General features: G+C 41.2%; 43 protein-coding genes, 2 tRNA genes, 3 rRNA genes and 1 pseudogene (2 of these 49 only partly in view). 26 read left to right on the forward strand and 23 right to left on the reverse strand.

The window, feature by feature from the left end:
• From IEZ33_RS08925 to IEZ33_RS09005, 17 genes are all read left to right on the forward strand, one after another.
• Positions 1–2,574 carry the 3' portion of an SbcC/MukB-like Walker B domain-containing protein gene (locus IEZ33_RS08925; RefSeq protein ID WP_191603306.1) on the forward strand. Its footprint begins 870 nt before the window's first position, so the window shows 2,574 of its 3,444 coding nt (coding positions 871–3,444); the start codon falls outside the window, past its left edge; it ends in the stop codon at positions 2,572–2,574.
• Positions 2,574–2,891 carry a BolA family protein gene (locus tag IEZ33_RS08930; protein WP_191603307.1) on the forward strand — a complete coding sequence of 106 codons (318 nt, stop codon included), beginning with the start codon at positions 2,574–2,576 and terminating at the stop codon, positions 2,889–2,891. Before IEZ33_RS08925 ends, IEZ33_RS08930 begins: the two co-directional genes overlap by 1 nt.
• Before the next feature lie 20 nt (positions 2,892–2,911).
• Positions 2,912–3,214, forward strand: coding sequence for an STAS domain-containing protein (locus IEZ33_RS08935; protein ID WP_191603308.1), 303 nt, complete (start codon positions 2,912–2,914; stop codon positions 3,212–3,214).
• Between the two features lie 9 nt (positions 3,215–3,223).
• Entirely contained in the window at positions 3,224–4,369 is a 1,146-nt protein-coding gene (locus tag IEZ33_RS08940; protein WP_191603309.1) for a fused response regulator/phosphatase, read from the forward strand.
• A gap of 108 nt (positions 4,370–4,477) precedes the next feature.
• Entirely contained in the window at positions 4,478–4,942 is a 465-nt protein-coding gene (locus tag IEZ33_RS08945) for a hypothetical protein (protein WP_191603310.1), read from the forward strand.
• Positions 4,943–5,166: 224 nt separating this feature from the next.
• Complete coding sequence (locus IEZ33_RS08950; RefSeq protein WP_191603311.1) at positions 5,167–6,684, forward strand: fumarate hydratase; 1,518 nt, start codon at positions 5,167–5,169, stop codon at positions 6,682–6,684.
• A 417-nt stretch (positions 6,685–7,101) separates the two neighbouring features.
• Positions 7,102–8,639: ribosomal RNA gene (locus IEZ33_RS08955) — 16S ribosomal RNA — on the forward strand.
• 96 nt (positions 8,640–8,735) lie between these two features.
• Positions 8,736–8,812: transfer RNA gene (locus IEZ33_RS08960), tRNA-Ile, on the forward strand.
• A 133-nt stretch (positions 8,813–8,945) separates the two neighbouring features.
• Positions 8,946–9,021 (forward strand) — tRNA-Ala (locus tag IEZ33_RS08965).
• A 374-nt stretch (positions 9,022–9,395) separates the two neighbouring features.
• Positions 9,396–12,283, forward strand: a 23S ribosomal RNA gene (locus tag IEZ33_RS08970).
• A 261-nt stretch (positions 12,284–12,544) separates the two neighbouring features.
• Positions 12,545–12,659: ribosomal RNA gene (rrf, locus tag IEZ33_RS08975) — 5S ribosomal RNA — on the forward strand.
• Together the 16S, 23S and 5S rRNA genes with 2 tRNA genes alongside form the textbook arrangement of a ribosomal RNA operon.
• 769 nt (positions 12,660–13,428) lie before the next feature.
• Complete coding sequence (locus tag IEZ33_RS08980; RefSeq protein WP_191603312.1) at positions 13,429–14,166, forward strand: response regulator; 738 nt, start codon at positions 13,429–13,431, stop codon at positions 14,164–14,166.
• Positions 14,167–16,686, forward strand: a complete 2,520-nt coding sequence (locus tag IEZ33_RS08985; protein WP_191603313.1) for a PAS-domain containing protein — start codon at positions 14,167–14,169, stop codon at positions 16,684–16,686. It abuts the gene before it with no gap.
• Between the two features lie 147 nt (positions 16,687–16,833).
• Positions 16,834–17,853, forward strand: a complete 1,020-nt coding sequence (locus IEZ33_RS08990) for a sugar ABC transporter substrate-binding protein (RefSeq protein ID WP_191603314.1) — start codon at positions 16,834–16,836, stop codon at positions 17,851–17,853.
• 98 nt (positions 17,854–17,951) lie between these two features.
• Positions 17,952–19,034: an ABC transporter permease gene (locus tag IEZ33_RS08995; RefSeq protein ID WP_191603315.1), complete on the forward strand. Its 1,083-nt coding sequence runs from the start codon at positions 17,952–17,954 to the stop codon at positions 19,032–19,034.
• On the forward strand, positions 19,034–19,828 hold the full coding sequence (locus tag IEZ33_RS09000; protein WP_191603316.1) for an ATP-binding cassette domain-containing protein: 795 nt from the start codon (positions 19,034–19,036) through the stop codon (positions 19,826–19,828). The genes IEZ33_RS08995 and IEZ33_RS09000 overlap by 1 nt, the downstream gene beginning before the upstream one ends.
• 82 nt (positions 19,829–19,910) lie before the next feature.
• The gene (locus IEZ33_RS09005; RefSeq protein WP_191603317.1) at positions 19,911–20,888 is read left to right on the forward strand and encodes a substrate-binding domain-containing protein; all 978 of its coding nucleotides are present in this window, start codon (positions 19,911–19,913) and stop codon (positions 20,886–20,888) included.
• A gap of 29 nt (positions 20,889–20,917) precedes the next feature.
• On the opposite strand, the gene IEZ33_RS09010 is transcribed toward IEZ33_RS09005, so the two are convergent.
• The 13 genes and pseudogenes from IEZ33_RS09010 to nadC all read right to left on the reverse strand — a co-directional run bounded on the left by IEZ33_RS09010 (position 20,918) and on the right by nadC (position 31,959).
• Positions 20,918–21,574 (reverse strand): sensor histidine kinase, encoded by a 657-nt coding sequence (locus IEZ33_RS09010; RefSeq protein WP_191603318.1) that lies wholly within the window; start codon positions 21,572–21,574, stop codon positions 20,918–20,920.
• A 13-nt stretch (positions 21,575–21,587) separates the two neighbouring features.
• Complete coding sequence (locus tag IEZ33_RS09015) at positions 21,588–22,781, reverse strand: response regulator (RefSeq protein WP_240009673.1); 1,194 nt, start codon at positions 22,779–22,781, stop codon at positions 21,588–21,590.
• Between the two features lie 14 nt (positions 22,782–22,795).
• A complete protein-coding gene (locus IEZ33_RS09020) occupies positions 22,796–23,017 on the reverse strand; it encodes a DNA gyrase inhibitor YacG (protein WP_191603319.1) in 222 nt (73 codons plus the stop codon).
• Complete coding sequence (gene coaE / locus IEZ33_RS09025) at positions 23,010–23,612, reverse strand: dephospho-CoA kinase (protein WP_191603320.1); 603 nt, start codon at positions 23,610–23,612, stop codon at positions 23,010–23,012. Before coaE ends, IEZ33_RS09020 begins: the two co-directional genes overlap by 8 nt.
• Positions 23,609–24,043: a prepilin peptidase gene (locus tag IEZ33_RS20720; RefSeq protein WP_240009674.1), complete on the reverse strand. Its 435-nt coding sequence runs from the start codon at positions 24,041–24,043 to the stop codon at positions 23,609–23,611. The genes coaE and IEZ33_RS20720 overlap by 4 nt, the downstream gene beginning before the upstream one ends.
• Positions 24,044–24,070: 27 nt before the next feature.
• Positions 24,071–24,397: pseudogene (locus tag IEZ33_RS21010) on the reverse strand (prepilin peptidase); the annotation flags it as partial.
• Entirely contained in the window at positions 24,397–25,449 is a 1,053-nt protein-coding gene (locus IEZ33_RS09035; RefSeq protein WP_191603322.1) for a hypothetical protein, read from the reverse strand. The pseudogene IEZ33_RS21010 and the gene IEZ33_RS09035, both read right to left, overlap by 1 nt.
• Positions 25,430–26,362 (reverse strand): GspE/PulE family protein, encoded by a 933-nt coding sequence (locus IEZ33_RS09040; RefSeq protein ID WP_240009675.1) that lies wholly within the window; start codon positions 26,360–26,362, stop codon positions 25,430–25,432. The genes IEZ33_RS09035 and IEZ33_RS09040 overlap by 20 nt, the downstream gene beginning before the upstream one ends.
• A 4-nt stretch (positions 26,363–26,366) precedes the next feature.
• Positions 26,367–26,825 (reverse strand): pilin, encoded by a 459-nt coding sequence (locus IEZ33_RS09045; RefSeq protein WP_191603595.1) that lies wholly within the window; start codon positions 26,823–26,825, stop codon positions 26,367–26,369.
• 51 nt (positions 26,826–26,876) lie between these two features.
• Complete coding sequence (locus IEZ33_RS09050; protein ID WP_191603323.1) at positions 26,877–27,680, reverse strand: putative metalloprotease CJM1_0395 family protein; 804 nt, start codon at positions 27,678–27,680, stop codon at positions 26,877–26,879.
• 101 nt (positions 27,681–27,781) lie between these two features.
• On the reverse strand, positions 27,782–29,872 hold the full coding sequence (pta, locus tag IEZ33_RS09055; RefSeq protein ID WP_191603324.1) for a phosphate acetyltransferase: 2,091 nt from the start codon (positions 29,870–29,872) through the stop codon (positions 27,782–27,784).
• A 36-nt stretch (positions 29,873–29,908) separates the two neighbouring features.
• Entirely contained in the window at positions 29,909–31,111 is a 1,203-nt protein-coding gene (locus IEZ33_RS09060; RefSeq protein ID WP_191603325.1) for an acetate/propionate family kinase, read from the reverse strand.
• On the reverse strand, positions 31,111–31,959 hold the full coding sequence (gene nadC, locus IEZ33_RS09065; RefSeq protein WP_191603326.1) for a carboxylating nicotinate-nucleotide diphosphorylase: 849 nt from the start codon (positions 31,957–31,959) through the stop codon (positions 31,111–31,113). The genes IEZ33_RS09060 and nadC overlap by 1 nt, the downstream gene beginning before the upstream one ends.
• 862 nt (positions 31,960–32,821) lie before the next feature.
• Here nadC and aceE point away from each other — a divergent pair.
• Together aceE and aceF are read left to right on the forward strand one after the other, a co-directional pair.
• Positions 32,822–35,488, forward strand: a complete 2,667-nt coding sequence (gene aceE / locus IEZ33_RS09070) for a pyruvate dehydrogenase (acetyl-transferring), homodimeric type (RefSeq protein WP_191603327.1) — start codon at positions 32,822–32,824, stop codon at positions 35,486–35,488.
• 94 nt (positions 35,489–35,582) lie between these two features.
• Positions 35,583–37,553 (forward strand): dihydrolipoyllysine-residue acetyltransferase, encoded by a 1,971-nt coding sequence (gene aceF, locus IEZ33_RS09075; RefSeq protein WP_191603328.1) that lies wholly within the window; start codon positions 35,583–35,585, stop codon positions 37,551–37,553.
• Positions 37,554–37,863: 310 nt separating this feature from the next.
• Here aceF and IEZ33_RS09080 read toward each other — a convergent pair whose 3' ends face one another.
• Positions 37,864–39,135: an NAD(P)/FAD-dependent oxidoreductase gene (locus IEZ33_RS09080; RefSeq protein ID WP_191603329.1), complete on the reverse strand. Its 1,272-nt coding sequence runs from the start codon at positions 39,133–39,135 to the stop codon at positions 37,864–37,866.
• An 85-nt stretch (positions 39,136–39,220) separates the two neighbouring features.
• A complete protein-coding gene (gene amaB / locus IEZ33_RS09085) occupies positions 39,221–40,765 on the reverse strand; it encodes an L-piperidine-6-carboxylate dehydrogenase (protein WP_191603330.1) in 1,545 nt (514 codons plus the stop codon).
• A 170-nt stretch (positions 40,766–40,935) separates the two neighbouring features.
• Between amaB and IEZ33_RS09090 the strand changes: the two genes are divergently transcribed.
• Positions 40,936–41,802 (forward strand): LysR family transcriptional regulator, encoded by an 867-nt coding sequence (locus tag IEZ33_RS09090; RefSeq protein ID WP_191603331.1) that lies wholly within the window; start codon positions 40,936–40,938, stop codon positions 41,800–41,802.
• Positions 41,803–41,895: 93 nt separating this feature from the next.
• On the opposite strand, the gene acnB is transcribed toward IEZ33_RS09090, so the two are convergent.
• Positions 41,896–44,496, reverse strand: coding sequence for a bifunctional aconitate hydratase 2/2-methylisocitrate dehydratase (gene acnB / locus IEZ33_RS09095; RefSeq protein ID WP_191603332.1), 2,601 nt, complete (start codon positions 44,494–44,496; stop codon positions 41,896–41,898).
• Between the two features lie 194 nt (positions 44,497–44,690).
• Entirely contained in the window at positions 44,691–46,445 is a 1,755-nt protein-coding gene (locus IEZ33_RS09100) for a formylglycine-generating enzyme family protein (RefSeq protein ID WP_191603333.1), read from the reverse strand.
• An 89-nt stretch (positions 46,446–46,534) separates the two neighbouring features.
• Here IEZ33_RS09100 and IEZ33_RS09105 point away from each other — a divergent pair, with 89 nt between their 5' ends.
• Positions 46,535–47,140, forward strand: coding sequence for a MiaE family protein (locus IEZ33_RS09105; RefSeq protein WP_191603334.1), 606 nt, complete (start codon positions 46,535–46,537; stop codon positions 47,138–47,140).
• Positions 47,141–47,253: 113 nt separating this feature from the next.
• The gene (locus tag IEZ33_RS09110; protein ID WP_191603335.1) at positions 47,254–47,559 is read left to right on the forward strand and encodes a hypothetical protein; all 306 of its coding nucleotides are present in this window, start codon (positions 47,254–47,256) and stop codon (positions 47,557–47,559) included.
• 52 nt (positions 47,560–47,611) lie between these two features.
• On the opposite strand, the gene IEZ33_RS09115 is transcribed toward IEZ33_RS09110, so the two are convergent.
• From IEZ33_RS09115 to queC, 4 genes are all read right to left on the reverse strand, one after another.
• Positions 47,612–48,400: a UDP-2,3-diacylglucosamine diphosphatase gene (locus tag IEZ33_RS09115; protein WP_191603336.1), complete on the reverse strand. Its 789-nt coding sequence runs from the start codon at positions 48,398–48,400 to the stop codon at positions 47,612–47,614.
• A gap of 3 nt (positions 48,401–48,403) precedes the next feature.
• Positions 48,404–48,901 (reverse strand): peptidylprolyl isomerase, encoded by a 498-nt coding sequence (locus tag IEZ33_RS09120; RefSeq protein ID WP_191603337.1) that lies wholly within the window; start codon positions 48,899–48,901, stop codon positions 48,404–48,406.
• 56 nt (positions 48,902–48,957) lie between these two features.
• Positions 48,958–49,608, reverse strand: a complete 651-nt coding sequence (queE, locus tag IEZ33_RS09125) for a 7-carboxy-7-deazaguanine synthase (RefSeq protein ID WP_191603338.1) — start codon at positions 49,606–49,608, stop codon at positions 48,958–48,960.
• A 107-nt stretch (positions 49,609–49,715) separates the two neighbouring features.
• Positions 49,716–50,372 (reverse strand): 7-cyano-7-deazaguanine synthase QueC, encoded by a 657-nt coding sequence (gene queC, locus IEZ33_RS09130; RefSeq protein WP_191603339.1) that lies wholly within the window; start codon positions 50,370–50,372, stop codon positions 49,716–49,718.
• Positions 50,373–50,700: 328 nt separating this feature from the next.
• Here queC and IEZ33_RS09135 point away from each other — a divergent pair, with 328 nt between their 5' ends.
• Together IEZ33_RS09135 and cysS are read left to right on the forward strand one after the other, a co-directional pair.
• Positions 50,701–52,371 (forward strand): glutamine--tRNA ligase/YqeY domain fusion protein, encoded by a 1,671-nt coding sequence (locus IEZ33_RS09135; protein WP_191603340.1) that lies wholly within the window; start codon positions 50,701–50,703, stop codon positions 52,369–52,371.
• Between the two features lie 8 nt (positions 52,372–52,379).
• Positions 52,380–53,762 (forward strand): cysteine--tRNA ligase, encoded by a 1,383-nt coding sequence (gene cysS / locus IEZ33_RS09140; RefSeq protein ID WP_191603341.1) that lies wholly within the window; start codon positions 52,380–52,382, stop codon positions 53,760–53,762.
• 63 nt (positions 53,763–53,825) lie between these two features.
• Here cysS and IEZ33_RS09145 read toward each other — a convergent pair whose 3' ends face one another.
• Positions 53,826–54,263 (reverse strand): universal stress protein, encoded by a 438-nt coding sequence (locus IEZ33_RS09145; protein WP_191603342.1) that lies wholly within the window; start codon positions 54,261–54,263, stop codon positions 53,826–53,828.
• 57 nt (positions 54,264–54,320) lie between these two features.
• Here IEZ33_RS09145 and IEZ33_RS09150 point away from each other — a divergent pair, with 57 nt between their 5' ends.
• A complete protein-coding gene (locus tag IEZ33_RS09150) occupies positions 54,321–54,797 on the forward strand; it encodes a hypothetical protein (protein WP_191603343.1) in 477 nt (158 codons plus the stop codon).
• Here IEZ33_RS09150 and IEZ33_RS09155 read toward each other — a convergent pair.
• On the reverse strand, positions 54,790–55,575 hold the full coding sequence (locus IEZ33_RS09155) for a DNA topoisomerase I (RefSeq protein ID WP_191603344.1): 786 nt from the start codon (positions 55,573–55,575) through the stop codon (positions 54,790–54,792). The genes IEZ33_RS09150 and IEZ33_RS09155 overlap by 8 nt on opposite strands.
• Before the next feature lie 191 nt (positions 55,576–55,766).
• Between IEZ33_RS09155 and topA the strand changes: the two genes are divergently transcribed.
• Positions 55,767–57,671, forward strand: partial view of a type I DNA topoisomerase gene (gene topA / locus IEZ33_RS09160; protein ID WP_191603345.1) — the 5' portion only. Its footprint extends 726 nt past the window's final position; only the first 1,905 of its 2,631 coding nucleotides appear in the window; it begins with the start codon at positions 55,767–55,769; the stop codon falls past the right edge of the window.

Raw genomic sequence — 57,671 nt, forward strand, 5'->3', positions numbered from 1 at the left:
GCAACAGAAGCAAGATTTGATGAGTTGGGGGCTAAGCAGGACGAAATTCAAGATCAATTCGAAATGCAGCAAGAGCGTGAGGATGAGATTCAGCAAGAGCTACAAACTCAAAATGATCTTTCTAAGCAATTGCAAAGCCAGTTGTTACGTTTAGAACAACAGTTTGAAAACTCAGATGTTGGTTTTAAATTACAGCAATTAGAACAAAGTAAAAAACTGCTTACACGACAAATTCAACAAGAAAGTAAAGCGCTACAACAGACCAAACAATTGATGGATTTATTAGCTACTTTGCCTTCGTATGAGGATCTTCTGTCAACTAACCTGAAAAAGCTAGCATATGAATGCCTACCATTTGGTAGTGTATTGCAAAGCGAGAGTGCTGTTGATTCCGATTTAATGGCATTTGAAACAACCCTTCTTAAACTAAATGCGGTTTTAGATGAGGAGAAAGGCTCGCTTTTCCAAAAGCGAACAGAGATAAATCGTACGATTCTTAACTTGAAGGATGAATGCAAGCAGCTCGAGTCCGATGTTTCTTCTCTGAAAGGGGGAAGCAGCCCGCTGTCGCAAAATACCAAACGTTTAATTGCCTTACTTAAACAGTCCGGCATTAATGCCACTCCTTTGAGTCATTTGGCTGAGGTTACGGATCTAAAGTGGCAAGATGCCATTGAAGGGTATCTTGGGCAGCAACGGGAAGCATTAATTGTTGATCCTGATGATGCAGAACATGCGATTAAAATTTTCCGAACGCATCGTAAGCAATTGATGGGATGTCGAGTAATCGATACCAGTCAGACGCGCTTATGGCTTACTAGGGGGGATCGAAATTCTGTTTTACAGTACATTCACTGCAGTGACGATCATGCTCAAGCTTATTTAAATAGACGTCTTGGCAGTATTAAGCCAGTCGATACTGAAAGACAATTATTGCGTGAAGAAAGCGCAATGACCTCAGATGGAATGTTAAAGCTTGCGGGTACTATTTCTACTATTCGTTCTGTCCCTCACATGATGGTCGGCATTAATACGGATGGCATGCGACAGCAGAGGGAAGGACAGTTAGGCAAGCTTACCCAAGAATTAATGCAACATTTAAAAAATGATCAAAGGTTAGAGCAAGCGGATCAACTGTTGGGCCGTTTACTGGCAAATAATCAGTTTGAAGAAGGCAGCCTTTCAAATGCACAAGCTATTTTGGTTAACGCGGCGGAAGAAATGGCGCAAATCGAGTTAGAAGTGGCGTCATTGCAACAACGAGATGATACGGCTTTACAAGAGAAAATTGATTCATTAAAGGAACGATTAGAAAAAGTAGAGCTGGAACAGAAAAAACTTGATAGAGAACGACTGCTTATTTCTGAACAATACGGTAGTTTAAATACACAAAAAAGCCAACTAGGCAGTGCGTTAAGTGCGTTAGATGAAGAGAGAACACGTCTTACGAGCCATCCATTTTATAATGCTGAGTATTCTAGTGAACGATATTCTCTTCTAGAATCAAGCATGGTGAATGGTGCTGCAATTTATAAAGAGGCTATGAGTCGATCGGAAAAGTCCAATGAAAAAGCGCGGGGCTTTGACCAAAAAGTGCGTAAAGAAGTGGCTGACTATTATGCTCGTTTTCATCAGGCCGATTTAGATGATGACATTCAGTTAGATTATTTAGAGTCTAAATTTGAGGAGTTTGAACAATACATCACTCATCAAATTACGGTTTTATCTGAAACTGAGTTGGCAAAATACGCAAAAAGAGCGGAGCTTGCACGTAGAGAAGCAGAAGAAACTTTCCGAAGCGATTATGTTTCTAAATTAAAAGACTCATTGGATCAAGTGGCTCATATCATTAAAGAGTTAAATGGAAGCCTTAAGAGGCGACCTTTTAACCAAGAAGTGTATCAATTCCGTTATTACCCAAACGGTGATATGAAGGACATATTAAACTTGGTTGAAGAGTTTAGTAAACAGGATCAGGCGAATGTTGGGGGCTTATTTGATCCAGCGTTAACGCAAGAAGGTGGCCATATTATGGCTATCTCAGCAATCCAAGAATTGATTACTAATGAAGATAAGCAACAAGATCTGGCTGACTATCGTAAATTTTATAATTTTGAAGTAGATATTCTGGATGCCGACGGTAACAAAAAGACTACGTTAAGTCAGCGTATTCAAACAGGTTCGGGTGGAGAGCATCAAATACCATTCTATCTTGCTATTGCCGCCGCTTTGTCAACCACCTATCGATTACAGGAAACGTTAGAAGGCAAAGTGGAAGGTGGTTTTTCACTTGCTATGTTTGATGAAGCATTTAATAAGATTGATATGGCAAAGACGTCAACTTGTATGGGCTTTATGAAAGACATAGGTTTGCAGGTTATCGCCGCCGCACCAGACGATAAAAGGGCGGTAATGGCGGCCAACATGGAGACAATTATCAGTGTTTGGCGTGAAGGTGGTGCGGTTTCAATTGATGTTGCTTATCCGCAACGAAAAGGTAAGAAGCTACTTGCAGGGGAAAGCTCTGATGCCGTGTCTGACGTATTAATGACTGATTCAGGAGAGTCAATATAATGACTAATAACACCATCAAAAACGAAATTTTAATGACATTAGAGCGGGCTTTTAACTGTGAGGTAATTTCTTTAGAAAATGAAAGTTTTAAGCATAATGTTCCGGAAGGGAGTGAATCACACTTTAAACTTCTTTTGGTGAGCGACAGTTTTGAAGGGAAGCGTTTAGTTCAAAGGCATCAATTGGTTTATGGCGCTTTATCTGATGTAATGCCTAAGTTTCATGCTCTTGCAATGCACTTATATACCCCAGGAGAATGGAGTGATAGTAAAAGTGCTAATGTGCCTGACTCCCCAAATTGCCATGGAGGCGAATAAGCTAAGCTTATCGAAATATAATGAGTATATCTGTACTTAATGATAAAGCCGGTTCAAGTGTTACTATAAGTATTATAGGTAATTTTGACTTTTCATTGTTTAATGACTTTAAAGAGTCTTATATTAACTCGGTAGGCCAATATACAGTCTATAGAATAGAGTTACACCAAGTAGAATACTTAGATAGCGCGGCTTTGGGTATGTTGTTGAGTATGAGAAGCTCATTAGGTAATGGATGTACAATTGAGCTATGTGGCGCTAATGACTTTATTCGTAATATCTTGAAAATTTCACGTTTTGATAAACTGTTTGTGATTGTGTAAAAGGCGTGTATGAAGCTCTTGATAATTGATAGTCAGCCAATCTACCAAGAAATTGTAAGTTGGTGTGCTGAAACAAAAGGCATGAAAACTTATATCGCTTCAGACTGTGATTCGGCTTGGTCTGCTTTTAATGAGTTTGAGCCAAATATTGTTGTTACGGACAGTATTGTTAATGGCGGTTCAGCATTTGATCTGGTTGAAAAAATAAAAAACAAATCAGGGGGACGTTTTTGTCCTGTGATTTTTTTGAGTTCTAAAATAGACGATTCAACCATGAATCATTGTTTTCGGTCTGGTGGAGATGACTTCATTCCAAAGCCATTCAATGAAGTGCTTTTCAATACAAGATTAAGTACGCATGTGAAGCACGTTTTAGTGGTTCAGGAGCTCTATAAAAAAAACCAAGACTTAACGTTTTATCATAAAAAAACGGAGTTGGAACATGAAATGGCCAAACAGGTATTGAATCATGCCCAACGTCATAATGATAAAGATGATAAGACACTTCAAGTCACCAGACTGTCAGCTACCTCTTTCAATGGTGATATTGCTTTGGTGAAAAAAAGGTCTGATGGGCATAGGTTAATTTTTGTTGGGGATTTTACCGGACATGGGCTCGCGGCTTCAATAGGTGCTCTACCGGTCACTCAGGTGTTTTTTGATGCGGTTGAAAAGCAATTATCAATTGAAACAATGGCCAGTGAAATAAACCGAGTGCTGTACGGAGTTTTACCGGTTCATATGTTTTGTGCTGCTTTTTTGATGGCGATTTCTCCAGATGGTAAAATCCGCTATTGGGGCGGTGGGATGCCTGATTGTTTTGTAAGTGATGGTAAAACGCTTAAACGCTTTTCTTCTAATCATTTGCCACTTGGTATTTTATCTGAGGCAGAATTTGAACATGAAGTAAGCGCGTTTAATGTAGACAAAGGTCATATTTTAATGATTACAACAGATGGCGCTAGTGAATTAAAAAATCGTGAAAATGTGATGCTCGGCGACAGTAATTTAGAGCGTTTTTTTGTTGAGAGCGTTAACGAATTATCCGTTATGCAAAAAGTCCATTCCTCCTTAATTGATAAAATAGTTTCGTACAAGGACGGTCAGCCTCAGCACGACGATATTACATTATTGTTGTATCAAAATGAACTTTAGTAACTAACGATAGTCTTAAACAGTGTGCCGCAAAAATGCATCGTTTTAACTGGCTAACTATTCTAAATAGTTGGCTGTCGCGAGTTAATCATTGTTTAGGATTACAATATGTTTAAAAAAATAGTTACCTTGAAGAATATTCTTTCCGGCTTTATTATTTTTGTATTTATTCAGTCATTATTTTTCAAGTTTAGTGATTCATTTGAAACCCAATATATATTTGGCATTTTGGCTAACTGGTCTGGCTTAGCGTGGTTTGGTGATTACGGTGGTTATCTAATTGGGATTGCTGAATTAATTGCTTCGGCTTTGCTACTTACCCGTTACAATCCGTTTGGTGCTCTTATGGCTATTGGCATTATGACTGGTGCCATTTTCTTTCACCTAGCGACGCCTTTAGGGATTGTTCAACCAGCGTTTAATCATCTCGGTGAAGTTATTGGCAATGATTCAGCAGCACTGTTTATTATGGCGTGTTTTGTATGGATAAGCGCGGTTATCTTAACGATAAAAGATGTGACTCTGCCAAATAGTGTCATTCGCTCGATGCTTGTTCGAGATTTAAAACCTTAGTCAAATATGGCCTAAAAAGTGATACTGGACTCACTTTTTAGAAAATGTGTGATTTTATTGTTTCACATCCTATTAGTTGGTAGAAACCTTGTATTGATTCTCATTACAGGGTTTACTGTTTTTTTTCATATAATGTCGTTAGAAAAAAGCCTCTTTGGCTTTCCATATCCCTCTGCATCTTTTAACATCCTGCTTGTAATTAATAGGGGAGCTTAGGAGAGAACATGACCATTATTCGCGGTGACGATCTGATTGCAAGTGTAGCAGATGCTTTGCAGTTTATTTCTTATTACCATCCAATTGATTTTGTTAATGCCGTTCACGAAGCGTATAAACGTGAAGAAAGCCAAGCAGCAAAAGATTCGATGGCTCAAATACTAATCAATTCCAAAATGTGTGCTGAAGGCAAGCGTCCCCTTTGTCAAGATACGGGAATAGTAACTGTTTTCCTAAAAGTGGGTATGAATGTCCAATGGGATACTGATAAAAGTGTGTCTGATTTGGTAAATGAAGGTGTTCGTCAAGCTTACTTATTACCAGATAATGTATTGCGAGCGTCTATTCTTGCTGACCCAGCAGGGGCTAGAAAAAATACGAAAGATAATACTCCTGCCGTTATTCATATGGAAATTGTGCCTGGTGATACTTTAGAGGTTCATGTCGCGGCTAAAGGTGGCGGTTCTGAGAATAAGTCAAAATTGGCCATGTTAAATCCATCAGACAGTATTGTTGATTGGGTTAAAAAAACAGTCCCAACAATGGGGGCGGGTTGGTGTCCACCGGGTATGCTTGGTATCGGCATTGGTGGTACGGCTGAAAAGGCCATGGTGATGGCTAAAGAATCACTAATGGAGCCAATTGACATACATGAACTTAAAGCTCGTGGTCCACAAAACCGAATAGAAGAGTTGCGTCTTGAAATTTTCGAAGCCGTGAATAACCTAGGTATCGGTGCACAAGGTCTTGGTGGTTTAACAACCGTGCTTGATGTGAAAATTATGGATTACCCGACGCATGCCGCTTCTTTGCCTGTTGCTTTGATTCCTAACTGCGCCGCCACACGTCATGCACATTTTGTGCTTGATGGCTCAGGGCCTGCTGATCTAGTCCCGCCATCATTAGATGACTGGCCTGAGATTGCCTGGGAAGTCGGTGACAGTGTTCGACGTGTTAATTTAAATGAAATAACACCAGAAGAAGTCAAGACATGGGCTCCTGGTGAAACAATTTTGTTAAACGGTAAGATGCTAACTGGCCGTGATGCGGCCCATAAAAAAATGATTGAAATGTTGAAGAATGGTGAAGAATTACCTGTCGACATGGCAGGACGCTTTATTTACTACGTTGGACCGGTTGACCCTGTTCGAGACGAAGCTGTTGGGCCTGCTGGACCAACAACGTCAACTCGCATGGATAAGTTTACACATACTATGCTAGCTGAAACAGGTTTGTTGGGTATGATTGGTAAAGCTGAACGAGGACCTATTGCTATTGAGGCGATTAAAGAGTTTGGTGCAGTGTATCTTATGGCAGTAGGCGGTGCGGCTTACTTAGTATCCAAAGCCATTCAAAAGGCCGAGGTAGTGGCTTTTCCTGAATTAGGAATGGAGGCTATTTATGAGTTTGATGTAGTGGATATGCCTGTTACCGTTGCTGTAGACAGTAAAGGGACTTCAGTACATATTACTGGGCCAGCGGAATGGAAAGCCAAAATTGAAGCCCAAATACTGGAAATAAAATAATCGATCAATTCATGTTAAAAAGGTGCTTTGGCACCTTTTTTATTTGGATGCGACATTCGGTTAAATAAATGATCCATCTTTTTTTAAAGAAAGTTAAAAAAAGGCTTGCACTAAATCTGTAGATCCTTAATATACGCCCTCGCTGACACGGACAACCACTCAGAACAACGAGTGACTGCCCAGCAAGAAGAAACAGAATGCTGTGTTCTTCTTGTCTTACTTTAGTCAGCACGCTCTTTAAAATAGTTAATCAGATAATTTGTGTGGGCGCTCGCTGGAGACTTCGAAAAATTTGAAGTCTTACGAGAGTCCAAACACTTTCAATTCGTTCTTGTTTGTTTGATTTATCAAACAAACATTTAAGTTTAGTTAGAGTTAAATTTGAGTAAGCAAGCTGATTTATCAGCGCAAGATCTTAAACTGAAGAGTTTGATCATGGCTCAGATTGAACGCTGGCGGCAGGCTTAACACATGCAAGTCGAGCGGAAACGATGTAGCTTGCTACAGGCGTCGAGCGGCGGACGGGTGAGTAACGCGTAGGAATCTGCCTAGTAGTGGGGGACAACATGTGGAAACGCATGCTAATACCGCATAAGCCCTACGGGGGAAAGGAGGGGATCTTCGGACCTTTCGCTATTAGATGAGCCTGCGTGAGATTAGCTTGTTGGTGAAGTAAAGGCTCACCAAGGCGACGATCTCTAGCTGGTCTGAGAGGATGACCAGCCACACTGGGACTGAGACACGGCCCAGACTCCTACGGGAGGCAGCAGTGGGGAATATTGGACAATGGGCGCAAGCCTGATCCAGCCATGCCGCGTGTGTGAAGAAGGCCTTAGGGTTGTAAAGCACTTTCAGAGGGGAGGAAAGGTTGTTGATTAATACTCAATAGCTGTGACGTTACCCTCAGAAGAAGCACCGGCTAACTCTGTGCCAGCAGCCGCGGTAATACAGAGGGTGCAAGCGTTAATCGGAATTACTGGGCGTAAAGTGCGCGTAGGTGGTTTGTTAAGTCGGATGTGAAAGCCCAGGGCTCAACCTTGGAATGGCACCCGATACTGGCAGGCTAGAGTACGATAGAGGAGTGTGGAATTTCCTGTGTAGCGGTGAAATGCGTAGATATAGGAAGGAACATCAGTGGCGAAGGCGACACTCTGGATTGATACTGACACTGAGGTGCGAAAGCGTGGGGAGCAAACAGGATTAGATACCCTGGTAGTCCACGCCGTAAACGATGTCTACTAGCCGTTGGGTTGTAATGACTTAGTGGCGAAGCTAACGCAATAAGTAGACCGCCTGGGGAGTACGGCCGCAAGGTTAAAACTCAAATGAATTGACGGGGGCCCGCACAAGCGGTGGAGCATGTGGTTTAATTCGACGCAACGCGAAGAACCTTACCTACTCTTGACATCCAGAGAATTCGCTAGAGATAGCTTAGTGCCTTCGGGAACTCTGAGACAGGTGCTGCATGGCTGTCGTCAGCTCGTGTTGTGAAATGTTGGGTTAAGTCCCGTAACGAGCGCAACCCTTATCCTTATTTGCCAGCACTTCGGGTGGGAACTTTAAGGAGACTGCCGGTGACAAACCGGAGGAAGGTGGGGACGACGTCAAGTCATCATGGCCCTTACGAGTAGGGCTACACACGTGCTACAATGGCGCATACAGAGGGCGGCGAACTTGCGAAAGTAAGCGAATCCCACAAAGTGCGTCGTAGTCCGGATTGGAGTCTGCAACTCGACTCCATGAAGTCGGAATCGCTAGTAATCGTGAATCAGAATGTCACGGTGAATACGTTCCCGGGCCTTGTACACACCGCCCGTCACACCATGGGAGTTGATTGCTCCAGAAGTAGCTAGCTTAACCTTTCGAGGAGGGCGGTTACCACGGAGTGGTCAATGACTGGGGTGAAGTCGTAACAAGGTAGCCCTAGGGGAACCTGGGGCTGGATCACCTCCTTAAACGATACGAAGCTCTGGTGAGCGTTCACACAAATTATCTGATGACTAATTTATAGAGAAGCACAGAAAATTGAATCAATTGATTCTTATGTATTTGGGTCTGTAGCTCAGTTGGTTAGAGCGCACCCCTGATAAGGGTGAGGTCGGCCGTTCAAATCGGCCCAGACCCACCAATATATCAATAGCAGTGTGGTTTACCTTTTCATTTAGTTCGCTAAATGTCGATGTTAAACAGCTTGTTCTTGGTGTTCTGGTATGCAGTTGAAGGTATCTTCTTTAACTCACCAAATACATAGAGTAATAAATGGGGCTATAGCTCAGCTGGGAGAGCGCCTGCTTTGCACGCAGGAGGTCTGCGGTTCGATCCCGCATAGCTCCACCATTACTTACTCAACTGAATTCGCTGTCCTAGTGTATTCATTCTGCTGCTAACAATCTGGTCAAAGCCTTAAGCAAGACATTAACCTCTAAATAATTCATTTTAATTATTTAGGCATTCTTATGCGTTAATTTCTGACTTAGTGCTTTGCACTAAACTTGCTCTTTAACAATGTAACTTTTTGAAATAGACGATAATCAAGCGTCAAACCGGTGGAAAGCATCTTTCTCTTTATTGAGAATAACCTGGATGACTTTCTAAAATCGTAAAATCCAGTGATGACACAAAAGCATCGTTGGTATGTGATCTAAGTGTTGTTTTGATACTGGCTCTTCTTTAAGAAGCGTTAGGCATCAAAAAACTACTTTGGGTTATATGGTCAAGTGACCAAGCGTGCACGGTGGATGCCTTGGCAGTCAGAGGCGATGAAGGACGTGGTAATCTGCGATAAGGTTCGGGGAGTTGATAAACAAACTTTGATCCGAACATTTCCGAATGGGGAAACCCACCCGCTTGCGGGTATCATTAACTGAATACATAGGTTAATGAGGCGAACTCGGGGAACTGAAACATCTAAGTACCCGAAGGAAAAGAAATCAACCGAGATTCCCTAAGTAGCGGCGAGCGAAAGGGGATTAGCCCTTAAGTTGATTTGGTGTTAGTAGAACAAGCTGGAAAGCTTGGCCGTAGAGAGTGAAAGCCTCGTATACGAAAACGCCTTATCAATGAAATCGAGTAGGACGGGACACGTGGTATCCTGTCTGAATATGGGGGGACCATCCTCCAAGGCTAAATACTCCTGACTGACCGATAGTGTACCAGTACCGTGAGGGAAAGGCGAAAAGAACCCCGGCGAGGGGAGTGAAATAGAACCTGAAACCGTGTACGTACAAGCAGTGGGAGCGGACTTAGTTCCGTGACTGCGTACCTTTTGTATAATGGGTCAACGACTTATTTTCAGTAGCAAGGTTAACCATTTAGGGGAGCCGTAGGGAAACCGAGTCTTAATAGGGCGTTTAGTTGCTGGGAATAGACCCGAAACCGGGCGATCTATCCATGAGCAGGTTGAAGGTTGGGTAACACTAACTGGAGGACCGAACCCACGTACGTTGAAAAGTCCGGGGATGACTTGTGGATAGGAGTGAAAGGCTAATCAAGCTCGGAGATAGCTGGTTCTCCTCGAAAGCTATTTAGGTAGCGCCTCGTATCTCACCATTGGGGGTAGAGCACTGTTTGGGCTAGGGGGTCATCCCGACTTACCAACCCCATGCAAACTCCGAATACCGATGAGTGCAATTACGGGAGACACACGGCGGGTGCTAACGTCCGTCGTGGAAAGGGAAACAACCCAGACCGTCAGCTAAGGTCCCAAAGTTACAGTTAAGTGGGAAACGATGTGGGAAGGCTTAGACAGCTAGGAGGTTGGCTTAGAAGCAGCCATCCTTTAAAGAAAGCGTAATAGCTCACTAGTCGAGTCGGCCTGCGCGGAAGATATAACGGGGCTAAAACTGTACACCGAAGCTACGGATGCAAGATTTATCTTGCATGGTAGAGGAGCGTTCTGTAAGCCGTTGAAGGTCAAGCTGTAAGGCAGGCTGGAGGTATCAGAAGTGCGAATGTTGACATGAGTAACGATAAGGGGAGTGAAAAACTCCCCCGCCGGAAGACCAAGGTTTCCTGTCCCATGCTAATCAGGGCAGGGTGAGTCGGCCCCTAAGGCGAGGCAGAAATGCGTAGTCGATGGGAAACAGGTTAATATTCCTGTACTTATGTATATTGCGATGGAGAGACGGAGAAGGCTAGGCTAGCACGGCGATGGTTGTCCGTGTTTAAGGTAGTAGGTTGAAGGCTTAGGTAAATCCGGGCTTTCTTAAGACCGAGAGCTGATGACGAGTCCTCTTTTGGACGAAGTAGTTGATGCCATGCTTCCAGGAAAAACTTCTAAGCTTCAGATATACATGAACCGTACCCCAAACCGACACAGGTGGTCAGGTAGAGAATACCAAGGCGCTTGAGAGAACTCGGGTGAAGGAACTAGGCAAAATGGCACCGTAACTTCGGGAGAAGGTGCGCCGGTTAGTGTGAAGGATTTACTCCGTAAGCATTGACCGGTCGAAGATACCAGGTGGCTGCGACTGTTTATTAAAAACACAGCACTCTGCAAACACGAAAGTGGACGTATAGGGTGTGACGCCTGCCCGGTGCTGGAAGGTTAATTGATGGGGTTAGCGTAAGCGAAGCTCTTGATCGAAGCCCCAGTAAACGGCGGCCGTAACTATAACGGTCCTAAGGTAGCGAAATTCCTTGTCGGGTAAGTTCCGACCTGCACGAATGGCGTAACGATGGCCACACTGTCTCCACCCGAGACTCAGTGAAATTGAAATCGCAGTGAAGATGCTGTGTATCCGCGGCTAGACGGAAAGACCCCGTGAACCTTTACTATAGCTTCACAGTGAACTTTGAACCTACTTGTGTAGGATAGGTGGGAGGCTTTGAAACTAGGACGCCAGTTCTAGTGGAGCCAAACTTGAAATACCACCCTGGTATGTTTGAGGTTCTAACTCAGGTCCCTTATCGGGATCGAGGACACTGTGTGGTGGGTAGTTTGACTGGGGCGGTCTCCTCCCAAAGAGTAACGGAGGAGCACGAAGGTGTGCTCAGCATGGTCGGAAATCATGCGAAGAGTGTAAAGGCAAAAGCGCGCTTAACTGCGAGACAGACACGTCGAGCAGGTACGAAAGTAGGTCTTAGTGATCCGGTGGTTCTGTATGGAAGGGCCATCGCTCAACGGATAAAAGGTACTCCGGGGATAACAGGCTGATACCGCCCAAGAGTTCACATCGACGGCGGTGTTTGGCACCTCGATGTCGGCTCATCACATCCTGGGGCTGAAGCCGGTCCCAAGGGTATGGCTGTTCGCCATTTAAAGTGGTACGCGAGCTGGGTTTAGAACGTCGTGAGACAGTTCGGTCCCTATCTGCCGTGGACGTTTGAGATTTGAGAGGAGCTGCTCCTAGTACGAGAGGACCGGAGTGGACGAACCTCTGGTGTTCCGGTTGTCACGCCAGTGGCATTGCCGGGTAGCTATGTTCGGACGGGATAACCGCTGAAAGCATCTAAGCGGGAAGCCTCCCTCAAGATGAGATCTCACTGGGACATAAGTCCCCTAAAGAGCCGTTGAAGACTACGACGTTGATAGGTTGGGTGTGTAAGTGCTGTGAGGCATTGAGCTAACCAATACTAATTGCTCGTGAGGCTTGACCATATAACACCAAAGTGGTTTTAAGTGATAAAGAGAGACTGAGAAAACTCGAAGAGAGAAGGGTCAAACGGCATCATGAAAAGATCATAGAGACACAGATTACGACGCGCATCAGCGATGATGTGGCTGGTTTGATACTTGGTTATCGCTATTTCAAAAAAGCATTGTTAAAGATTCAAGCACGTACTGGCGTGTTGTGAGTGAAGAAGCTGGATTAAGCCTAAGGGCTTAACACAGGCACTCAGAACGAACGCAACCGGTTTGCTTGACGATCATAGAGACGTTGAACCACCTGATCCCATCCCGAACTCAGAAGTGAAAAGCGTCATCGCCAATGGTAGTGTGGCATTCGCCATGTGAGAGTAGGTCGTCGTCAAGTTTCAATTAGAAAGCCCTGATGGCTCACGCCGTCAGGGTTTTTTTTCGTCTGTAGATCGGGATTTAAGCTGACAATAGGGTATAGGGACATTTTGGTGGTGTATGTGAAAGCTTTATGACGGAATAAATTGTCAACAACAACCCAAAAGTGAGCCACAGCAACATTTTAAAACTGAGCGACTAATTATTTGTTTTATTCATTTGGCCTGCTTGTTTCTTCATACCGCCCCAAGAAGTGTGTTTGATAGGGGCTTTAATAAGTACCTCTCTGTTGTTAAATTTATCTTGTTTCGATAAAAAACAAACTAAATAAACAAAAGAGTGACTATGGGTTCTTTAAAGCTAAACTCCAAACAAACTCAAAGCAATAATCGATTAACTCATCGCTTATCTAGAAGATTTGAATAAATTCAATATTTAGTTTCGAATAGAAGAAGACCTAACATTTGAAGATTCGCTAATAATATGACCTATTTATAGAAATAATACTCGACTATTATTGTTGTCCCTTTAAGCTAACAATATTACGGTGTTCTTTCTTGTAACACGCCGTGTCGTCAATGAAAGCTGACTTATTAGTTATAGGTAATAAATCAGAGGGTATCTCATTATAAACAGGTTAGTGACAACCATATACTTGATAAAAACTGATAAATAATGCTGTCTGGTAATTTTCTATTAACTTAACTGTGGTATTGCTAGTTGATGAATAACCCTTGATATAATCACACTTCTATAATGACTTGGCTACAAAGGATTCTAATTCATAAATGATTGAGCAGAATAAAAAAACGTTATTAATTGTCGACGATGATCAAGACATCAGCGAGCTTCTTTGTGATGCGTTTTCTCAAAAAGGCTATCAAGCGATATCGGCCGAAAACGGTACGCAAATGTGGGATTGTCTAAATGAGTCTCAAGTCGACCTCGTTTTGATGGACTTATATCTTAGAAACGAAGATGGTTTGCAATTAGCTAGGAGCATTAGAGACAGTTTTTCAATGCCTATAATGATGTTGACTGGCAAAGGTGACGAAACAGATCGTATCTTAGGTCTTGAGTTGGCTGCAGATGATTACATGATGAAACCTTTTAATCTTAGAGAACTGATGGCTAGAGTGCATGCGTTATTGCGTAGAGCTGTTCCGCCTCCTTCTCTACAGCTCCCTAACCTTATTGAAGAGGATCATGAATTTTTAAGCTTTGGGCATTGGACATTAGATATTACTTCTAGACAGTTACATGATCATACAGGTAAACAAATATCGCTCACTTTGGGTGAATTCTCTTTATTAGAAGTATTAGCTCGACATCCAGATAGAGTTTTTTCACGTGAACAATTAATTGATCAAAGCCGAGGCTTAGAAGCTGAAGTTTTTGATCGTACAGTGGATGTGTTGATTTTACGTTTAAGGAGAAAAGTAGAAGCAAACCCTAAAATGCCTCAATTTATCAAAACTCAACGTGGTCTTGGTTATTTTTTCCAAGGCCCTGTTCGGACAAATTAAATGCGCTTTACGAGTATTCGCCAAAAAGCATCTCTGGCTATCCTTACCATCAGTTTGGTTGCTCTTTTTATGGTAAGCATTGGTTGGAAATCGATGAGTGTCAGCGAGGCCTCTTTATCTGAATTTGAATCTGAGACTTTACCTGAAATCAGTACTGCATTGACATTAGCTGAAGGCGTGGCTCAATTGGCTGCTATTGCGCCTTATACAGCAGGATCCGGTAGGCCTTTTCAGTTGCAAACCGAGTCAGAGCGTATCAAGTTTCGCATACTGGAGTTGAGGGGGGTAGCTGAAAGCCTTGTTAATTCAGCATTCCGTGATGATATCGATAATCGTTTGGACGACTTACAGGTGACCTTAGAAGAGTTAGTAAGTTTAGTCCGTGAAGAGCTGTATATTAGGGAGGATAGTCTTGCTCAGCAATTTCGTATCCGCCATCTTAATAAGGGCAAGAATGACTCTACCGTTACGGATTTACAAGGGTTAACTTGGCTATTGCAATTGCTGGAAAACCCCAGCGCTCTCCCTGAAAATATTAATAAAGTACTGAATTTTAAGAGTCAAACTGACTCAGTTCGAATAATCGCTGATGAACTTCTTACTGCGCATAAAAGGCTAAACGAAATTCATGAAAGAAAAAATTATTTATTAATCTCTATTCGTGCTAAGTCCGAACAACTAAGCGCTCAGGTCAGTTATTTTGTAGGCGATTTGCAGAAAAAAGTGACTCGTCAACGACAAGATGTAGCGTCTTTTGTTTCTAATGGAGAGAACTGGATTATTGGTATCTCCGTTTTTTTATTGCTTGGTCTTAGCCGTTTGTATCTTTACAGTCAACGTATGACAAAAGATTTGGAGGCGGTAACTCATGAAATGGAGCAGTTATCGCTAGGTCGTGTTGATTCGCAGAAGCCAGTGACTCACCGTAATGATGAAATAGGTACTTTGGTTGATGCTTTTGAGGTTTTCCGGCGTGATGCATTAAGACGTATTGAGGTCACAGCGGAATTGTCTGAGCAAAAGCGACTACTGGAAACCATTTTTGACAATATGAATGATGGTTTAAGTGTATTTTCAGAAAAAGGGACTTTAGTTGCGTGGAACTCGGGATATCAAAAGCTATTTGATTTATCAGATGATGATTTGCAAGTTGGTATGTTACTAGAAGATGTGCAGTCTTTGATTAATCGTGGGCAGCACAAAAATCTTAACATAGAGAATCAGCAAGTGTATATGGAAGAAGTTAATGTTTCTCGACACTTACGTTTTCAAAGTTTTGAGCGTCACTTTGACTCTGGTAAAATTGTTGAATTTCGATCAAAACCAATGCCAGAAGGTGGCTTTGTTACCTTGTATACGGATTTAACAGAACGCAAGAATGTGGAAAGTCAATTGCATCAAGCGCAAAAAATGGAAATGTTAGGGCAACTTACTGGCGGTGTCGCACATGATTTTAACAACCTCTTAGCGGCTATCATGGGCAACTTACAAATGCTATCTGACTCCCGCCCACAGACGAAAGATCAAGCTAGGTATATAGACCGTGCTTTAGTTGTCTCTGAGAAAAGCAGTAATCTTGTTCAGAGATTGTTATCTTTTAGTCGCCGACAGCAGTTATTTCCAGTCTCAATAGCCATAGATGATTTAATTGAAGGAATGCTTGATCTTGTTGAATACAGTGTTGGAAATAATATTCAAGTGACACATCATTTACATTGTCCTGATGTTTTTAGTCTAATTGATCCATCACAACTTGAAAATGCGTTACTCAATTTAGCATTAAATAGTGCCAGCGCTATGCCAAAAGGCGGTCAATTAACATTTTCAACCAAACTCTGTGTTTTGCCTGATAGTGATATACCTGCCGTAAGAATACGAGTAGAAGATACCGGTGAAGGTATTCCAGACGATGTGCTTAGCCGTATTTTTGAACCTTTTTTCACAACCAAACCCGTCGGTAAAGGGAGTGGCTTAGGGTTGAGCATGATCTACGGGTTTGTGAAGCAAAGTGGTGGAGAGATTGTGGTTACCTCTGAACTTGGAAAGTGGACGAGAGTTTGCCTGTTCTTACCTAAGCAATTAACTTTTGAAGAAGTGCCTAAGCAGTCCATAGATTCGTTAATAGCCCCCATTTTATTACCGGAATGCAGCTCTATTTGGTTGGTTGAAGATGATGAAGAGGTCAACCGCGTAATGAGAGAGCAATTAGAGAAAATGGGTTTTTTTGTACAAAGTTTTGATCGCGCGGAAACCGTTTTTAACGCGTTGAAAAAATCCATTATACCGGATGCAATTCTTTCAGATGTTAACTTAGCTGGGACGATTAACGGAGTTGAGTTGGCGCATATTATTAAAAAAGATAATGGTAAAACATTAGGATTTAATGGGCCTGTTCTATTAATGTCCGGTTTACCTCAGGAGAAGTTGAAGCAAAACTATCATCTTGATAAAAGTGACTTATTTATCTCAAAACCATTCACTATTAAGGACTTAGAGCGCATCTTTCAAATGTCTAAGTAATTTATTACAAATATTACAAAAATAAAATCAATTGTGAAATTATTCATTAGTTTTCATTCTTCATAGTTATTAGCAGAAGCAAAAACATACCGATTTGTTTCACGGCATTGCTGCCAATAATAAAAACAAAAAGTGGAGAATACTATAATGAAATTCATGTACCGTAAAATTGCTTGCCTTGTTGCGGCTAGTGCTATGTCAACAGTGGCTATTGCTGACACTACGATAATTGGCCTTATCACTAAAACGAACACCAATCCATTCTTTGTAAAAATGAAAGAAGGTGCTCAGCAAAAAGCGGAGGAACTTGGTGTTGAGTTACGTACGTTTGCTGGACGCTATGATGGTGATAACGAAGCACAAGTACAAGCGATAGAAAACCTAATAGCGTCAGGTGCAAAGGGTATTCTTATCGCGCCTAGTGATCCTTCCGCTATTGTTCCTACCATTGAAAAAGCTCGTGCAGCTGGACTCTTAGTTATTGCCTTAGACACACCTCTTAGCCCAGCAAATGCAGCGGATATGACGTTTGCAACAGATAATTTTAAAGCGGGTGAAATGATAGGTATGTGGGCTAAGAAAAAAATGGGCGATGATGCGAACAATGCGAAAATTGCGCTTTTAGATCTAAATAGTAGTCAAATTACTGTTGATGTTGCTCGTGATCAAGGTTTCCTCAAAGGTTTTGGTATTGATATTAAAGACCCTAATCAAATGGGCGATGAAACCGACCCTCGTATTGTCGGGAATGATGTTACACAAGGTTCTGAAGAGGGTGGTCGTCGTGCCATGGAAAACCTTCTTCAAAAAGATCCTGAGGTGAATTTAGTTTATACAATTAACGAACCCGCTGCGGCCGGTGCTTATGAAGCACTGAAAGCATTTGGCTTAGAAAAAGACGTCACTATTGTTTCTGTTGACGGGGGGTGTCCTGGTGTAATGAATGTTAGAGACGGTGTTATTGGCGCAACGTCAATGCAATTCCCTCTAAGAATGGCTTCTGATGGTGTTACCGCTATTGTGGAGTTTGCAAAAACAGGAACACGTCCGGCCGCATCTGACGGTTTAGACTTCTTTGATACTGGGGTTCAATTAATTACTGATAACCCTGTTAATGATGTTGATTCAATTGGTTCTAAACCTGGTTTGAGCATGTGCTGGGGCTAATACGGCTATTTTTGTAAGATAAAGGGCTAAAAGGCGCCCTAACTTATGCCGTTAGTTTCTTTTTTGTCTAGCGGCTCTTTTCACGCCTGGAGTAATCTATGAGTTCTACCGATCCGAAACCTTCAACAGCTGTACTTGATCACGATAAAGTCGCTGATCAGGCACAAACTTATGTGGCGAAATTTGAAAATAAAGAAACCTTTGTTCAAAGTTTTCAAAAGTTTTTACATAAATATCCTATAGCGGCACCCAGTATTGTGTTATTGCTTGCTGTATTTGGCTTTAGCATCATAGTGGGTGACCGATTCTTATCCGCGTTTAATTTATCTTTAGTGTTACAGCAAGTAACGATAATTGGTGTAATTGGTGTTGCCCAGACCTTAATCATTTTAACCGCTGGGATTGATCTATCTGTTGGCGCAATTATGGTTTTGGCATCCGTAGTTATGGGGCGCATGGCCGTCGACTATGGATTAGATGCTTGGATGGCATTGTTGGTGGGAATCGGTGTTGGTGCATTGGCTGGTTTTATTAATGGTCAGTTAATCACTCGAATGAAATTGCCTCCTTTTATCGCCACTTTAGGGTCTTGGAATGTGTTTTTTGCTTTAAATCTTTGGTATTCAAAAAGTGAAACGATTCGCTCGCAAGACATCAGCTCAATGGCACCATTGTTACAATGGTTAGGGGAAACGGTAAATGTATTTGGTGCTCGTTTAACCTACGGTTCAATATTGATGTTAGGCATTTTCTTCATTATTTGGTACGCACTTAACTGGACCCCATGGGGGCGTCATGTCTATGCAACAGGTGATGATCCCGCTGCTGCAAAATTGGCTGGTATCCGCACGGATCGAATTCTATTATCCGTTTATGTTTTAGCGGGTGTAGTTTGTGCCATAGGTGCTTGGGTGTTGATTGGTCGAATTGGGTCAGTAAGTCCTCAAGCAGGTTATACGACGAATTTAGATAGTATTACTGCCGTTGTAATTGGAGGGTGTAGTTTATTTGGTGGCCGGGGCTCAATTTATGGGACACTTGTTGGTGCTTTAGTCGTTGGTGTTTTCCGTAATGGGTTAGCTTTGGCTGGTGTTGATGTTTTATGGCAAGAGTTCACCGTAGGCATTTTGATTATCGTTGCCGTTGGTGTCGACCAGTGGATCAGAAGAGGGACAGCATAATGAGTGCTCAATATGATAAAACGCCCGTAATACAAACTAAAAATTTAGTAAAGCGATATGGTAGCGTAACGGCCATAGATCATGCTGACCTAGAGCTTTATCCTGGTGAAATTTTAGCGATCATCGGCGATAATGGCGCTGGAAAGTCTTCTTTGATTAAAGCGTTATCTGGTGCATTGGTTCCCGATGAAGGGGAGATTCTTCTTGATGGACAACCCGTTCATTTCTCGTCGCCAATGGAGGCTCGTTCTTTAGGTATAGAGACTGTATATCAAAATTTGGCGGTTTCGCCTGCGTTGAATATTGCCGATAATTTGTTTTTAGGACGTGAATTATTAAAGCCAGGGATCTTGGGTTCTGTTTTTCGTATGCTAGATAAAAAAGAAATGGAAAAACGTGCCCGTGATAAAATGGCAGAATTAGGTCTAATGACTATCCAAAATATCAGTCAAGCGGTTGAATCCCTTTCAGGAGGCCAAAGGCAAGGTGTAGCCGTTGCACGCTCCGCTTTATTTGGAAGCAAAGTGGTTATAATGGATGAACCGACGGCCGCTCTCGGTGTTAAAGAGTCACGGCGTGTACTTAATTTAATAAAAGAAGTACGAGATAGAGGTTTGCCTATTATTTTGATAAGCCATAACATGCCTCATGTTTTTGAGGTGGCCGATCGTATACATATTCATCGTTTGGGTAAAAGGGCGGCGGTTGTTACACCCCAGTCTCATACCATGTCTGATGCGGTTGCTATTATGACTGGAGCGATGGAGGTTGAAACTCAAACGGCTGTAGCGTAAAAACTCGGTTTCTACTGCCTATATACAAGGATTGCCATTAATAAGGAGTAGAAACCAATTTTTCTGAATTAAGAGGGTGCTAATGAGTGTATTTAATACCATAAAGCTATTCATTGGTAAAACTAGGCTTTGCTCTTTGAAGTTACCAATATTACACAGTTTGTGTACATTATCGATTGTTATTATTTTATTAATACCAGATTCAATTCGTTCATCGGAGACGTCCCCGCTTAGATCTATTGGTATCAGTGTCGCCGATTTAGGTAACCCGTATTTTGTGAGCCTAGTTGATTCTATTGCGTCTAAAGCTGAAGAATCGGCTGGGCAACCTGTTAAAATGTTGATTCGTTCAGATGCCTATGATTTAGATCGTCAAATAGAGCAGCTTAATTATTTTATTGAGCAAAATGTTGACCTTATTATACTGACCGCTGCAGATGAATATAAAGTTGCCGCCGTTGTTTCACGTGCTCAAAGACTGGGTATTAAGGTCATTGCCGTTGATGTTAATGCTAAAGGTGCCGATGCAACCATTACGACGGATAATGTTCAAGCGGGTGTGGTTGCTTGCGAGAAACTCGCCGAAAAAATTAATTATAAGGGTGATTTTGTTATTATTAATGGCGTTTTAGTTTCTTCAGTCATTGAGCGTGTAGCGGGCTGTAAATCCGCTCTAAGTAAATACCCTGATATTACTATTCTTAGCGATCGGATGAATGGGACTGGAAGTGTTGAAGGAGGCATGGAGGCCATGACTTATTTAATGGAAACTTATGACCATATAGATGCTGTTTTTACTATTAATGACCCTACTGCATTAGGCGCATTAAGAGCGGCGAAACAAGCCAATCGCAATGAGTTCATCATGGTATCTGTTGATGGTGCCCCGTTTGCAATAGACCTGATTAAAGAAGAAAGTAATCCATGGGTGGCCACCGCAATTCAGAGACCAGAGATAATGGCGGAAAAGGCAATTGATATTGGTATGGATCTGCTAATGGGGAAAGAGGTGGCTCAACGTTTTATTCTAATACCTTCTATATTAGTCGAAAAAAAATAAGCCGTATCCTCGAGCCACTGATTATGTAATTACTGAGGTAGGGATATCTGTAAGCAGGCACCGCCTAACTGAGTTGACTTACCCTTAGAAATATAACCTTTTACCTCATTTACAACGTGTGATTGGGCTGAAAGCTCGCAGAAGTAAAGGCCAAGTCCAGTATTTTCAGAGAATAAGAAATCATCATCCTCATCGTTCAAAAAGCCAGGGCCATCATCTTCAATTGTAAAAACTAAAAAGTTATCTTCTTTATTTGCAGAAATTTTAATAGACTTTTTGGCAAAACGAAGTGCATTGTAAACAGACGTGCTGATGGCTGATGTTATTAATCTTTCATCTAATACACCGTATAATTTCTTTTCGCATGTAAAGGTTAGTGAAAGGTTTTTAGATGAAGCCGAGCTGCTTAAGACAAATACTTGGTCATCTAAAAATTCAGAAATATCTAGGGTTTCATAATGAATGTTATAACCATTGGTTGAAAGTTTATAAAGATAGAGATACTCAACCCATTCATCGTTTAACTGCTTTAAAATATTTTCGATTGTATCGACAGTTTGATCAATGTCGGTGTTCATTTCCTGATGATTTTTAATGGTATGTGTATGATAAAGTAATGTGCCTATACGGTTTTTACTTTCATGAATAGCGCTGGCTAGAATAGTGCTTATATCTAATTCATTCATATTTGATACCTAGCTAAAGACTGAGTCGTTCTTTGTATTCACTATTAGGCTGAGTCGCCTTTCCATTATTATAGTCCTCATTCCAAAGTATAAACGAATCTTTTGCACTTACCGTATCATTCTGGTTTAAATAAAATTGTACTTTTAAATCATGTACGCTTGTATTTACCGCTACATTTTCTTCAGAAAATACGTCTACTTTTTTTAGTGTACTTTTAAAGCTGTCCTTTTGACGGGCTAGGAGCTCTTCTTTTGTAGAGAGACCGACGATGGACTTGAGGTGATTAAGGTAAATTTCAGGAGAATTAAAACAAGAATGTTTTGCTAGAAAAACCGCACGTCTAAATGACATTTCTGCTAGAAGGAAGTCTTGGAGGTCTAGACTTAACTTACCAAGTTCAATTTGTCTTAGAATACTTTTTGGTGACCTTTCGATGGCGTCAATTAAAACGGATTGAGCTTCTGTTTGCCTGTTTTGTTCTATTAGACACTTTGCTAACCAATCATACGCGGTTATAAAAAACTTATTATCTAACATGAGCTGTTTGAGTTTCGTTTCCGCGACACTGTATTCTTTCATTAACAAATGTGTTTTGGCGAGGCCAAAGAGCGACCAAGGCATTTTTTGTTTTTTAAACTCTTGTGAGTAGATCTTTTTAGCGAGTGGATAGTTTTCTAATTGAATGTAGCAATCACCGATAACTCGGTTACATTTTCCGGTTAGAAATGGGTACTTTTTCATTACTGCTTTGCTTTCATCTATCGCTTGAGCGTATTCATTTTTGTCTAAAGCCTGGTTAACCTTCTTTAATTTTTCTTTATTTTCTAGGAGTTTTAATAAGCGTCTTTGGAGCAGTGCTTGAGAAAAGGGTTTGGTAATGTAGCCGTCGGGTTGGTATTCAACCGCTCCCATAACCATCTCAATTGACGTTTCTGCCGTCACCATGAGGTAAGTTGATGTGTTTGGAATTAATGACGAATGACGAACTTCTTCAAGTAATTGTTGGCCGTCTTTTCCATTTCCTAAATTGTAATCGGATAAAATTAAATCGTATGAATTATTACGAAGTAATTCAATAGCTGATTCGGCCTTCATAGCAACATCGATAGATTTAAAGCCGAAGTCTGTAAGCATTTTTTTCTGTAAAATTCTAGCTTCGGCCATATCTTCGATTAGGATCGCTTTTTTAGAAGAAAAATCAATCATTGCTATTCATGCCCTTAATGTAAGTGGCCAGAATCGGAGGATAGGTCTGCGGTCATAATATCATCTTCTTCTGAGTCAATTTGAGGGATACTATAGCTTTCATTGGCCCAGTCTCCAAAATCAATCATTTTACACTTGTCACTGCAAAATGGCCTAAAGGCATTTTTAACTGACCAAAGCGCTGGCTTCTTGCAAGTGGGACAATTGATGTATGTATTTTGCTTTATTTTATTCATTAATCGTATTTAAAATTTTCTGATGCAGTACGGAGACTTTATCACCCAATTCATCTAGATTGCCAGTGTTTTCAATAACATATTTCGCTTTTGCTACTCGTTCTTGGTTACTTAACTGTGAGTTAATAATTTTTAGGGCCTCTTCTTTGGTTGATTTATCTCTAGAACAAACCCTTTCAAGTTGAATATGCTGCGAGACAGAAATAGCAATTACCGCTTGGCAAATCTGATCTTGACCTGTTTCAAACAAAAGAGGATGGACTAATAAACAATATTCAGACCTTGATCGCCGTATTTTCTCCATTGTTAGTTGTCTAATTAGCGGATGTGTAATGGATTCTAGCCATTTTTTTTCTTCTAAATTATTGAAAATGATACGCCTTAATTTAGCCCTATCAAGGCTACGATCATTATTAAGTATGGATTCTCCATATCTGTCACTGATGAGGTGAAGTAAGGTCGAACCTGGTAGAACGATTTCTCTTGAAATGTTATCAACGTCAACATACTCAATACCGTATTCTTTAAATAAGTTGGCAACGGTTGATTTTCCGCTACCAATGCCTCCAGTTAAACCAACGATATAGTTCTTCATAAAATTTGATACCAAAAGAATGTATAGGCAGATAGGCAGAGATAAGGCCCAAAAGCCGATTGCCTTTGCCTATGAAATATATAAGCCACAATGCCAAATAAACTGGCCATGAATACTATATAAGAAATAGAGAAGGCGCCAAACCAAGCCCCAATGCCAGCTAACAGCTTTGCATCTCCTAAGCCGATGACTTCAACTTTTCGAATTTGTAAAAAAAACAATCTAATTAAGTAAATTCCACCGTAACCAAATAAAATGCCGTATACAGATGAAATGGTTTGCACTTCATTGGGGAGAACCAGTACTAAAGAAAGAATAATCAGAAGACCATTGAGCTCGTCCGGTATCCATTGATGCTTATAATCAAAAATAGTAATGGTTAAAAGGCAGCAAAAAATGGAGCTAATCAGAATAAGTTCAAATAAAGACATTTTAAAAAATAATAGGGGTAAACATAACAAGAGAGCCGCTATTTCAGTGACCAAGTAGCTAAGGCTAATTGGTTTTTTACAGTGTCTACATTTACCTAACTGAATCAGATAACTTACTATTGGAATCAGCTCAAGAATTGATAATTGCGTGTGGCACTTGGGGCATTGCGATCTTCCTGAAATAAAGGAAGGGGGTTGATCCTCATCGAAAGAGAGACCAACAATGTCATGTGCTTCTTTTTTCCAATGATATTCACAAAATAATGGCCATCTGTGGATAAAAGCACTAATAAAACTCCCTATGCATAATAAAGTGAGGCTATAAAAAAATGTGAATGTTATGTCATATTGCATTAAAAGGGTTCCATTAAAGGACTATAAATATTTATTAAGAGGCGTGCGACAAAAAAGCCAGCTATTAATAACGAGAGTATTGGCAGTACATTATTAAGCGTGTTTAGGGTACGAGACCAGCGTTGTTTTTGGCATTCTGAGGCCATTGATAGCGCTCTTTCTATACTGCCATTTTTGTTGGAGTTTACCAAGGCTAATTGTGATTCCTGAAGAAACCAATTTTTTGGGAAGCTATCAGAGTATTCAAAACCAAGCCTAATCTTGTAATAAAGTATATAAAGTTGCTTTTTGTTTAAGTGATGTGAAGAGGATAGGGCAATTTTTTTTATGCTATCTTGCAATGAATCTCCTGAGTTCATTGAAGCAAGGAGTAATTCAAAAAAATTATACAGCCTTAAGGATGAAAAAAAGCGTTCTAGAAAGAAAATCATTTTGCCACTTATGACATAATAAACGATCGCGCATTGCGCTAGACTTATGATTGCGTAAAGCATTAGTAATGATAGTTGAAAGCTGCTTTGCATTACTGAATTTACAATCATAACTATGATTGATACCTGTGTAATAAAGAAAGGATAATACAATGATTTTAGAAGCTTGTCGGCCGCTTCTTTACGAGAGCGAAGGTATTCAAGCATAATGGTTAAGCTCTTAGTGAAGCCTTCTTGTGTCGTATTTTTTGGTAAAAATTCGCATAAAAATTGCGTAGCATTATCGCATATTTCTGAGATAGCTTGATGAACAGGGACACCCAAATTGATTTGTTGAGAGATGTATAAACAATTTAATGATGTGCTTTTCCCCCTGGTGGTGCTCATTCCTAGGATGGTTTCATTCAATGTCATTCCAAGTTCCATGCTACTGTTTAGCTCTTTCAGTAAAGACATAAGGCTAACACTGTTTATTTTATGAACCCTTTTCTTTACCAGTCTATGCTCCCAGTTCTTATGTTTAAATTGTACTATGTATTGAGCGTTATACATTTTCACTACAGAGTCGTTTCTTTGGTCTGATATGTAATAAAAAAAGGCATTATTTTGTTGTTTCATCATAATGATCCCAGTTAGCTACATCATTGATTAATGATTGATAGTCCTTCGGTAAGTTGTTCCCCCAGCTTGGCGCAATCCCTGTAAAATACGGGACACGTCTATTATTCTGGTAAGTCATTTTTTGATGAATTACAAAGTTTAAAGAGCTAACTAGAGTGAACATATCAATATTCCACCCTTGTAACCTATAAAAAAGCTCTAGAGCTGAGTTAGTGTGAATAGTAGTCAGTACAAGGTGACCCGTGTGTGCCGCCATTAAGGCTAAATCCGCGGTCTCCTTATCCCTTAGTTCTCCAATAAAAATCACATCGGGATCTTGTCTTAATAAACTTTTAAGAATGTATTGCGGCGTGATATGTATTTGGCTATTAAGCTCACATTGATAAAAGTCTTTAATGGTGAATTCAACGGGGTCTTCAATGGTAAATATGGTTTTTTCACCATTATTTAAATGCTCTAGACATGAATATAACGTTGTTGTCTTACCTGCTCCTGTGGCGCCACACACAAAGATAATACCCTTTGGTTTTTCTAAAGATTGCATGAGTTTTTTTTGTATATGGGGTGGTAAATTTATACTTTGAAGAGAGTGATTAAATCCAGAAGGAAGTATTCTGAGTGCAATTTTTTCACCTAGTTTTGTATTGATAATGCTAATTCTAATAAAGTACTCACTTTGTTCAAACATAAACGAAAACTGGCCTTCTTGAGCCCGCCTAGTTTCTGAAAGATCTAAATTTGATAGCATTTTTAGTCGATTAAGGGCGTTTTTGGATACCTGTTCTTTATGAAGTACGGCGACTTTACCAGCCACCCGATACTTTACTAAAAAATTTGTTGAGGTAGGGCACAAGTGAATATCTGTTGCATTATTGGCGATCGCAATATTTAAGGACTCTTCTATCATGATCATCAGATTAATCCTCGACTTCTAATTGACTGCAATGATCAGACAGTAACGCTGTAGGGAGTGTTGATGAGCAAGACCACTTAGCTGTTAAAGTGCGAGAAAAGACAAAATATTGATTTGCCTCAACACTATTGCCCTCATTTAGTAATACTTTAATTGTCCCTGTTATTCCTTGAACATTTTCAAGAGACGAAGACATTATGATGCTATTGTCACTCAAATTTTGAGTTTCTTTTATATCATCAAATTGAGTCGAATTAGGAAATGAACCTGTAGTTAAAATAAACTCTTCAATGGATGTCTGTAGGCCATTCGAGTAACTGTAAACTTCAAGCAGTTTTGCTTTAGCGATTTTTTGTATTAACTGGGGCGCACCGAAGCTCGCTAGAATAGCCACGATGGTTATAACAACTAAAAGTTCAATGAGCGTAAACGCACGTTTACATGAATAGAATTGTCTGTTCATTTTTTAATCCTTTAAAATAATGAAATAATACGTCCTGTATTATCGTGTTGATTAAACCAATTGAGAGAGGGTACCTCCTATCGAATTTTGATTTTGTAAGTAAGACGCTAATTTGCTATCATTTCTTATCTTTTCGTTATTTGAATCATCTTTCTTTGTACTATCAGTAGTAGAAGATGACAGATTGGGTATTGGATTGTCAACCGTTTCGTTTTGCGATGTAGAGAGTTCAACTCTTGCTGCTGATATTTTAGTTTGTGCATCAGCGGCAATTTTTCTGTCGGCAGAAGAGGGTTCAGCAGGAGCAAGAGCGGCTTGATATACTTGCTTCATTTTATTAATAGTGGCTTCAGGGTCGTTAGGTATGACGCTGACGTCTATTGGAACTTCTCCTTCGACAGCATAGCGTTTCCCATCAGGCCCTTGTTCGTATGTGTAGCTCGGTGAGCCCGCATGACTTCCGCCAACTGAGGCGTGTGCCTGCTCATGAACTTTGACTTCGAGGTCTCTTGCTTTTAACGTTTCTACTTCTTTAGATTCTTCTTCTGTTAGTTGAACGCCAGCATTGCCATCGTTTTCATCCTCCGTCTGTTTAATGCTTTCTTGACTGTCGTCAGACGCTTTTTTATCATCGGTTGTATTTTCAACGGCTTCATCATTATCAAGCGAAATGGATGAAGCTCTCTGGTCTGTTTCGGCGAGTTGTCGGCTTTGTTCTGAAAGGGTTACCACTGTGGCAGAAGAGGTAAGGGTTTGATTCTCTTTGCGCGATAACGTATCTTCATTTTTCATAATATCGTGGTCAACGTAAGGTTGACTTTGGTAATTATGTAAATAAGAAAGCGAAACAGACATAGAACACCTTTAGATTTTATTAACAGAACTATAGCTGTCTTGTTAAACTTTGTCTATTTTTCGCTCTATTTTATACAGACAAAGTCTAACAATTGACGCTTCTAGGCGTTTGCGGCTTGTATTGCGGTAATAGCAATCGTATAGACTATATCATCGACTAACGCGCCTCTAGATAGGTCGTTGACAGGCTTTCGTATTCCCTGAAGCATAGGTCCAATGCTGACGACATCTGCACTACGTTGCACCGCTTTGTAAGTCGTGTTACCGGTGTTTAGGTCGGGGAAGATAAAGACCGTTGCCTTACCTGCTACTCTACTGTCTGGCGCTTTTTGTTTGGCCACCTTTTCCATAATAGCTGCGTCGTATTGCAGGGGACCATCAATCAAAAGGTCTGGCCTTTTGGATGAGGCAATTTGCGTGGCTTTTCTGACTTTATCTACATCATTTCCAACACCTGAAATACCCGTACTGTAACTGATCATAGCCACTCTTGGTGTGATGCCGAATGCGGCCGCAGAATCGGCACTTTGGATTGCAATTTCGGCTAGTTGTTCCGCTGTTGGATCAGGGTTGATCGCGCAATCACCATAAACAAGCACTTGATCTGGTAAGCACATGAAAAAAACTGATGAGACAATTGATGAATGTGGAGAGGTTTTTATGAGCTGTAAAGCGGGGCGAATGGTATTCGCTGTTGTGTGCACCGCACCTGAAACCAAACCGTCTACATCACCCACTTCTAGCATCATGGTCCCAAGAACAACGTTATCACCTAATTGTTCTTGGGCTACAATAGCGGTAAGACCCTTCTTCTTACGAAGCTCAACCATAGGGGCAATGTATTTCTCTCGAATTGCATTAGGATCAAGGATTTCAACTTGATCCGTTAACTCAATGCCGCTGTTCTTCGCTATACGAGTGATTTCATCTTTATCACCTAATAAGGTGCATCGAGCAATACCCCTTTCGGCACAGATCGATGCCGCCTGAATGGTGCGCAATTCGTTTCCTTCGGGTAAAACGATGCGTTTATTCAAGGCTCTTGCTTGCTCTATTAAGCGAAACCTAAAGGCTGGTGGAGAGAATTTTCTCTCTTCTTGGTTTAATGCAAAAGAATTAATCCAATCATGATCTATGCATCTAGCGATATGTTCTTTGACATTTAATATGCGCTCTTTGTCATCTAAGGGGATTTCTTGATTAAAAGACTGCATATTAATCGCCGTCTCCCAGCTATTGGATTCAACAGACAGTACAGGCAGTCCTTTTGCCATGGCTTTGCCACAGAGTGACATGAGTGAATCGCTTGGCTGGTAACCGCCGGTTAGAACAAGCGCGGATATCTTGATATCGTTTAATGCGGCAATGGCTGTTGCCATGATCACATCTGTGCGATCTCCTGGTGTAAATACCAATACACCAGGTTTGAGCGCTTCTAGCATGTTTTCAACACTGCGGGCACAAAGGGTAAATGATTGAACTCGACGAGTACTTATTTCCCCTTCATTTATTACTTTGGCATTTAAGAAATCGGCTACATCTTTGACCCTAGGATGCGTTAATTCATCTGATGCAGGGATTTGGCCTAGTAGGCTAAAGTTTCTTTTAAATATAGGTCTTTGAGCAAAAATGTCACCGTACGATTTTACACCTAATGAACCTGGAAGGGTTTTATTTAGGATGCATCCAATAACGTCATTTGCTTTAATTCCACCGTATGAGCCGGCTGCAATTTCTACATGATGTTCGAGCTCATTTGGTTTCATTTTATTGGGTGCTGTTACTAATACCAGTCCGGCATCTAAAGTTTTGGCAATCGCCTTATTAAGGCGCGTTGCGTATGGGTGCCCCGGAATCTGTGCCAAGCCTTCCACAATAACTGTTGAACCAGGCTCTATTGATGCTTGAAACCGTCCAACTACTTCTTCCATCAATTCATTGAGCTTGTCATTGTAAAGGTATCTCTCGGCTTCATTCAAAGAAATAGGTTCAACAGGCGATAGGCTAGACCCTTGAGATACCATTGCTGTGGATCTATCTGGGCCACTGTCAGATGGATGTGGTTGTGAGATAGGCTTGAAAAAACTGGCTTTGAGCCCTTGTTGTTCAAGAGCCCTAACAAGGCCAACAGATACGGAAGTAAGTCCAACTCCTGGTCCTGTTGGTACGGTCATCAATACGTTCGTTGGCATTTTAGTTTTCCACCATGTGGGAAGGTAATAAAAGCATTAGTTTACTGGTTCATTTTTTATTAGGTTAATGGTATCAATAGCAATCATTTTTTCTTCATTTGTGGGTATTACCCAAATGTGTGCACTTGAGTTTTCATCCGATATCAAGCAAATTTCTGATCTGGCCATGTCTGTATTTTTAATCGCATTAATTTTTATATTGAACGCTTTTAAGTTGTCACAAACTTTCCTTCTTATGTAAGAAGAATTTTCACCAATTCCGCCAGTAAATACAATGTGGTCAATTGAATCTAGTGTTGTTGCCGCACTCATTAATTGCTTGGCGGCTCTGCTTGCAAACATATCTAAAGCGAGTTTTGCCTTTTCATTACCGGCTAACATGGCTTCTTCAAGTTTACGGCAATCGTTCGATAATTCAGAGATACCTAAAAGACCACTTTTCTTATTGAGTATATCAATGGTGTCTGAGATAGAGGTCTGCTCTTTTTCAGCAATAAAAGCCAATAAACTTGGATCTACACTGCCTGAACGGGTTCCCATAATGAGACCATCTAATGGAGTCAGACCCATGCTTGTGTCAGTTGATTTTGCTGAATTAATGGCACAAACACTGGCCCCATTTCCCAAATGGGCAACGAGAACACCTTGTTTAAGGCTTTGAGGGTTAATTGTTCCTAGTTTGGCGCTTACGTAACGATAGCTGGTACCATGGAAGCCATATTTTCTAAAATGATATTCTTGATAATATTTTGCCGGTATACCGTATAAAAATTGCTCAGGAGAGAGTGTTTGATGAAAGGCTGTGTCAAAAACAGCGACTTGTGGGAGTGTTGGGAAGAGTGATTTAGCAATTTCAATGCCCTTTAAGTGAGCTGGGCTATGCAAAGGTGCTAATTCTGAGCATTTATTCAAGGCGGTGAGTACGTCATCATTAATTAATACTGAAGCGCTAAAAGATTCGCCGCCATGTACGATTCTGTGGCCAATGCCTTTTAGATCTGCTTTTATTGACTCATTAATATCAAGCCAATTGCTTATCTGAATCAAAGCGGATTTGTGGTTTGATGTTGGTAATGCATGAAAGTGTTTTTGTCCGTCAAATTTAATCGTTAAACGACCTTGATTCGACCCTAAGCCTTCGGCAATGCCTTCTACCAAGATGAGATCACCGTCGTTGGATAGAATGGCGAATTTTAATGATGAGCTGCCACTATTTATAACAAGAATTGTGTCATCCATTAGCATTCCTCTAACACACGTAGCGATAAGTCAATCGCATTAACATGTTTGGTTAACGCACCAATTGAGATGTAATCAACACCTGTATGGGCGACGTTGAGCAAGTCTTTCTTAGTCATATTGCCTGATGCCTCAAACTTCACTTGTGAACCATACTGTTGTACGGCTAGAGTCATATCTTCAAGGGTAAAATTGTCGAGCATAATTATATTGGCACCGGCCACAACGGCTTGTTTAACCTCATCTAAATTTTCTGTTTCGACTTCGATCGCTTTTCCTGGTGCGATGTTTTTCGCCATTGTAACGGCTTTTTCGATTGAGCCAGCGGCCATAATATGATTTTCTTTTATTAAGAAAGCATCGTATAGACCGATTCTATGATTTTTGGCTCCGCCAACAGTCACTGCGTATTTTTGTGCCAATCTTAACCCCGGAATGGTTTTGCGAGTATCTAAAATAGTGAGATTGGTCCCCTTAACACTGTCTGAATATTCTCTAGCAACTGTTGCAGTATAGGACAAGGTTTGTATAAAATTCAAAGCGGTCCTTTCTGCCGTTAATATGGAACGTGCAGAGCCTTTAATGACTAAGAAAGGTTTGTTCGCTTCAAGTAGGTCGCCCTCTTTTGCTAACCAGGTCAAAGACACGTCGCGATCAATTTTAGTGAAAACAGCTTCCACCCATAAAGTGCCACATAGCACGGCCGGCTCTCGACTGATAACGTTGGCTGTCAATGTGTTTTCAATGGGAATAAGTTGGGCTGTAATGTCGCCACTTCCTATGTCTTCTTTTAATGCAACGTCCACTTGCTGAATGATAGACGTATGAAAGTGATCATCGAGTGTCATGATATTGAATTCCAGTAAATTAAAACCGTTCTATTGTAGCTTTTTATTCTTATGTCGTCAGTTAATGTCGTTTAGATTAAACAAAAAACTGTGGATTAATCGATGCATAAAGCAACGGTAGAAAGTACTAGCGTGTATTGGTTTTTGTATAAAGCATGTTCACGTGACAAATGAAAATTGATTGCTTCAGGGGTAGGTTGAAAAGGTAAAAAGGTAAAGATGCCACCTAAGTAGTGGTTTATAATCAATATTCACTCTGTGAATGTTTTTGGGTATGCGCCTAAAAATGAAAAGATGTACCCTAAGCACTTCGATTTATAACTAAAAAAATTCACAATTACCTTAGAATTGTAGGTGGTTTTATTGCCTACATTAAATAAAGGTGTCTTGTCCAGTCTAGGCGATGTAAAAATTAGGTGTTACTCTTAGCTCAACTTGTAAGAAGGTAAGACTTTGTTTACATATTAAAAATGCTTTTAAGTTCTGAGAATTAAGGTGCAAATCTATTCCAGTTCTAAAGGCATTTTTAATATTTTGTAAATATAAAATCACTTTATTTACTAGCATCTGGATATGAGTTTTTTATCAAAAAAATTTTTTCCACAAAGAGTTCCAATTAAATAAACGATTCAAGTGATTCATAAATGACGTTGAATAGAGATAAAATAATAACTCTGCGCATTTGATAGATTACTCTGGTCATGTCTTTGTTCTTGCTATGAACACGGCATACCTCTGGCTGGTTTTTACGCTAATGGTAGTGTAAATTCCGACGTTTCGTTTAACTCTTCCATATCATTGACTCACAAAGTCAAGCGATGTGGATTTTAGAATCTGTTCTTATGGCGGGGGTTATAACACTATGACGGAGCAGCATATACTCGAAGATATCGATCCAACTCAAACAAAAGAGTGGCTTGATGCACTGGAGTCTGTCCTTCGAGAAGAAGGTCCTGAACGCGCAAAATTTCTTCTTGAAAGTTTAACAAAGGAAGCAGCTAAAGCCGGTACACCGATGCCTGCTTCTATAACGACATCTTATCGCAATACCATTTTGCCTCACAATGAGAAAACGCTACCTGGCGACTTATTTATGGAGCGTAAAATTCGCTCTATTATTCGTTGGAATGCATTGGCAATGGTAATGAAAGCGAACCGTATTGATTCGACACTTGGTGGACACATTACCAGTTTCTCATCAGCTGCGACGCTATATGATATTGGTTTTAACCATTTTTTCCGTGGTAATACAGAAAAACAAGACGGTGATATGGTCTTTTTTCAGGGTCACATTTCTCCTGGGATTTATGCTCGTTCTTACATAGAAGGACGCTTAACAGATGAGCAGTTGGATAACTTCCGTCGTGAAGTCGATGGTAAAGGTCTTTCTTCTTATCCGCATCCTTGGTTAATGCCTGATTACTGGCAGTTCCCGACGGTATCTATGGGTCTTGGCCCTTTACAAGCTATTTACCAAGCACACGTTATGAAGTATCAACATAGCCGTGGTTTGGTTGATCAAGGTGACCGTAAAGTATGGGCGTTTTTAGGTGATGGTGAATGTGATGAGCCTGAATCCTTAGGTGCTATTGCTTTAGCTGGACGTGAAAAGCTTGATAATTTGATTTTCGTTATTAACTGTAATTTGCAGCGTCTAGATGGTCCTGTGCGTGGTAATGGTAAAATCGTTCAAGAGCTTGAAGGCGTGTTTCGTGGTGCTGGCTGGAATGTCGTCAAATGCCTATGGGGTCGTCATTGGGATCCGTTATTTGAAAAAGATGACAAAGGCTTACTGATAAAGCGTATGGATGAAGTTTGTGACGGTGAGTTGCAAAATTACAAAGCAAATGGTGGTGCTTATACGCGCAAACATTTCTTTGGTAAGTATCCAGAGCTTTTGGAAATGGTTAAAGATATGTCTGATGACGATATCATGAACCTGAACCGTGGAGGGCATGATCCATATAAAGTTTATGCCGCCTATGCAGAAGCAACATCTCATAAAGGTCAGCCAACTGTTGTTCTTGCTCAAACCGTTAAAGGTTACGGCATGTTCAAAGCCGCAGAAGCTCAAAACACGGCTCACCAAACCAAGAAATTGGATGAAGAGTCATTGGCTATGTTCCGTGACAAATTCGGCATTCCAATTTCTGATGAAGAGTTGAAGGATCTTCCTTACTATCGTCCAGCTGAAGACAGTCCTGAGATGAAGTATTTAAGGAGTCGTCGTGCGGCACTTGGTGGTGATTTTCCTGTAAGGCGTCGTGAGTGTGAAGCATTAGAAGTGCCTTCTCTTGAAACCTTTAAAGCTCAGTTACAAGGTACGAAAGGTCGTGAAATTTCGTCAACAATGGCGTTTGTTCGTGTTCTTAATACCCTTGTAAAAGATAAAAAAATCGGTCACCGAGTCATTCCTATTGTAGCGGATGAAGCGCGAACTTTTGGTATGGAAGGTATGTTCCGTCAGTTGGGTATTTACTCAGCAGAAGGGCAAAAGTACACACCTCATGATCATACTCAGATCATGTATTACAAAGAAGATGCGAAAGGTCAAATACTTCAAGAGGGTATTAACGAAGCGGGAGCGATGTCGGCTTGGTTAGCCTGTGCGACTTCTTACAGTAATAGTAATTACCCTATGATTCCTGTGTACATTTACTACTCAATGTTTGGTTTCCAGCGTATTGGTGATTTGGCTTGGGCGGCAGGTGACTCTCAGGCGCGTGGTTTCTTGATTGGTGCTACAGCAGGGCGAACTACATTAAATGGTGAAGGTTTGCAGCATGAAGACGGCCATTCTCATATCATTGCTGGCACAATTCCAAACTGTGTTTCTTATGACCCAACCTACTCATATGAAGTTGCGGTTATTGTGCAAGACGGTATGCGCCGTATGTACCAAGAGAAAGAGAGTGTTTTCTATTACTTAACAGTAATGAATGAAAATTACACGCATGAAGATATGCCTGAAGGTGTCGAATCCGATATTATCCAGGGTATGTATAGGCTTCAGGAAAATACCAAAAAAGGCAATAAGAATCACGTTCAATTACTTGGTGCTGGTGTCATATTGCGTGAAGTAGAAGCGGCGGCCGACATCTTATTGAATGAGTATGGTGTTAATTCTGATGTATTTAGTGTTACTTCTTTCAATGAGCTTCGTCGTGAAGGTTTGGATGTTGAGCGTTGGAATATGTTGCACCCAGAAGCAGAAGCAAAAACGTCTTTTGTTGCTTCTATGTTAAATGGTGAAAGTCCAGTTATTGCTTCAACAGATCATATGAAACTGTATGCTGATCAAATTCGCCCATTTGTTAAAGGGTCATATAATGTCCTTGGCACGGATGGCTTTGGTCGCAGTGATACTCGTGAAAAACTACGTCACTTCTTTGAAATTAACCGTTATTGGGTCGTTGTGTCTTCATTGAAGGCGCTGGCGGACAAAGGAGATATTGACGCATCTGTTGTAACACAAGCAATCGTTAAGTTTGGTTTAGACCCTGAAAAGCCTAATCCAGTTACTTGCTAATTGTCAGTCAACTAATAGTTCATCGACCTAGATAGCTTAGGTCGATGTGGTTTTTTTGTTTATTTGATGCGTCTTTACGACAAAGGAGATTTCCGTGAGTACAGAAATCATTCGCGTACCTGATATTGGTGGTGCAGCCGATGTCGATGTAATCGAGATTAATGTTAGCGTTGGTGACATAATCGAGGTTGATCAACCTATTATTGTATTAGAAACAGATAAAGCGTCAATGGATGTTCCGTCTCCGTTGGCAGGTAAAGTCTCTAGTATATCTATTTCAGAAGGTGACCAAGTTTCTGAAGGTTCTGTTATTTTGGAACTTGAAGTAAGCGATTCAGGAGCAGAAGCGCAGCCCTCTAAAACTGAGGCTCCTTTGGCTGAGCCTGAAGTGTCAGCGCAGAACGAAGCGGCGGCTGTTGCTCCGGCTGTGTCAAATTCAGCGGCGACTAATCAATCAGTTGTTGTTCCTGATATCGGTGGGGCAACAGACGTTGAGGTTATTGAAATTTGTGTATCCGAAGGTGACGATGTGGAAGAGGGCGATTCAATAATCGTGCTTGAAACTGACAAGGCCTCAATGGATATACCTGCCCCTTTTAGCGGTAAAGTAGGTGCTATCAGTATTTCAATAGGCGATAAGGTGTCAGAAGGCAGTGCTATGATGATCATTTCTTCATCGTCTGCTGTCGCTACGCCTATGGAATCGGCACCTCAAGAGCCGGTCTCTGCTCCTGAGCCAGTGACCGAATCGGCCGCTGCGCCTGTCGAAACGGCTGGCGGAGTTGAGTCTGTTAATGTGCCTGATATTGGTGGGGCAACCAATGTTGATATCATTGAAGTGGCTGTTGCAATAGGTGACAAAGTTGCTGAAGGCGACTCAATTATTGTGCTTGAAACAGATAAGGCGTCTATGGAAATACCTGCGCCAAAATCTGGGGTAGTTAAGTCAATTTCAGTTAAAGAGGGTGACACCGTTTCTGAGGGTGATTTGATTCTTGAGTTAGAGGTTGAGGGCGCTTCAGCTCCATTGCCATCTACTAGCAAGGCTTCACCTACAAAAGCAGAATCGACTGATTCCTCTGTTAAGTCAGTCGCGCCATCTTCTGCTCCAGTGGCTAGCAAAAACTCTGCTGTTTTGTCGGCACCTTCGAAAAAGGTGCATGCCGGCCCTGCGGTGCGTATGTTAGCGCGTGAGCTTGGTGTTGATCTCACTCTTGTGCGAGCTACGGGACCTCGTGGTCGTATCTTGAAAGAAGATTTGCATGCTTATGTGAAAGAGGCGGTTAAAGCCTCTGTGTCGACGCCGACACAAGCTGTACCTTCTGGTGCAGGCATTCCTCAAGTACCAGATGTTGATTTTAGTCAGTTTGGTGAAATTGAAGTTATTAAAATGAGTAAAATTCAAAAACTTACGGCTCAGAACATGTCCCGTAATGCTTTGGTTGTACCTCATGTAACTCAATTTGACAAAGCGGATATCACCGACTTAGAAGCGTTCCGCAAAGGGCTTAAAGCTGAGATGGAGAAGAAGGGTATTAAACTGACGCCACTTCCTTTCTTAATCAAAGCGGCTGCTCAAGCATTGGTTGAAAACCCTTCGTTTAATGTTTCCTTGAAGGCAGATGGTGAAAGCTATGTGCAGAAACATTACGTAAATATCGGTATTGCTGTCGACTCGCCTATTGGCTTGGTGGTTCCTGTTTTGCGTGATGCGGATAAGAAGTCTGTTATTCAGATAGCGGAAGAGGCTAATGCTCTTATTAAGAAAGCACTAAATAAGCAGCTTAAGCCGAATGATATGCAAGGTGGTTGTTTTACTATTTCTAGCTTAGGCGCCATTGGAGGGACGGGTTTTACACCTATCGTAAACTGTCCTGAAGTTGGTATCTTGGGCGTATCTAAGGCCGATATTGAGCCTAGATGGAATGGTAAAGACTTTGAGCCTAGAACCATGTTGCCATTGTGTTTGTCTTATGATCATAGGGCGGTAAATGGTGGTGATGCAGGTCGTTTCCTGACTTATCTGAACTCTATACTAAGTGATTTACGCCGTATGGTGTTATAAATTTAGTGTGATTTGCACGTTAGGTTATTTAAAAAACCCACTTTGAAAGTGGGTTTTTTTTGTTTGCAAGAAAATCTTTAAGGGGTTGGGGTAATATATGGAGTTTGTTCGCTTGGTTGCATTAAGTAATAATAGTAAAGCTTTTATCTTTAATATTTAATTATTGAAATGTCTTGAATGTTGTTGTTGATGTGTTAAATGTATTTTTACTCTAAGATGAAGTATGAAGATGGTTCGTATTATAGGGTGATAAATTAATAGAATATGCGGACGATATTCTATTAATTGGTGGTTATTTGCTTGTCTTTAGCTAGTCTAATGCGTGAGTTTGCTGACCAAGGTGATAAGTATGTGCACCGACTTCATAAAACATTCTCTTTAGTTCTCGAAAGGGGATGTTTCTCAGTAATGTTGTCGGAATCGATAGGTCCTCTATCTGGCCTGCAAACCATTGCGCTAATTCAGCACCAACAACAGTGCCTGGCCCGATACCTCGGCCACTGTAGCCTGCGACACTAAATAGGCCATTCTGTAACTGCTGGCAATGAGGTAAATGGTCTTCGCTGTAGGCTATTTTACCTGTCCAGCAGTAATTCCATTCAACTTTATTGAGTATTGGAAATATCTCTTTAACCCGTTGTGTTGCCCAGTTCTTTAATACTTCACCTTCACCACCCATACCGCCAAAAACTAAACGTCCTTGTTGATCAAGGCGAAAGGAGCTCATTACCGTACAGGTATCCCAAACCCCTTCTTTATTCGGTAAAATACTCGCAAGCTCAGCCTCTGTCAAAGGTTTGCTCGCAAGTTGAGAATAGAAAATTGGAACGAACTTACGTGCTTGTTCTTTAACGCCGTGTTCGCTGTAGGCGTTGGTTGCTAAAATGACTTTTTCGGCATGAACTGTACCCTGTTGGGTGGTAACCGCCCAGCCGTTTTCAATAGGCTCAATCCTATCGACTGGTGAATAGTCAAAAAGCTTGGCGCCTTCTTTTATGGCGGCTTCAGCTAGCCCTCTTGCATAAGCTAAAGGCTGAATCGTGCCAGCACGTGGATCAAATAAAGCGGAATTAAATTTATCAGATCCAATACGTGATTGAGCTTGGCAGGCGTCTAGGAGCTGAACTGGTGCGCCACGGCGACTAAGTTGTTCATATCGACGCTCTAGTTGCGCTAACCCTGTTTTGCCTACTCCGGCATGAAGTGTTCCATGACGAGTTGCTTCACATTGAATGTCATACTCTTTAATTAACCCGTAAACGTAATCTGGAGCGAGCGCTAGTGCGTCGTAAAGTTTCTTGCCAGCCTCAAGCCCAATGGTTTTGTCGAGTTGATCTGGTTCTAACCAAAGGCCAGCGTTGGCTAAACCAACATTTCTACCAGATCCACCAAAACCAATTTCTTGAGCTTCAATAACAGCGACAGAAATCCCTAATTTAGCCATATGAAGAGCAGCGGATAATCCTGTAAAACCGCCTCCTACAATCACAACATCAACCTCTAAATGACCGTCCAGAGGTGACAGTAAGGGGGCGGCTGGAGCGCTAGCTCGCCATAAGGAATCACATGAAAGTTCAGGCATAACGACCACCTCAGTAGCGACCATCGCAAAAAATAATGAGTAGGGCTCGACTAAGGTGTGCTTAGTCGAGCAGCATAGATGTTTATTATTCGAATACAATACCTTGAGCCAATGGTAGATCACCACCATAATTTACGGTATTTGTGGTGCGGCGCATGTAGTTTCTCCAGGCATCTGAGCCAGATTCGCGACCACCACCTGTTTCTTTCTCGCCTCCGAAAGCGCCGCCAATTTCTGCTCCAGAAGTACCGATGTTAACATTGGCAATGCCGCAGTCAGAACCAGCAGGAGACATAAATAACTCGGCCTCACGCATACTCTCGGTAAAGACAGCGGATGATAAGCCTTGAGGCACTTCATTTTGAATATCGATTGCTTGATCGAATGTGCTGTAAGTTAACACATACATTATTGGTGCAAATGTTTCTTGATGCACAATTGGTGCATCGTGTGCGATGCGAACAATGGCAGGTCTAACATAAAAGCCACCAGCTGGAACGCCTTCAGTAACGCGTTCTCCACCACAAACAACGGTACCACCTTGTTGCTTCGCAGTTTCAAGTGCGGCTTGCATGCGAGCGAAGCTACTTTCATCAATTAATGGACCGACTAAATTACCGGCTTCCAATGGGTTGCCAACAGGCAAGGATTTGTAGGATTTGACTAAACGTTCCACTAGACCATCCACAATGCTTTCATGGGTGATTAGTCTGCGCAAGGTTGTGCAGCGTTGACCCGCCGTGCCTGCGGCAGAGAATACAATTGCTCGCAAGGCAAGTTCAAGATCAGCTGTTTCTGAAACAATCATTGCATTGTTGCCACCAAGCTCTAGCAGTGAGCGGCCTAAACGACCAGCCACTGTTTTAGCTACTGAACGCCCCATGGCGGTTGATCCGGTAGCGGATACCAGAGGGAAAGTTTCGTTTGCTGCAATGGCTTCTCCTAGATCACGATCGCCAATCATTACACAGACAGCGGCTTTTGGAATATCAGGCATATCAGCGATTACGTTTTGCGCTATTTGATACATGGCTAAAGCACACAAAGGGGCTTTTTCGGATGGTTTAAGTAAGATTGGGTCACCACATACTAAACCAAGCATGGCATTCCAGGCCCATACAGCCATTGGGAAGTTAAATGCGGTAATAACAGCAACAGGGCCAAGGGGTTGCCATTGCTCCATCATTCTATGGCCTGGACGTTCAGAAACAATGGATAAGCCATGTAGCATGCGAGATTGGCCAACCGCAAAGTCACAAACATCAATCCATTCTTGAACTTCTCCTAGCGCTTCAGGCACAATTTTACCCGCCTCAAGCGAAATAACTTGAGCAAGCTCATTTTTATATTTTCGTGCTTCATCACCAATGCGGCGAACCAGCTCACCACGTCGTGGGGCGGGTATAGTACGTAGTACTTTAAAGGCTTCTTTCAATTCTGTGTTCACTGTATCCAGTTGCTCAGGTGAAGCATTTTTAAAACTTGATAGTTTCGTGCCATCGATCGGGCTATGAGCCGAAAATACATTGCCACTGCCTAAAGCTAATGTGTTACCGGTGAGTAAGCTAAAATAAGTATCATCTTGCTTAAGTGTGTTGATACCAAGTTTTTCTAGGCATGTTAATGACATAGGGACCTCTTTAATTGATTTGTAATAAGTTATTTTCAACAGTAACGATTAATGACTTGAATGAGAAATACCGTTTTTCTGTTAGAGGTCTAGGTTTTAGCTATAGCGTAGAGGATTATCTATAGGTATATTGAAAATAATTTTAACCTTGACACCAAAATGGACCTACCATGGATATTCGATCTTTGCGTTATTTTATTGCTGTTTACGAGGAGCGAAGCTTAAGTTCGGCCGCTAAGCGTTGTTTTGTGGCACAGCCATCCATATCGACCACAGTGGCGCAACTAGAAGACGATTTAGCGACTAAGTTATTTGTTCGGCATTCAAAAGGTGTTTCTCCTACTGACAGCGGCACTCATTTGTATCCGTATGCTTGCAAGATGGTGAGCGATTTATCGGCAATTAAAAGTATGTTTATTGATTCTCCCGCCCCTTTATCACTTTCAATTTCATTGGCGCCTTTTTTGTCTGGCGCTTTAATTAGCCAAGTTATAAAAACCATGCTAGATGAGGTTCCGGGATTAGCCTTAAAGCTAGTGAATGAATCGGAAAGTGCAGACTTGCGTTTTACCTGCAATCGTTATGCGGCTGAAGACGATGTGTTTTACCCCTTATGGGAAGATGATTATGTAATTGCTATGCCTATAGGTCATTGGCTATCCGATTTTTCATCTATTTCAATTAGACAAATCGACAAGCAGCCTTTTATCTCACGTACCTCATGCGATATTTTGGAATCTTGGAATTACCTAATGCAAAAGCAGGAGTTAACAACGGATGTGAGAGCGGAAGTTAAAACAGAAGAATATGCATTGGATTTGGTGGCGGCTGGCTTAGGTATTTCATTAATTCCGGAGCATTCTTCTCGTGGTCGGAATGATCTCTGCTTAAGGCCTTTAAATGATGTGAAGTTAAAACGAGTGGTTGGTTTAGCGCATAAAAAAGAACGTAGTTTTCCTGCTCATCTTCTCAATACAATTTTAGCGGCTAAGCAGCAGCTCATTAAGAAGGGAGTGGCAGAAAAACGATTGGCTTGACGTTTATGCTATTGAAAATATGACTAGACATTTTAGCCGATAAAAAAACCCCTCGTGGGAGGGGTTTTTGTTTTAGCAAATGCGATTTAGTTATTAAGCCGTGGCATCTGTAGCAATAACAGAAGACGCTTTCTTAACAAAATCACCCATCTTGTCAAAGTTTAAGTATGAATAAACTTCAGCAGACATGCTGTTGATTTTGTTTGCATATTCTAAGTATTCTTCCGTTGTTGGAAGTTTTCCTAAAAGGGATGAAACGGAAGCTAACTCAGCAGATGCAAGGTATACATCAGCACCATTACCAAGACGATTCGGGAAGTTACGTGTTGATGTAGATACAACTGTCGACTTTTCAGCTACGCGTGCTTGGTTACCCATACACAGTGAGCATCCAGGCATTTCCATGCGTGCCCCTGCTTTACCAAAGATGCTGTAATAGCCTTCATCAGTAAGTTGCTGTGCATCCATCTTTGTTGGTGGAGCAATCCATAAGCGCGTTGGTACTACCTTGCCTGCGGCATCAAGAAGCTTGCCTGCAGCACGGAAGTGTCCGATATTCGTCATACAAGATCCGATGAATACTTCATCAATTTTCGTTCCTTGCACTTCAGACAATAAGCGAGCATCATCAGGATCGTTTGGTGCGCAAAGGACAGGCTCTTTGATTGTGTTCAAGTCAATTTCGATAATAGTATGGTATTCAGCATTTGCATCTGCACGCATTAACTGAGGGTTAGCCAACCACTCTTCCATTGCTTTCGCTCGACGTTCAATAGTACGTGGATCACCGTAACCCTCAGCAATCATCCAACGTAACATAACAATATTGGAACGCAGGTATTCAGCAACCGATTCTTCAGAAAGGTTAATAGTACAACCTGCAGCGGAGCGTTCTGCTGATGCATCTGATAATTCGAAAGCTTGTTCTGCTGTTAGGTTTTCTAAACCTTCTATCTCAAGGATTCGTCCAGAGAAAACGTTTTTCTTACCTTTTTTCTCTACAGTCAAATGACCTTCTTGGATGGCTTGGTAAGGAATGGCATGAACCAAGTCACGTAACGTAATACCGGGCTGCATTTCACCTTTAAAGCGAACTAAAACAGATTCAGGCATATCAAGTGGCATAACACCTGTTGCGGCCGCAAAAGCTACTAAACCAGAGCCAGCAGGGAAAGAAATGCCAAGAGGGAAGCGCGTATGAGAGTCACCACCAGTACCTACAGTATCAGGTAGTAGCATGCGGTTCAGCCAAGAGTGAATGATGCCATCTCCTGGGCGAAGGGCAACACCCGCACGATTCATAATGAAATCTGGTAATGTGTGGTGGGTAACAACATCAACAGGTTTTGGGTAAGCCGCCGTGTGACAGAACGATTGCATTACTAAGTCGGCAGAGAAACCTAGGCAGGCCAGGTCTTTTAATTCGTCACGAGTCATTGGGCCAGTCGTATCTTGCGAACCAACCGTCGTCATTTTTGGTTCACAGTAAGTGCCAGGACGAACGCCGGCCACACCGCAGGCTTTACCAACCATTTTTTGAGCAAGAGTATAGCCTTTGCCTGTATCAGCGGTTTCACCTGGCGTTTTAAATAAGTCTACAGGGCCAAGGCCAAGAAGTTCGCGTGCTTTTGTGGTTAAGCCACGACCAATGATTAGAGGTATACGACCGCCAGCTCGAACTTCATCTAGTAATACTTCCGTTTTTAATTCAAACGTACTAATCACTTCATTAGTACCGTGCTTTTTCACGACGCCTTCATAGGTGAAAATGTCAATTACATCGCCCATTTCTAGATCATTAACATCCATTTCGATTGGCAGTGCACCAGCATCTTCCATGGTGTTAAAGAAAATAGGAGCGATTTTACTACCAATACAAACACCGCCAGCACGTTTATTTGGGATGAATGGGATATCATCCCCCATATGCCATAATACAGAGTTTGTTGCAGATTTACGGCTTGACCCTGTGCCAACAACATCACCAACATAGGCTAGAGGGAAGCCCGTCTCTTTTAATGCTTCAATTTGTTTGATTGGGCCAATTGTGCCGTCATCATCAGGGTTAATCCCTTCACGAGACATTTTAAGCATGGCATTAGCGTGTAACGGGATGTCAGGACGAGACCAAGCATCAGGGGCGGGTGAAAGGTCATCAGTATTGGTTTCGCCAGTTACTTTAAAAACAGTGACTGTGATTTTTTCTGCTGGCTTTGGTTTGGATGTAAACCATTCGCCTGCTGCCCAAGATTGAATAATTGCTTTTGCATGCTCATTGCCTGCACTCGCTTTCTCTTCAACATCATGAAATGCATCAAAGACCAATAAAGTATGTGACAACGCTTTAACAGCAATTGGGGCAAGAGCATCATTATCGAGGCAGGAAATAAGCGGTTGAATATTATAACCACCTAACATTGTGCCAAGTAGTTCTGTTGCTAATTCTGGAGAGATTAAAGGAGAGTTTGCCTCTCCTGTTGTTATTGCGGAAAGAAATCCTGCTTTTACATAGGCGGCTTGGTCAACACCCGCTGGGATTCTATTCTTTAAAAGATCAAGAATAAACTCGTCTTCACCTGCTGGTGGATTTTTTAGCAGTTCAACAAGTTCGGATACTTGATCCGCTTCAAGTGGTTTTGGTGGAATGCCTTCTAAAGCGCGTTCTTCTACGTGTTTACGATATGCTTCTAACACAATTAATTCCCCTATATTATTATCCATCTATTTGAATCGTTAAATAGATACGATGTTTGGGAGGTTTTATTATAATTAAATAAGCCTCCTGTAATTAATAACTACCATTTTATAGGAATATGTTCATAAAAAACGCTTCTTAGTCATAACATTTCAGAATAAGGGGCATTTAGTAGAATTATTCTTATTTAAAATCAAAGGTTTGAAGGGGTTTTAACCTCCCTTGTAACTCTGAATCCCCAATTACTGGCTTTTAAATTAGGGTCAGCCCGATAACGGGTGGCACTTCTACCTACTCTAGGGATGTCAAACCAAGAACCTCCTCGTATTACTCGACTATCGCAGAGGCCTGAATTCCATATTGTGTTTGACGTTGGTGCATCGGTGTAATCGTCGTGATAACAGTCTTCAACCCATTCAGCAACGTTGCCATGCATATCAAAGAGACCAAGAGGGTTGCTCAGCAAACTCCCAACGGGGGCGGTCGATTTTCCATCCCACTGGCTGCCACAGCCATCACAAACCGAATAACCTGGATTGACATCGTTGCCATACCAGAAAGAGGTGTTTGATCCAGCTCTTACTGAATACTCCCATTCAATCTCGGTAGGAAGACGATAGTTTTCGTCTGTCTGTTGCGTAAGCCATTGGGTGTACGACTTTGCGTCATGCCAGCTAACATTAATGACAGGGCGGTTGCCTCGCCCCCAGCCATTATCAGAGGGCAGGGGTCTATTGGTTGATAGCGCAAATAAATCATATTGATCAAAGGTTACTTCAGAGGCACTAATATAAAACCCTGTCGGAATAGTGACCGTATGAATTGGCTTTTCATTATCATCCCCGATATTCTGCTGATCACCCATTTCAAAAGTGCTTGGGTGAATTTTAGTCACTTCTGGCGCTTTTTTGCCTATGGCTAAATTATCTTGAATGGTTTTTGGCAATGATTCAAACCGCTCTTCAGCCGTTTGCTTGGTAACAGATTGAAGAGGGAGGCTTTGTTTGTCCTTCTTCTCAATTTCATCAGGCGGAGAAAAAGCGATTAATAGCGTAGTGGCCATAATAAATGACGATGTCACGCCAGCAAGACCCATTTTTTGTTTTTTTGTGAGCTTTTTTATCTGTTTAGATGGGCGTCTATCAAGGTTTTTGTTGGTAGTGGCTTGATACAGATTTGCTCTTAATAAGCGAATAACGTCAATGAGGTTGTTTGGTCTTTGCTTTACAGGTGTTCTGCACCAGTTACAGATCGTTTTCCAGTCTTTAGTGTTTATAAATGCGTGTGATGATGGAAAGTCAATGGAACCATCATCAGAAACTTTTGACTCACCCAACAAAGACGCGAACAGAAGTCTCATAAAGGAATACGCATCTGTTTTTGAATTGACTTTTCTTGGTTCCACTTTAGATTCTGGCGCGATAAAACGTAGGTCTGCGTCTGCTTCAGAAATGGATTTTAACCAGTTGTTGTGTCCAAATGCCACCATAATGCCAACCCCGTTGACAACATGAATATGATTAAGATCTAGAGTTCCATGGAATAGGTTGTTTGCATGAGATTGATCTAACGCCTTGGCAATACCTTCAAAAATACTAATTACAACATTAAGGGGGGCTCCGTCTGGGTACTTTCCTAAGTAACTATAAAGTTTCTCACCGCCACAAACCGCTGATGCACTGAAAACCCAAAGGGTTGAATAAAAAGGGGGATAATTAGGCGTAATGCAAGGGTGTTTTAAATTCAAATGTTTTCTGGCGTTCGCTAAAAAATCATCTGATGAACCTTTCATGGGATCAAAAAATCTTAATACAAAAGGGCGGCCAGCTTGATCGGCAACCCATGAACTCTTTGTATTACCTAAAGGGTAATTTAGTGTGTAAGGTTCCAGTTCAAGACCAACCTTTACGCCTATAGATAATTTGTTTGGGTCAAAAAACTGATTCATTGGCAAAATGGTATCCAAATCAAATAGTTGTTACTTAAAATTTTGTAGAATTGCTATAATCCGTGTTTTTAAAGCAAAAAGGTAGAGAAATGTTATCGTCTTATCCAGAATTAATGGCTTTTTTGCCTTGCCCTTCTCCTGAGGCTTGGGTTCACTGGGCCTTAGAAAATCAAGAAATTATGCTAATTGATCATGCTCACTGTGAAAAAAAAGCCGCTTCAACGGCAATGAGTTTAATGTATCGTTATGTTGAGAGAGATAATTTATTGCATAAAATGTCTCGTTTAGCCAGAGAAGAGCTGATTCATTTTGAACAGGTTCATAAGTTAATGAAAAAGCGTCAGGTTTCCTATCAACATTTGGCAGCGGCAAGATACGCTGATGGATTGCGCAAGCAAATTCGTACGCATGAACCGGCTAGACTGGTAGACACGCTGATCGTTGGCGCCTTTGTTGAAGCGAGGTCGTGCGAACGGTTTGCCGCTTTAGCTCCGCATTTAGACGATGAATTATCGGCTTTTTATTTATCATTGTTGAAATCTGAAGCAAGGCATTTTGAAGACTATCTAGCCTTAGCACAAGAATACAGTGAAGAAGACATTACCGAAAGAGTGTCTTTATTTCGACGTATTGAAGAAAAATTAATCCTTGAGCCTGATGAAGTGTTCCGCTTGCATAGTGGGCCACCCAATTAAGCATTAATTTTACAGCAAGCCGAGAAATTAACGTCTCTTTAAAAAAGATTTTTATATTCTTCAAAAAATGCTGCTACACTTTTTTGTATAAGAGCAAGAAACTGGAGAATATCATGAAAGATAAACTTGCAGATGTAACGTTTTGGTTGGCAGTAGAAATTTCCAAAAGTGATCCACCGGTTAACTTAGATGAAATTTATCAGGGGTCTCTTGAGCTAGACTATTTATATCAAGTGTTAACGAATCGTGCTCAAAGTCACTGGTTATCGACCTATAAAGAAGAGCTAACGCCTGTATTGGTTAATAATGCTTTTTTTCGCGCCATTGCCTTCTTATATGATAGAAAGGTAGAGTATGAGCGTGCACGAAGTGCAAAAGAAACCATTTGGGTAAAAGATTTACTGCATTTACAAATGTAAATGCAGTGCTGCGCCATCCATCTCCATCAGGGATAAAATTGGCCTGAGATTGTTAGACGGCAAGTTGGTGGGCTAATTGAAGAGAGGTTAGCTCCCAATCACATGATGTATTTATTGAGTTTGCTGGAGTCTTGTATTGTGTTAATGAGTCATCATCCAATACAGCAACCCAGACTTCTTGGTCCCAGTCCCCTAAGACCAACCTGTCGTAATGATTCTCATGATGTAGAAAGGGTTTATGAGTGTGTCCATGAATGCAAACACGGCATTGGTGTTGTTCTAATTTGTTGGCTATTTCAGACTCAGTCACATCCATAATGTCATTGTGTTTATCTGAAGACATGCTCTTACTGTCGTTACGTAGCTTTTCTGCCAAGCTTATTCGTTGTTCAAGAGGCATCGATAAAACCTGTTCTTGCCATGCTTTCTGGCGCACTTGAGTTCTGAATGACTGATACTCTAAGTCTTCAGTGCAGTACTCATCACCGTGAGACAGTAAAATAGACGTCTTGCTATTGGGTGTAATAATGGAATGCTCGGTTAAAAATGTTGCACCGGTTTCTGCTAACCACTCCTTTCCTAATAAGAAGTCTCTATTGCCGTGCATTATAAATAAAGAAGTGTGACTGGTTTGCAAAGAGATCAGTGCCTTTATAATGTCTTTATTCCAGTTTGGTTTATAATCATCGCCGATCCATGCTTCGTAAAAATCACCCAATATATACAGTTCGGAAGGATGTCTGTCCGTTTTGTTAATTTGCTCAATTAATAAAACAAACGCCCGAATTAAATCCGGGCGTTTGTCACTTAAATGCAAATCAGATATAAAATATCGATGCATTTTTTACTCTTTAATAATCTCAGCACTTTCAATAATAACATCTTCAACGGGCACATCTTGGTGACCCGATTTGGATGTTGTAGCCACTTCTTTGATCTTATTTACAACGTCAATACCCGCTGTCACTTTACCAAAAACAGCATAGCCCCAGCCATTCGTTGTTTTTGACTTGTGGTTTAAGAAGCCGTTGTTGCCAACATTAATGAAAAACTGAGCAGAGGCTGAGTGTGGGTCCATAGTGCGAGCCATAGCAACCGTGCCAATTTCATTTGTTAGGCCATTGTCGGCTTCGTTTTCAATCGTTTCATTGGTTTCTTTTTGTGTCATACCAGGCTCAAATCCACCACCTTGGATCATAAAGCCATTGATAACACGGTGAAAGATCACACCGTTGTAAAAACCTGACTCAACATACTGTTCAAAGTTCTTGGCTGTCTTAGGCGCTTTTTCGTAATTCAACTCAAGGGTTATATCGCCATAGTTAGTGTGTAGAACGATCATAGTAAGTTTCCTTATAAAGGGTTGGTTCAAATAAATGATATAAAATTGAAATATCGTTAATCAATGTTGAGCATTTTATGTGTTTGTAAGCTCAGACGCCACCGTGGATTACATAAACAGTAATCTAAAGTTAAATTTTGTGAGCTTTCTGGCGAAATTTTATCCAAAGGTAAATGGCTTTGATCCATTGGTTGCAAGTAAAAGTGGTCAAATTTCAAGGATTCAAAACGTTCTGGAGATAAATGTTTTTGTGGATACACCAGTTTAAGCTCATTTCCACTATCAATTTTCAAAGGTTGTTCTGTTTTGGGGCTTACGCAGATCCAATCGATGTTATCGGGTATAGGTAATGTGCCATTCGTTTCAATGGCGACCTCAAAACCAAATGAGTGCATTGACTCAACTAAGTCGTTATCCAACTGAAGTGCGGGCTCTCCTCCAGTGAACACGACATATTTATGGTTGTGTTGTGCTGGCCATAATGCATTTAGATGATTGGCTAAGTTTGCAGCGGTTGTAAATCTGCCGCCATTTTGACCATTTGTGCCGATAAAATCGGTATCGCAGAATTGGCAGTCTGAAGAAAGTCTATGTAACTCTTTACCAGACCATAAATTGCATCCAGTAAAACGACAAAATATTGATGGGCGGCCTGAGTGCGCGCCTTCCCCTTGAAGGGAGTAGAAAGCTTCTTTAATAGAGTACATGTTACGCCTTTAGGTTACTCGAAAACAGTCGAGACAACAGTAAGTAACTTTAGCTGGTGGATTAGGCAATCTGTGGAACAGAAACTAATCAACTAAAATTGGTTTGGTTATTCGTATGCTATAGGGTCTTGCTTTCCTTGTTGGTCAAATGCCTCTAACCGCTCAACACAAGAACCACATTTACCGCATGCTTTTTCTCTACCGTTATAGCATGTCCAGGTGTCTGAATAATCCAATCCCATCTTCAAACCCGCGGCGAGTATTTCACCTTTAGTGTTGTTCAAATAAGGTGTTACGATGTCGACAGGTTCGTAGTTGGCAATTCTTGAAACGGCGTTCATAGCATGAACAAATTCCGGACGACAATCTGGGTATATATGATGATCTCCGGAATGAGCACCATAATAGACAGCGCTGGCTTCTAATGAAACGGCATAGGCAATTGCCATAGACAATAAAACCATATTGCGATTTGGAACGACCGTTGATTTCATGTTGTCGCTTTCATAATGTCCTTCAGGAATATCAATGTCACTGGTAAGAGAAGACCCCGCCATTAATGAGTTGATGCTACTGATATCAACTACTTTGTGAGGTATGGAAAAATCACCGCACACTTTTTGAGCGACATTTAATTCTTTTGAATGTTTTTGACCATAATTAAAGGAAATGGCAAATACGTCGGCGCCTGTTTTGATGGCATGGTGTAACACAGTGAAGGAATCCATTCCTCCTGAGTATACAACGACTATTTTTTCGGGCATTTCTGACTCCTGATGCATTGTCGACGTTTTCTGAAGACAGCTTTTGATGTGTTAATCGTGTTTTGGGCGTTTATTTTGGCGAATTGTAACAGAAATAAAACGGGATAATATGAAAGAGCAGATGTGTAGATGGAAAATTTATTGGTGTTTGGTTACAAAACCAACTATTAACCATTGTTATTGGTGTTACTGTTTTTTTGTTGTGAAATTTCTGCGCTCCTAAGAGATATTTTAAGCGTGTATTATTACTAAAAAACCTAAATCAGATATACTAGATAGTAAAATTGACAATCTTGTTAGACGAACTTAGATCGGGACACGCATTTACATGTCAGAGACTTCAAAACCAGGCAACTTTATAACTCAAATTATTGATAAAGATAACGCATCGGGCAAGCATGGCGGCAATGTCATGACACGCTTCCCTCCAGAGCCAAACGGCTACCTTCACATTGGTCATGCTAAATCTATATGTTTGAATTTTGGTATTGCAGAGCGTTTCAATGGTAAGTGTAATTTACGCTTTGATGATACCAACCCAGAAAAAGAAAGTTTGGAATACATTAATTCAATCAAAAAAGACGTTCAATGGTTGGGTTTTCAATGGAATGATGAGCCGAAGTTTGCCTCAAATTATTTCGACCAACTGTTTGATTTTGCCGTTGAGTTGATAAAGTTAGAAAAAGCGTATGTCTGTAAACTTAACGCAGATCAAATGCGTGAATATCGAGGCACCCTGAAAGAACCGGGTAAAAATAGCCCTTATAGAGACCAATCGGCTGCAGAAAATTTAGCGTTATTTATGCAAATGAAAAACGGTGATTTTGCTGATGGAGAAATGGTCTTACGAGCGAAAATTGATATGGCAAGTCCGAATATCAATATGCGTGACCCCATTATTTATCGTATTCGCCATGTTCATCACCATCAAACTGGTGATAAGTGGTGTGTGTACCCAATGTATGACTTCACTCATTGTTTATCAGATGCATTGGAAAATATTACCCACTCGATTTGTACATTAGAATTTCAAGATCATAGACCACTTTATGATTGGGTTTTAGATACCTTGGGTACGGTGCATCCTCAACAAGTTGAGTTTGCGCGTTTAAACCTTAATTACACGGTTACAAGTAAACGTAAATTGAAACAATTGGTTGATGAAAATCACGTAGAGGGATGGGATGACCCTCGCATGTCGACTATTTCAGGTCTACGAAGAAGAGGTTATACCGCTAACTCAATACGAAATTTTTGTGAGCGTATTGGAGTGACTAAATCAGACGGTATTGTCGATGTGAGTATGCTAGAGCATGCGATTCGAGAAGACCTAGATCAAAATGCAAATCGTGCTATGGCTGTATTAAACCCAATTAAGGTTACTTTAACGAATTACCCAGAAGATAAAGAAGAAATATTTACGGTTAATAATCATCCTAAAAATGAGAGTGCTGGTACCCGAAACGTCCCTTTTTCAAAGAACTTATACATTGATGCGGCTGATTTCGCAGAGGTGCCGCCCAAAAAATGGAAGCGTTTGACTTTAGACAGTGCAGTTCGTTTGCGCGGTGGTTATGTTATTACATGTGATGAGTGTATAAAAGATGAACACGGTGATGTGGTAGAATTATTATGTCGCTATGATGAAAATACACTTGGAGTGAATCCAGAAGGGTATAAACCAAAAGGCGTTATTCATTGGGTAAGTGCTAAACATGCGATAACGGCTGAGGTTCGTTTATATGACCGTTTGTTTAATGAGTCGGCGCCGGATGCAAACCATGAGGGTAAAACCTTTTTAGATTTTATTAATGAAGACTCTTTGATTGTATTAAAAGAAGCCCAGCTTGAACCTTCTCTTGAATCGGCTGAGAAGGGTGCTGGCTTTCAATTTGAACGTGAAGGCTACTTCTGTCGTGATTGCGAATCTGATGCTATTGTATTTAATCGTACTGTTACGTTACGTGACTCTTGGGCAAAAATTGAAGCGAAAGGATAAACAAGCTAATGCTTAAAATATACAACACACTTACTGGTAAGAAAGAAGAATTTCATCCAATTGTTCCTGGCAAAGTTGGTATGTATGTGTGTGGCAATACAGTTTATGATTTTTGCCATATAGGTCACGCAAGAGCGATGATTTCGTTTGACATTATTTCGCGTTTCTTACGTCATTCTAACTACGAGTTAAATTACGTAAGAAATATCACTGATGTAGACGACAAAATCATCAAGCGTGCAGCAGAGAATAACGAATCAACAGAGTCGCTTACTCAGCGAATGATCGCGGCTCAAGTTGAAGATGAGCTAAAATTAGGCAATAAAATGCCTGATAGAGAACCAAAAGCCACTGAGTTCATTCAAGAAATTATTGATTTAATTCAAACTCTTATTGATAAAGAGTTTGCTTATCAAGGCAGTACAGGTGATGTTTATTACCGAGCATCGGCTTTTAAAGAATACGGTAAACTTAATAACCGGAAACTTGAAGACATGCTTGCTGGCGCCCGTATTGATGTTGAAATAGCAAAAGAGCACCCTGCTGACTTTGTTTTGTGGAAAATGGTGAAAGAGGGGGATGTTTTTTGGTCTTCTCCTTGGGGTAATGGTCGCCCTGGTTGGCATATTGAATGCTCTGCCATGTCGATTAATTGCTTAGGCCCTCATTTTGATATTCATGGCGGTGGGCCAGACTTAAAATTTCCGCATCATGAAAATGAGATTGCTCAATCTGAAGCCGCTACAGGGCAACAGCTTGCTAACTTTTGGATGCACTGCGGCCCAGTACGTGTAAATAATGAAAAGATGTCTAAATCACTAGGCAATTTTTTCACCGTACGGGATGTCTTAGAAAAATACAATCCTGAAGTAGTCCGTTTTTTAATGGTCTCAAGTCAGTATCGCAGTGCTATAGATTATTCCGAAGAGAGCTTGCTTGAGTCAAAGGTAGGTCTGGAAAGGTTATACAATGCCTTAAAGGGCCAGGGTGTGTCATCTGAGTATGTGAAATCAGAGTTTTCGGAACGCTTTAATAGAGCGATGAATGATGATTTCAACACGCCTGTTGCCTTATCGGTTCTGTTCGATCTTGTGCGTGAACTCAATAAAGCAAAAGTAGATGATCCTAGAGGCTCGACTGCATTAGCAAAAGAGTTATTGGTGTTGTCTGAGTTGCTTGGCTTGCTGCAGCAAGACCCTGAATATTTTTTGCAAAATAGCGTTGTTACAGAAGGGCTTTCCTCTGATGATATAGAGGGGTTAATTGTGGAGCGAGCTCAAGCTAGAAAAGATAAAAACTTTGCGAGAAGCGATGAAATAAGGGATGAATTGGCATCCCAAGGAATTGAATTGCTTGATAGTAGAGAAGGCACAAGCTGGACTCGCTGTTAATACCAGTATGCAAAAAACGAATAATGCCGGAAGGGGGAATAAATCGCCCATCCGGCTTATTTTTTAGCTGTTGTTTTTTACTCTTACGGCGAGTACGTCGCATGGTGCGCCGTGTAATACGCCATTTGCTGTAGAGCCAAGTAACAAAGCGAGTCCATGCCTCCCGTGACTACCAACAACAATTAGGTCAGCTCCTTTTTCTTCAGCAAGGCGATGAATTTCATGCTCAATACCGCCTTGTGTAATACAGGTATCAATTGGTGTAATATCAAGTTCTTGAATCAAAAGATCCATTTTACTTTGTGCGTCACTGTGTAATTGTTGCTGGATGTCAGTGATATCTATAGGTACGTCGCCTCCATAAGCATAATTAAGTGATTCAATAACATGGATTAAAATGAGTTCTGCGCCTGAATCTTTGCATAATTGTATGGCTTTATCAGACACTTGGTTCATACCATCTGTAAGATCAGCCGCTAATAAGATTTTTTTGTAGGGCATAGTTAAGTACCTCCAGTTAATAACATAATAGTATTTTAGTTCAATTTTGAGAAAATAATGACAATCGTAATTTTAGTATTTATCACATTATCTTTAATGGGTTCAGTTATGTGGATTATGCCATCAAAAAGAGACAAGGAAAAAATGTCTTTGAGAATGGCGGCCCGACAATATCAGCTTACTGTACAGCTAATGAAGGTTGAAATACCAGATAAATGGGATAAAACTACAGAATCTATTGACTCATGTGCCTATCGCTTGCATCGAGTGAAAGAAAAGAAGTCTATAACAAGCGTTATTCGTTTATTGCCAAAAGAAATTTGGAAGTATGACCTTGTATGTGATGGCTGGTGGTCAAGTGAGCCAATTGAAATCAGCGAGCAATCCATTAACCATTTAAGGCAAATAGGTACGAGCATCGATAGTATTGAAGTATCCTCAAATTCCATTACCTGTTTTTGGCAAGAACGTGCAAGCAAAGAGGATGTTGCAACTTTGGCTTCTTTGCTCAATGAATTAAAAGAAGTTATTTAGGTGTTTGCGTTTTACCATCAAGAAGCACGTCGTCAGATGCTTCGTCAAAATCCAAAACCAAGTCGGCAATCAGCTCTTCCGGATTGTCTGCGTTTTGAATGGCAACGACTTGAGGGGTAAGAATCGCTTTTATCTGGCTGTTGATGTATTCAATGGCTTGATGCCTCTCTGGGCGGTCTATAGAGGTCGCTTTTAAGTGAGACATGATAACGCTATACAAAGACTGTGCTACTCTCATATCTCCACTGGTGTAATTGTTGTTCGCTTGAACCAGTTGTCGGTTAAGTTGCAACCATAGATTTAACCATCTGATATAGTCATAGCATGCTTTATAGTGAGAATGACTAATGCGTCCTTTTCGGCGCATGTAAAGTAGTAATTTAGCCACCTTTGTTAGGCGTTCTTTGTATTTACTTTTTTCTTGAAAACTATAAGAGTGCGGTGTTGTTGTGAATTGAGCTAAATCGGCATCGCGTTCCTGTTCTCCTTTGGCAATTCTTAACTCAATCTCATCAGGATGGTCGCTGTGATTCATTAGATCGCGCAATGTGTCAAAGTAAAAATCATACAGCACATCTGTTACGATAGCGTCCGTATTGATATTTTTAAGGCCTGTTATATGGTGTTGTACACGGTCGGCTCGATTGAGGAGTTGCAGCTGTTTGAAGCGGCGCTCAGTCAGCTCTCTTTCTTTCTGATGCGCGCGCGTGCCAACGATTACTGATATCAAAACAATAACAAATAAAATGGCAATCGTAATAATTTGTAGTAACGGCATGATTGTCCTTAGATGATTTATTGAGTATGTTAAAAAAGAAAAAGGTAATTTGGCAAATAATAATGTGCGAAACAATACAGTGATAGCTTGTTATATAAAAGAGGTTTGCTTAATATCAGCGCCCCGAGCGAATAAATTACGCAATTGTATTGATTCGGAGATGCATTCTAATATAAGGCTTATATAGCACAATGGGAAAATCACTGGTTATCGTAGAGTCGCCAGCAAAGGCGAAGACCATCAATAAATACTTAGGGAGCGACTACGTCGTTAAATCGAGTGTAGGTCATATCCGTGACTTGCCTACAGGGAAAACGGCCACATCTACCCCTCAAGAGCGTGCAAAGCAAGCTGCATTAACGCGTAAAATGAGCGCCGAAGAGAAGGCTGAATATCGTCATAAAAAATCTCGCCAGCAACTTATCAATCGTATGGGGGTAAATCCTGAGAACAATTGGGAAGCGAAATACGAAATATTGCCAGGCAAAGAAAAGGTTGTTGACGAATTAAGACGATTAGCAAAAAATGCTGACACTATTTACCTCGCAACCGATTTGGATAGGGAGGGTGAAGCCATTGCTTGGCACCTTCGCGAGGCCATTGGTGGTGATGATTCACGCTACAAGCGTGTTGTTTTTAACGAAATTACTAAAAACGCTATTACCCAGGCTTTTGAATCCCCATCTGAATTGGATATTGATCGAGTTAACGCCCAACAAGCTAGACGCTTTTTAGACCGAGTTGTTGGCTTTATGGTCTCTCCACTTCTTTGGTCCAAAGTCGCTCGAGGGTTATCAGCGGGTCGTGTTCAATCTGTTGCTGTACGCTTGATTGTTGAGAGAGAGCAAGAGATCCGAGCCTTTATTCCTGAAGAGTTTTGGGAATTAGACGCAAAGTTAACAACACCTTTAAATACTTCCTTAACGTTTGAGACAACAAAATACAAAGGTAGTGAGTATCGCCCTTCGAGTGAGCAAGAGTCTCAGGAGCATGTTGATAGATTGCAAAAAGCGTCATTTAAGGTTGCTAAGCGTGAGGATAAACCAACGTCAAGTAAGCCATCGGCCCCTTTTATTACTTCTACGCTACAGCAATCTGCAAGCACACGATTAGGATTTGGTGTTAAGAAGACCATGATGCTTGCTCAGCGTTTATATGAAGGTGGTTACATTACCTATATGCGTACAGATTCAACGAACTTAAGTGCAGAAGCTGTTGATAATCTACGCGAATATATCTTACAAAATTTTGGTAAAGAGTATCTTCCTGAAGAAGCGATTCGTTATTCGAGCAAAGAGGGGGCTCAAGAGGCGCATGAAGCCATTCGTCCTTCAGATGTTTCGATAACATCAAACGAACTGCTTGGGATGGATAAAGATGCTCACAGGCTATACGATTTAATTCGTAATCAGTTTATGGCGTGTCAAATGCCTCCTGCCCAGTACACCTCAACCACGATTACCTTGTTGGTGGATGATTATGAGTTGAAAGCGCGAGGCAGAATTTTACGCTTTGATGGTTACACTCGCGTCATGGCCGCCATCGGTAAAAAAGCAGAAGACAGTATTTTACCAGACATCGAGCCGGGTGAAATGCTTACCTTGGTTGATCTATTACCAGAACAGCATTTTACGAAACCAACGGCTCGTTTTAGTGAAGCAAGCTTAGTAAAAGAGTTGGAAAAGCGTGGTATTGGTCGACCATCTACTTATGCATCGATTATTTCTACTATCCAAGATCGTGGTTATGCTCGTGTTGAAAATAGACGTTTTTACGCCGAAAAAATGGGGGATATTGTCACTGAGCGTTTAGTCGATAGTTTCCACACCCTGATGAATTTCAGCTTCACGGCGCAAATGGAAGAGCAGCTTGATGATATAGCGGAAGGGCGAGAAGATTGGATCAAGGCGCTTAATGCTTTTTACACCAGTTTCAATGAAACCCTCAGGAAAGCTGAAGACCCAGATACTGGTATGATGCCAAATGAGCCAACACCAACCAATATAGAGTGTCCTACGTGTTCTAGGCCGATGCAAATTCGCACCGCGAGTACCGGTGTATTCTTGTCTTGTTCTGGTTATGTACTTCCGCCTAAA

Origin of the sequence: Marinomonas algicola (genome assembly GCF_014805825.1) — a bacterium.
GTDB classification, from domain to species: domain Bacteria; phylum Pseudomonadota; class Gammaproteobacteria; order Pseudomonadales; family Marinomonadaceae; genus Marinomonas; species Marinomonas algicola.

Excerpts from the sequence above, each read along its gene's own strand:
- IEZ33_RS08930 (WP_191603307.1), top strand. The coding sequence starts at position 2,574 with ATGACTAATAACACCATCAAAAACGAAATTTTAATGACATTAGAGCGG.
- IEZ33_RS08935 (WP_191603308.1), top strand. The coding sequence starts at position 2,912 with ATGAGTATATCTGTACTTAATGATAAAGCCGGTTCAAGTGTTACTATA.
- IEZ33_RS08940 (WP_191603309.1), top strand. The coding sequence starts at position 3,224 with ATGAAGCTCTTGATAATTGATAGTCAGCCAATCTACCAAGAAATTGTA.
- IEZ33_RS08945 (WP_191603310.1), top strand. The coding sequence starts at position 4,478 with ATGTTTAAAAAAATAGTTACCTTGAAGAATATTCTTTCCGGCTTTATT.
- IEZ33_RS08950 (WP_191603311.1), top strand. The coding sequence starts at position 5,167 with ATGACCATTATTCGCGGTGACGATCTGATTGCAAGTGTAGCAGATGCT.
- IEZ33_RS08980 (WP_191603312.1), top strand. The coding sequence starts at position 13,429 with ATGATTGAGCAGAATAAAAAAACGTTATTAATTGTCGACGATGATCAA.
- IEZ33_RS08985 (WP_191603313.1), top strand. The coding sequence starts at position 14,167 with ATGCGCTTTACGAGTATTCGCCAAAAAGCATCTCTGGCTATCCTTACC.
- IEZ33_RS08990 (WP_191603314.1), top strand. The coding sequence starts at position 16,834 with ATGAAATTCATGTACCGTAAAATTGCTTGCCTTGTTGCGGCTAGTGCT.
- IEZ33_RS08995 (WP_191603315.1), top strand. The coding sequence starts at position 17,952 with ATGAGTTCTACCGATCCGAAACCTTCAACAGCTGTACTTGATCACGAT.
- IEZ33_RS09000 (WP_191603316.1), top strand. The coding sequence starts at position 19,034 with ATGAGTGCTCAATATGATAAAACGCCCGTAATACAAACTAAAAATTTA.
- IEZ33_RS09005 (WP_191603317.1), top strand. The coding sequence starts at position 19,911 with ATGAGTGTATTTAATACCATAAAGCTATTCATTGGTAAAACTAGGCTT.
- IEZ33_RS09010 (WP_191603318.1), bottom strand. The coding sequence starts at position 21,574 with ATGAATGAATTAGATATAAGCACTATTCTAGCCAGCGCTATTCATGAA.
- IEZ33_RS09015 (WP_240009673.1), bottom strand. The coding sequence starts at position 22,781 with ATGATTGATTTTTCTTCTAAAAAAGCGATCCTAATCGAAGATATGGCC.
- IEZ33_RS09020 (WP_191603319.1), bottom strand. The coding sequence starts at position 23,017 with ATGAATAAAATAAAGCAAAATACATACATCAATTGTCCCACTTGCAAG.
- coaE (WP_191603320.1), bottom strand. The coding sequence starts at position 23,612 with ATGAAGAACTATATCGTTGGTTTAACTGGAGGCATTGGTAGCGGAAAA.
- IEZ33_RS20720 (WP_240009674.1), bottom strand. The coding sequence starts at position 24,043 with ATGTCTTTATTTGAACTTATTCTGATTAGCTCCATTTTTTGCTGCCTT.
- IEZ33_RS09035 (WP_191603322.1), bottom strand. The coding sequence starts at position 25,449 with ATGATGAAACAACAAAATAATGCCTTTTTTTATTACATATCAGACCAA.
- IEZ33_RS09040 (WP_240009675.1), bottom strand. The coding sequence starts at position 26,362 with ATGATCATGATAGAAGAGTCCTTAAATATTGCGATCGCCAATAATGCA.
- IEZ33_RS09045 (WP_191603595.1), bottom strand. The coding sequence starts at position 26,825 with ATGAACAGACAATTCTATTCATGTAAACGTGCGTTTACGCTCATTGAA.
- IEZ33_RS09050 (WP_191603323.1), bottom strand. The coding sequence starts at position 27,680 with ATGTCTGTTTCGCTTTCTTATTTACATAATTACCAAAGTCAACCTTAC.
- pta (WP_191603324.1), bottom strand. The coding sequence starts at position 29,872 with ATGCCAACGAACGTATTGATGACCGTACCAACAGGACCAGGAGTTGGA.
- IEZ33_RS09060 (WP_191603325.1), bottom strand. The coding sequence starts at position 31,111 with ATGGATGACACAATTCTTGTTATAAATAGTGGCAGCTCATCATTAAAA.
- nadC (WP_191603326.1), bottom strand. The coding sequence starts at position 31,959 with ATGACACTCGATGATCACTTTCATACGTCTATCATTCAGCAAGTGGAC.
- aceE (WP_191603327.1), top strand. The coding sequence starts at position 32,822 with ATGACGGAGCAGCATATACTCGAAGATATCGATCCAACTCAAACAAAA.
- IEZ33_RS09080 (WP_191603329.1), bottom strand. The coding sequence starts at position 39,135 with ATGCCTGAACTTTCATGTGATTCCTTATGGCGAGCTAGCGCTCCAGCC.
- amaB (WP_191603330.1), bottom strand. The coding sequence starts at position 40,765 with ATGTCATTAACATGCCTAGAAAAACTTGGTATCAACACACTTAAGCAA.
- IEZ33_RS09090 (WP_191603331.1), top strand. The coding sequence starts at position 40,936 with ATGGATATTCGATCTTTGCGTTATTTTATTGCTGTTTACGAGGAGCGA.
- IEZ33_RS09100 (WP_191603333.1), bottom strand. The coding sequence starts at position 46,445 with ATGAATCAGTTTTTTGACCCAAACAAATTATCTATAGGCGTAAAGGTT.
- IEZ33_RS09105 (WP_191603334.1), top strand. The coding sequence starts at position 46,535 with ATGTTATCGTCTTATCCAGAATTAATGGCTTTTTTGCCTTGCCCTTCT.
- IEZ33_RS09110 (WP_191603335.1), top strand. The coding sequence starts at position 47,254 with ATGAAAGATAAACTTGCAGATGTAACGTTTTGGTTGGCAGTAGAAATT.
- IEZ33_RS09115 (WP_191603336.1), bottom strand. The coding sequence starts at position 48,400 with ATGCATCGATATTTTATATCTGATTTGCATTTAAGTGACAAACGCCCG.
- IEZ33_RS09120 (WP_191603337.1), bottom strand. The coding sequence starts at position 48,901 with ATGATCGTTCTACACACTAACTATGGCGATATAACCCTTGAGTTGAAT.
- queE (WP_191603338.1), bottom strand. The coding sequence starts at position 49,608 with ATGTACTCTATTAAAGAAGCTTTCTACTCCCTTCAAGGGGAAGGCGCG.
- queC (WP_191603339.1), bottom strand. The coding sequence starts at position 50,372 with ATGCCCGAAAAAATAGTCGTTGTATACTCAGGAGGAATGGATTCCTTC.
- IEZ33_RS09135 (WP_191603340.1), top strand. The coding sequence starts at position 50,701 with ATGTCAGAGACTTCAAAACCAGGCAACTTTATAACTCAAATTATTGAT.
- cysS (WP_191603341.1), top strand. The coding sequence starts at position 52,380 with ATGCTTAAAATATACAACACACTTACTGGTAAGAAAGAAGAATTTCAT.
- IEZ33_RS09145 (WP_191603342.1), bottom strand. The coding sequence starts at position 54,263 with ATGCCCTACAAAAAAATCTTATTAGCGGCTGATCTTACAGATGGTATG.
- IEZ33_RS09150 (WP_191603343.1), top strand. The coding sequence starts at position 54,321 with ATGACAATCGTAATTTTAGTATTTATCACATTATCTTTAATGGGTTCA.
- IEZ33_RS09155 (WP_191603344.1), bottom strand. The coding sequence starts at position 55,575 with ATGCCGTTACTACAAATTATTACGATTGCCATTTTATTTGTTATTGTT.